The organism is Psychrobacter sp. TB55-MNA-CIBAN-0194 (assembly GCF_040309505.1).
Classification (GTDB): Bacteria; Pseudomonadota; Gammaproteobacteria; order Pseudomonadales; family Moraxellaceae; genus Psychrobacter; species Psychrobacter fozii.
In genome coordinates this window covers 115,344-173,014 of record NZ_JBEOOW010000002.1, presented here as the reverse complement: position 1 = coordinate 173,014, position 57,671 = coordinate 115,344, and the positions used below count along the sequence as shown (strand labels likewise).

The following is a 57,671-nucleotide window of genomic DNA, read 5'->3' as shown; positions in this document are numbered from 1 at the left end:
GTATGCTTAATATCATCCGCGAGCAAAAAAACTAGATACGCTACCCAAAACCTTAAATACAAAAAAAGACAGCGATTGCTGTCTTTTTTTATGGGGCTAATTTTTATAAACCTATAAATCGTTACAGCAGATAAATAACATACTTATTAAAAATGATACCTTTGAGCTGCGGCTACTATTTTGACTCGTAGGCGATCATTACCTCATTGCGGCGCAAGAATGGTAACGTCCAAGGTGGGTTATAACGTGCCAATTCAGGCTCGCCTGTAGGCATCAGATTCTGGTCTTGCATCCATGTTTGCAATGCTTCGGTTTTTTCCGCTACTTTGTCTTCTCCTGCGAGCCAAGAGAACTTAATCACACCATAAGTCTGTGCAGGCACTTCAATAATCTCAACATTTGGATTATTAGGCTTTGGTAACGTTTGCATAGTGTATTGACTAGGCATAGTGAACTGCACGCGCCACTTCCCATCCTCCTGCTGCATGCTCACTGGTGCTGTCATCGCGATTTTCTGTGAGTCGGTCTCACTTTTTTTATTATTGGGCTGCATGGTCACAGGCGCTGTCATGCTAATTTTACTACTGCCGCCCGTTGGTGCTGTATTATTACCAAAGATATAATCCGCTAACACTTTGAACCCTTCTCGACTAGCGGCGTCTTGATCACCACTCACCCACGTTTGTGCCACAATCTGCTCATCATAACGACGCAGCTCAAAATCGCCTGTTTGTGTCAATAACGTGTACTCTGGCTCTTCTGTCTCAGCGGCCATCGCTCCTTTTGATATCAATAACAATCCGCCCATTAATAATAAATAACCTGTCTTTTTCATATTATTTTCCTAGTTTCTTAAAACAAATCTGTTTCTTAAAATAAGCCTGATGACTCTGACCGCCTCACCTGTATGATTGGTACTTTATCAATGACGCCACTTCCTGTCTGTGTCTTTTGGAGTGCTATCTGTGTTTTTTGGTTATGACAAAGCGAGATTGACCAAAGTGTGTATCGAGCGTATATCGATGACATCAAACATCTATAGTCAAAGAACGCTAAAATGGGTAAAAGGCCGTCGACTGAAGATGGTACAAGTAGCACATTTAGGTAGAGTAACACCGTAGCAGTTCAGTGATTCTCTGACTATATGTCCAAAAAAACCGCTAACAATGCTATAATTATCGCCATTTTCATAGCGTAAATAGTGATAATCATATGCAATTTGTCTTACATAAAACGGCCAGCGGTAACACGCGTGCACGCCGTGGTACAGTTCATCTCAATCATGGCGACGTGCAAACGCCTGCCTTTATGCCTGTTGGTACTTATGGTACGGTCAAGGGTATGCTGCCACGTGATATCGAGGCCATCGGTGCGGATATTGTTTTGGGCAATACCTTTCATCTATGGTTGCGTCCAGGTACCGAGGTGATTGATAAGTTTGGCGGCTTGCATAAGTTCATGCATTGGGACAGACCTATCCTGACTGATTCAGGTGGTTTCCAAGTATTCAGTCTGGGTGCCATGCGTAAAATCACCGAGGAAGGCGTAGATTTTAAATCTCCTATCGATGGTGCTAAGGTATTTCTGTCTCCAGAAAAATCGATGCAGATTCAGTACAGTTTGAATTCAGACATCGTCATGCAGTTCGATGAGTGTACGCCCTATCCAGCCACTCATGACGAAGCCAAAAAATCGTTAGAGTTATCGCTACGTTGGGGACAACGCTGTGTGGATGAGCACAACAGACTGGGCAGTACCAATGCTTTATTTGGTATCGTACAAGGCAGTATGTATCCTGATTTGCGTCAGCAATCACTAGAAGGTCTGCTAAATATTGGCTTTGATGGTTATGCTATTGGTGGTCTGTCTGTTGGTGAGCCAAAAGATGAGATGATGGATGTCTTAGACTACCTTCCTGATGATATGCCAGCAGATAAGCCACGCTATCTAATGGGCGTTGGTAAGCCTGAGGATTTGGTTGAAGGTGTACGTCGCGGTGTCGATATGTTTGATTGTGTGATGCCAACTCGTAACGCGCGTAATGGTCATTACTTTGTCACAGGCGACACAGACAACGCTGGTGTGGTACGTATCCGTAATAGCCAGTATCGCAACGATGAAGGTTCATTAGACCCTGAATGCGATTGCTATACTTGCCAGAACTTCAGCCGAGCTTATCTCTATCACCTGAATAAATGTAAAGAAATGCTGGGTGCACAGCTCGCTACTATTCATAACTTGCGTTACTACCAGCGTTTGATGCAGGGCATGAGAGACGCTATTGAACAAGACACGTTTGATGAGTTTGTCATCGAGTTCTATAGTAAGCGTGGTCAAACAGTTCCTGAGTTAAACTTGCGCTAATCATCGCAACTATTTATCGATAAACATGCAAAAGGGCTTAAGAATCATCTTAAGCCCTTTTTTTATCTATTACTTTTAAAGTAGAGCAATCAAATGCCCTGCTTTAAATTTATTAGATTAACGCATTAACAAATACGACCACGACTGCAATCGGGGCAACGAATTTAGCAACGATTTGCCAAACCTGGAATGCACCATTAGACAATCCAAGCTCTTGTTGAATACTACGCTGATCCATTCTCCAAGCAAGGAATATAATCGCTGCAAGGCCCGTTAAAGGTAGAATGAATTTACTGGTCAGTTTATCTAGAGCGTCGAAAATATTGTTGTCCAAGATAGTAACGTCAGACCATAGATTGAACGATAGTAATGCCGCAATACCTAACAACCAAATGATAGTACTCGAAACGATCGTTGCTACGGTACGGCTCATAGAAGTACGCTCTTCTAAAAACTCAACCGTTGGCTCAAGCAATGAGATTGCTGATGTAACAGCAGCAAAAGTAATAAGTAAGAAGAACAATGTACCAATAATCGTACCAGCGCCCATGCTACCAAAAGCAATTGGCAAACTAACAAAGATAAGACCAGGACCTGAAGCAGGATCTAGACCATTACTAAAGATAATTGGGAAAATAGCTAGACCAGCAGCCAAAGCAATCACAGTATCTAGAATAACAACCGTACGTGCCGTCTTAAGTAAGTTCACTTCACGACCCAAATATGAGCCATAAGCAACCATGATACCCATACCAATTGATAGTGTGAAGAAAGCATGGCCCAATGCGGCAATCATAACATCTTCGGTCAGCTTGCTTAGATCAGGAGTAAACAGATAAGCCACTGCCTCACCAAAGCCACCATTCATGACGTTATAACCAACGATAACGAATAGAATCAAACCTAATAATGGCATTAAAATCTTAGCCGTTCTTTCGATACCGCTCGTCACACCAATACCAACGATAACAGCGGTAAAGAACATGAATACTGTATGCCAGATCGTTAATGTACCAGCAGAGGCTAACATAGCATCAAATGTGGCACCAACAGCATCGCTATCTTGTCCAACGAACTGACCTGTCGCTATTTTAGTCACATAGTTGAGTGCCCAACCACCGATGACACTATAGAACGATAGAATTAAGAAGCCACCCAAAATACCTGAAGCACCAATAATCCCCCAACTGCGTGACTTGCCTTCACTTGTGGCAACATCAACAAAGGTATTAACTGGGTTCTTTTGTCCGCGGCGACCAATCAGCCATTCAGCAACCAAAATTGGAAAACCGACTAACGCAATACAAAATAAATAAGCGATAACGAAAGCTGAGCCACCACTTTCACCTACCATGTATGGAAATTTCCATATATTTCCCAAACCAACTGCCGAACCTACTGCTGCCAACACGAAGCCAAAACTTGAGCTCCACTGTGCATGTTCTTGTTTATTGATAGCCATTTTTCCATCCTCGTGCTTCAATTAATGTCACTGATAATCTTCCTTGATTATCATAAACGCCATTTATAGTAGTAGGCTATTTAGTAAGCGCATCAATGCGAAACGCCCAGTAACATTAAGAAAGAATTGATTACAATACCGTAAACGCTCAGTTTCTGCTAAGCGACCAAAAAAGTCAAGTACTCATAAACATAAAAAACCATAACTATTAGTTATGGTTTTTTATGTTTTATTTAAAGTTAACAAGCGTTTGGTCGATTAGAAGATTTATACTATTACTAACTCTTAGCGTATTTTTATCCTACTTTTAACGTACCACGCCGCGACGGCTTTTCTGTAATGAGTCAATGAGTAGTTGAATTTTTGGCTCTTGTGGCAACAGCTCATTATTCAAAACTTCTAGCGCTTTTACGGTCGTCAAACCCGATCTGAAAATTGTACGATAGGCTTCGCGTAAAAAATTAATGGTCTCTTTTGACCAACCTTTACGGCGCATACCTTCGATGTTCAGACCATGTGCTTTTGCCGGATTACCAGATACCATCGTAAATGCGGCCACGTCTTTTAGAATTAAGCTCGCCCCACCGATTAAACTATAGTCGTCCACCGTACAAAATTGATGAATACCTGAGTTACCACCGATAATCGTATGGTCACCAATTGTGACATGGCCTGCCACACCGACATTATTCGCCAACACATTATGATCGCCAATCACACAATCATGAGCCACATGCGTATTGACCATCAGCAGATTGTGGCTACCAATTTTGGTCAGCTCACCATCTTGTGCTGTACCACGGTGTAAGCTACAGGCCTCACGAATGGTATTATGATCACCAATCTCAAGCCACGTGCGTTCACCTGCGTACTTCAAATCTTGTGGATCTTCACCAATGCTCGCAAACTGATAAATTTGATTGTGCTGACCGATACGAGTTAATTTGGTGACGACTACATGTCGATGCAAAACAGTATGTGCACCAATGGATACCTCATCACCAACGATACAATATGGACCAATGGTGGCAGTCTCATCAATCTGAGCGGACGGTGAGATGAGTGCTGTTGAATGGATCTGACTCATAATGTGGGCCTTTGTATCATCTGATGCGAGTAAATGGTAAAAAATACAGCCAACTTAGCAGTGTTTAAAAAGCTAAAACTGGCTCTGCTATTATATAAAATATTCAATGGTTATTCTGATTGTCCATTTTGAGATAGCTATTTAGATGCTATCGCTCACTATGGACGCTATCATTGTCAATCAGTGCTATTGCTCTTGACGAGCAATCATTATTTGAGCGCTAGCAGCCAGCTCATCGTCGACATGTACGGTACAGTCGAACTTATAAATGCCACGCTTTTGCATGACTGTTTTGGCACGAATAATTAGCTGATCACCAGGAATAACACGACGCTTAAAGCGAACCTTGTCTACGCCTGCAAACAGATATAGATAACCATCTTCTGCCGTGAGCCCCGCACTAATAAATCCAAGAACGCCTGAAACTTGAGCCATGCACTCTACCATTAATACCCCTGGCATAATCGGCTCATCAGGAAAATGACCATTGAAGAACTCTTCATTAATCGTCACGTTCTTCACGCCAGTAATGTATTCTCCAGGGGTACAATCAATAATCTTGTCTACCAAGAGAAAAGGATAACGATGTGGCAAATAATGCTTAAGCGTGTGATAAGTTAATGGTAACTTAAGACCTTGCTCATCTAAACTTTTGATATTGTCATCATTTAAAATATTTATGTCTTGGCTGCTCATAATGGCGCTTCCTTGCTATGTGTTGAATCTTTATGATTTGTTTGTAGTGGCGCTAATCATGGCCAAGCTGACGAAAACGTACCGCAGCACGTCGCCAGTTAGCCGTCGGCATTGCAGCCGTTCCAGAGGAATATGAACCAGCAGTTTTAATGGATTTGGTTACCATCGTCATTCCAGACAAAGTCACATCATCTGTGATCTCAATATGACCGGTAATGCCAACAGCACCACCAATGATGCAGCGCTTACCTATTCGAGTACTACCAGCGATAGCCGTTTGGGCAGCAATCGCACTACCGTCACCGATATGCACGTTATGAGCAACTTGCACTAGATTATCAATAATCACATGATTACCGATAACCGTATCATCAATGGCACCGCGATCAATACAGGTCTGGCTACCAATTCGTACATAGTCACCGATCATTACACGCCCTAATTGAGCGATACGCTCCCAGCCTGTGCTGCTAGGATCAGTGGTTGGTGCAAAACCAAACCCTTCTGAGCCCACGCTTACACCTGCATGCAATCTGACATGATTACCAATAATGCAATCATGTCCAATAACCACATGTGATTTTATAATACAATCAGTGCCTACCGTAGTATTTGCCTCGACGACCACATGCGCAGCCAGTGAACTACGCTCACCAATATGCACATGGTCACCGATCACACAAAAAGGACCGATGCTGACATTATTACCAATAATCGCACTATCAGCAATCACTGCACTAGGATGAATCTCGTTAGACCGTAATTCGCGACCGAATAGCTGACTGGCACTCGCGTAGGCCAAATAAGGACTTGCAACCACTAATGCTATGGCTGTCGATGGCACTTGATCACGAAGCTCAGCCGTAACCAGCACTACTCCGGCCTGAGTGCTCGCAAGACTAAAGACATAGCGAGCATTAGCTAAAAAGCTCAACTGCTGCTGGTCGGCAGTAGTCAGACTACCAACGCTATTAAACTCTCGGCGTAGTTGTTGAGCGTTTATCTCAGACTTGTTGGTAACAGGCTGACGCTGCTCAATACGAGTGACAATTTGCTCTATCGTTATCATAGTGATTATTAATATTGTTATGAATAAGGCAATTGCCAAGCTGAAAAATCATCTTGGCAATCCACTACTGTCTAACGGATATGGCGTTAGAACGTACTACCAATCTGGAACTGAACCTTTTCAGTCTCATCGCCTTCTTTATCACCGAAAGGCACTGCATAGCTGAGTGATATCGGTCCAATTGGCGTATACCAAGTAATACCCGCACCCGCACTATAGCGTAAGCTATTATCTTGAGAGATTAAAGGAACGCCTGTATCAACTTTAGTTCCATCACTTTTAGAATAAGTAAAAGTTTCATCGTCTTTACCAGTGGTATCAAAGACTTGACCGCCCTCAGCAAACAATACTGGACGTACTTGATCTGCCCAATCGCCTTTAAATGGCATTGGTAAAATCAGCTCAGCACCGAAAGTTGCCAATGCATTACCGCCGACCTCTTCATCAGTACTGTCTGTACCGGTAACAGCCTCGTTGTATGTTTGTGATTTTGGTCCAAGCGTTGAAGACTCATAGCCACGCACCGAACCATAACCACCAGCGTAGAAGTTCTCATAGAAAGGTAGATCATTACCATAACCAAGCTTGGTATAGCCACGTGCGATAATATCTTTATAAACAGGATAATATATATTGCCCGTATAAGTTAGTTTCTGATAGTTAGAATCACCAACACCAATCGTTGCATCAATGGCATGACTCATACCTTTTGTCGGAAATACTGGACGATCTAAAGTGCTAGAATCCCAACCAAATAGTAAATTATAAGTCGTATAGTCATTTTTAAAACTTGCAGTGCCATCAGTGTCGTCAACAGGTGTTTGTGTACCACCATCATCTAACAACTCCTGAGCGTTGGACACACCGAGGTATCTACCACCACGTACGGTCGTGTTGTCAACATTCAAACCAGCACTGACTCGCTTGGTTTCATCAATTGGATAGCTATAGTTAAGCGTAGCACCAAGAGAATCAGTTACATAGTTACTGACGTTATCATCATCATATTTGGTCTTACGATAATAAGCACTCAAACCTTGCGACACACCATTTTCTGTAAAGTATGGATCGGTATACCCTAAGCTATAAGAGTCAACGGTTTCTGAGCGTGACAACGCAGCTTTTACACGGTTACCAGTACCCATAAAGTTGTTTTGCGTCAAATCTAACTGGAATGTCACACCACCACTTTGTGAATAACCTGCAGCGATAGTTGAGCTACCAGAAGGCTGCTCTTCAACCACATAGTTCACATCAACTTGGTCTGGCTGATTAGGTACTGGCTTAACATCGACAGTCACACTTTTAAAGAACCCAGTACGCATCAAACGTGTGCGTGACAGCTGAATCTTGTCATTAGAAGACAGTGTGCCTTCTAACTGACGCATTTCACGGCGAAGCACTTCATCTTGGGTTTTAATGTTGCCCGTAAAGTTAATGCGACGAACGTAGATAGGACGTGCAGGATCGATGAAGTAATCAATCTCAACCATTTTGGTATCATCATTGATACGTGGCACAGGTCTGACCTGTGCTAGATAGTAACCTTCATTACCATAACGACTCTTAAGTGCTGCGGTAGTCGCATCTAACTTGGCTTGCGAGTATTTTTCGTTAGGGGCAAAAGTAACCAGCTCTTTTAGCTCATCGTTATCAAACGTTGGCTTACCTAAGAAATTAACGTCGCCAAACTGATACTGTTCACCTTCATTAAGACTCACTTCAATAAAGATGCTGTTTTTATCTTCACTGATATTAAGCACGGCATTGTCTACGGCAAAACGCACATAACCATCATTTTGATAGAGCGCTTTTAGGTTTTCTAAACTAGCAGCCAGCTTCTCTTGAGCATAGCGGTCAGATTTAGAGATCAGATTTTTCCAAGACGATTCTTTTACCGCAAATACGTCTTTGATTTCTTCATCGCTGAAGTGTTTATTACCAATAACATTGATATCAACAACTTTAGCAGGATCACCTTCAACGAAGCGCACCTCTAACTTGACACGATTGCCGTCAAGTACCGTTTGATCCACTTCAATATTACTATTGTAGTAACCTTGGCTGATGTATTGCTGCTGTAACTCGTTAGCGACGCCCTGTAGTGTGGCTTGTTTAAGCACATCACCTGCAGTTAGGCCAGCATTCTTCAGTCCCTGCTCAAGCCCTTCTTTTGGAATAAGCTTATTGCCTTCAAAAGTCACCTCAGCAATGGTTGGACGCTCAACGACATCAAATCGTAGCTGACCACCTTCGACACGGCTTTGAATGTCAGCAAAATTTTCAGTCGCATATAGCGCCTTAATACTCGCTGCCAAGCTACTGTCACTCACCGTGTCTCCTACCGAAATAGGCAGAACCGGATAGAGGCTATCGGGGGTTAGGCGTTGTAGACCATTAAAACCGATGTCAGTGACTACAAACTCTGCAGCATGTACTGGCATACTCATCATCGCTACAACTAACGGCAACCCTGCCGCGCTCATAAATAAAGGCGTACGCATAAACACTATCCGTCAATAAAAAACTTGCTTAAGTTAAGTTAAAAAGCACATATTGTCTAGCCCATTGCATATGAAATTTTCAACTCACATGAGGGAGACTCAGAACACTTTATATAAAATGCATCACAAAATAAACTAAAAATTACGATTAGTACAGAGACCATGAGATGAAGCACTATCATCTATCATAGCAACAATCGGTCTATGATAGGCGTAAAGCCATTAGTACATAATGCCTTATCATTTATATTAGCTGTCATTTAATCAAAATAGCCGACTGATATCATTACCAATTGCTAACACCATGAAACCTGCCAGCAAGAGTAAACCGATATTTAAACCAACCATTTGTACGCCTTCTGACAGTGGCTTACCGCGAATCAGCTCAATGAAGTGATAGACGATATGACCACCATCCAATACAGGAATGGGTAAAAGATTCAATACCGCCAGACTCAAACTAATCAAAGCCGCAGTGGACAATACCATCTGCCAACTGATATCAAAACTCTGTTTGGCAACTTTGGCAATCGTGATAGGACCTGACAAATTATCCAACCCAATCATGCCCGACAGCATTTTCCCCATTGAGCTAACCGTCATTACTGCTAGCTGTTCCGTCTTCTCAAATGACTTTACTAACGACTCGCCAGGACCATAGACAACTGTGGTTTTATACGCATCAGGGACCACAATCTCAGACTGTACCACCATAGCACCAATTTGGCCATAATCGTTACCTAAGTTATCTTTTTTACCTTGTGGCATAATCTGTAATTGCACAGATTTTCCATCACGTAGGACCGTAAAATTAAGCAGCGTTTCAGGGCTATCGCGAATGATACGGGTAGCACTGATCCAGTCTTTTATTTCTGTATCATTGATAGCCGTAATGCGATCACCGACTTTTAGCCCCTGCCGACTGGCAGCACCATCAGCACTCAGATCACCCACTATCGGGGCAATATCTGGTTGCCACGGCAGCATGCCAAAGCTAGTCAATGCATCTTTGCCTTGTGCGGCGCCTTGCATAAATTGCTGCACGGGCGCTTGATACGTTTTGGCCGAGTTATCAGTTTGGACAGCTGATTGCACCGTGATACTCACATCATCTGTCTCGCCCATACGCCCAGCCAGACGATAATTAATACCTTCCCACGTTTGCACGTCATGACCATCAATCGCAACAATTTTACCACCAACAGGTAGCTGTGCCATAGCAGCAGGCGTATCAGGCAAGATGCTGCCAATTTTAGTCGCTAGCTGCTCTGATGGGGTCATAAACAGTACCCAAAACAGCGCGATAGCAATAATAAAATTCATGATAGGGCCAGCAGCGGCAATCGCAATCTTCTTTAGCGGATGCTGATGATTAAACGCCAAATGTTGCTCATCTTTGGCCACTTCACCTTCACGCTCGTCGAGCATTTTGACATAACCACCCAGTGGCAATGCCGAGATGCGATAGTCAATACCACTTTTCTTACTGGTCCAACCAAACAGCTTAGGGCCGAAACCAATAGAGTAAGTCAGCACTTTAACGCCGCACATACGTGCCACGATATAGTGACCCCATTCATGCAAAGCAATGAGCGGACCTAAGACAAATATTGCTGCAAGGAGCGTTAATAAAAACGTCATGATCTTTTCTCAGTATGATTTCTTAGCATCTTTTGTCAACATCTTTGCTAGGGCATGCTGGACATCATCTTTTGACTAAAAGCTTTTTTCTGCGATTATACTAATTACGATTATGCCAACTTTGCTACAAGCTTGTCAGTAAGATGCCGCGCTATCTTATCAATGGTTAATATATCTTCTATGTCAGCTGTTTCGGTCAATGGCGGTACTTGTATGTCATTTAATGCTTGCTCATTGATATCCGCAATATTAGTCAGACGAATTTGTCCATCTAAGAAGGCAGCAACCGCAATTTCGTTCGCAGCATTGAGTACAATAGTCGCTTGCGTACCCGCTTGCATAGCTTGACGTGCCAAACGTAAACAAGCGAATTTTTGCAAGTCGGGTTTGATAAACTCTAATCCGCTGAGCGCATATAAGTCCAATGGCTGAGAGCCACTCTCAATTCGGTTGGGATAGCTGAGTGCATGCGCAATAGGCGTTTTCATATCTGGGCTACCCAACTGTGCTAGATAGCTGCCATCATTATATTCTACCATTGAGTGAATGATACTTTGTGGATGAATGACCACATTTATCCTATCTTCAGTCAAATTAAATAAATGACAAGCTTCTATCAATTCCAAGCCTTTATTCATCATCGTTGCAGAGTCGACGGATATCTTTTGACCCATTGACCAGTTTGGATGTTTGACTGCCTGAGCGACGCTTGCCTGTTGCATCTGTTCAAATGACTGCTGCAAAAATGGCCCACCAGAGGCGGTCAACCATAACTTACGCACGCCATGTTCTGACTGATGGATTTGGGTATTATCTTGCTGAATAGCGAGCGGTAAGCACTGAAAGATAGCATTGTGTTCTGAATCAAGCGGTAGCAAAGTGGCATTGTGCATTTTGACAGCGTTAATCATTACCTGCCCTGCCATCACTAGCGCCTCTTTATTAGCAAGTAAAATACGCTTGCCTGCACGAGCGGCGGCTAAAGTAGAAGGCAAGCCCGCAGCACCTACAATAGCCGCAACCACGGTATCAGTTTGCGAGTCAGTAGCAATATCTATTAGCCCTTGCTCGCCGCCCACGACATCGATGTCCAGACCTGCAGCACTGAGGCGCTGGGCAAAACTATCAACGGCTGCTGTCGGTACGCTGACACGTTTCGGTAAAAACTGTTTGCAAAGTTCGAATAACTTGTCTAAACGGTGATAGCCGGACAAAGCATAGACCGTGTACTGTGGTTGTGCTGCTAAGATTGCTAACGTACTATCGCCAATCGAACCTGTTGCGCCTAGTACGGCGATGCGTTGCGTCATAACCATTGATGCCTATGAAGGATACTGTGAGAAATAAAAATAAATAAACGCTCTGATTTTTAAGAACTCTAATTTTTAAGCACTTTGATTTTTGAACGCTTTGACATTGATGCTTTATACGACGATCAAGCCAAACTGTTGTATCGCCCAAAAACCAAGTGCAAATATTGGTGTGGCAGACAATAGCGAATCGATACGATCCAATATGCCGCCATGACCCGGAAGAATCGTACCTGAGTCTTTGACATCAGCACGGCGTTTGAGCATTGACTCAAATAAGTCACCAAGCACCGACGCTAAAATCGTTATCGCTGATAATGCCACAAATGCGACTAATGGCACACCAGTCAATTGTAGCTTAAAGACACTAATCCCAATGACGACTAGCAAGCCTGTGACCAATCCGCCAGCCAGTCCTTCCATGCTCTTGTTGGGTGAGACATTCGGTGCCATCTTGCGACGACCAAGCTTGCGACCGACAAAATAAGCGCCACTGTCTGCGCACCAAACCAATAAGAATACATAGAGCAACCACCATGCCGACAGTTGCCACAAATAAAACATAGACGTAATCGATGCCGTCAATATAACAGCACCCATTAACGCCAGCTTCTTTCCATACCAATTGGTATGCGTCGGAAATACTCTAACCCAAGACAGCGCCATCAACCATATAGCGAGTGACGCCACCCACCAAAACAGCCAAGTCACTTTAAATATAAGAGAGACTAAAGTCAGCACCAAGACTAGCAACACAAATACAGCAGGCTGACGCCACTTAGGCATCAGCTTCGTCCACTCATGAGCCGCAATAATCACGCCAACGGCTAAAAGGGGTGCAAATAAAACAGGGGTTTGGCTCGCAAACATTGCAATACCAACGATAATAACGAGAACAACTGCCGTCTTAATTCGTTGCCACATACTTATCGAGCCTTATAATAATGAATAATGTATGGTCAAAAAGTGCATTATAGCAGCTAATCTACAATAGCCCACTAATAGCAATTAACTCCCATTGAAGCGGTTTATTATTTCATAAACAATCAATATTAACTACTCATACGATAACGGCTTTGCAAAATGCTAAGTCAATGATTAAAATGACAACGGTTTTAAGGCTTATCTTGCTCTATCACTATCTGCTCACTGGTTTTGCCAAAGCGGCGTTGACGCTGAGCGAACTCTGTTACCATCGTCGCCAACTCATCTGCTGCAAAATTCGGCCATAACGTTTGGGTGAAGAACAACTCAGCGTAGGCTGATTGCCACAATAAGAAGTTGGAGATTCGGTACTCACCGCCCGTACGTACTAACATGTCTACGGCTGGTTCGTCTGCTAACTGAACATACTCACCGAGCATTTCTTTATTGATATCATCAGCACGTAACTGACCTGACTCTACTTGCTGTGCCAACTGTTTTGCAGCATTCGCAATATCCCATTGTCCACCATAACTGATAGCGATAACTAGGGTCATGGCGTCAAAGTCTGCCGTTTTTGCTTCAGCATCTGCCATCAATGCTTGTAAGTCAGCACTTAGTTGACTGCGATCACCGATGAAACGTAAGCGAATACGATATTCATTCATGCGTGGTATCTGCTCATGAATAGTCGAGGCCAACAGTTGCATCAGCAGTGCCACTTCACTAGGCGGACGTTGCCAGTTCTCACTAGAAAACGCAAATACCGTCAATACCTCGATACCAGTATCCACACAATACTCAACGATGGGATCTAGTGCGTCTTTGCCAGCGACATGTCCTTGGCCTTTTCCCAAATCATTGGCTTTACCATACCGATTGTTGCCATCCATAATGATAGCGATATGACGAGGAAGAATAGTGGGAGCCAAAATGGCTGAAGTGGACATAGGCGAACTTGCTTATTGTTGAGGTAAGATAATAATAACGTGTGCGAGGGTGATTAAAAAGCGTCAGACAGACAATTCATAAACTTATCATAATTCAGTCATCAGTCGCTTAGCACTCACGCAATAATAAGCAGCCAATAGCGTTGGCACATTGACTGCTTAATATTTGAGCAATGACTTAACTAACTATTGTCATAAACAACAATAAAATTAGTTCTTAGACGTCCATCAAATCGCTTTCTTTTTTGGTCAAACTTTTATCGATGATTTCGATATATTTGTCAGTGATTTTTTGGATATCATCACTGGCGCGGCGCTCGTCATCTTCTGATATTTCTTTTTCTTTTGCTAAATCTTTAATATCATTCATCATATCACGGCGAATATTACGGATAGAAACTCGGCTGTTCTCAGCTTCTCCACGCGCAAGTTTTTGCATATCGCGGCGTGTTTCTTCTGTCAATGCTGGCATCGGTACACGAATCACATCAGCAGTCATTGGGTTAAGACCCAAATCAGCTTCACGGATAGCTTTATCAATTGCCTGTACCATAGTACGGTCGAACGGTTGAACAAGCAGCGTACGTGAGTCTTCAACGTTGACACTTGCTACTTGGTTGAGGGCGGTGTCAGAACCGTAGTAGCTGACCATCACACCTGACAACATACCTGGGTGGGCACGGCCTGTACGAACTTTACTGAAAGTACTCTGAAGCGCTTCCAACGTTTTTTGCATGCGTGCTTCGCCGTCTTGCTTAATCTCTTTAATCATTATGTGTCCTTATTTATCGCTATCGATAAATCATTCATTGTTGTAAGTTATGTCAGTCACTATTAATCATTAGTATTGATTATCAGCGACGGACGTAACTTTAATTATTTACGTTGTGATATTAGTGCTGGGCATATCAAAGCAGATTAGTGGTAAACACGTGTGCCTTCATTTTCACCCATAATGACATTTAACAATGCATTAGGCTTGGTCATATCGAAAACTTGTAGCGGTACGTTGTGCTCACGGCACAAGGCAATAGCGGTTAAATCCATGACGCCAAGCTTTTGCTCTAGCACTTCGTCAAACGTTAAACCATCGTACTTGACTGCATCAGCATGTAAGCTTGGGTCTTTGTCATACACACCGTCAACTTTGGTCGCTTTTAAAATCAAGCCCGCTTCGATTTCGATACCACGCAAGCAAGCAGCGGTATCAGTAGTGAAGAATGGATTGCCTGTACCCGCTACAAAAATGCAAACATCACCGTTTTTCAGATAACGAATGGCGTTACGGCTGCTATAGCTTTCGGTTACTTCACCAATAGGAAGTGCTGACATCAAGCGCGTTTTAATATTGCGGCGCTCAAGGGCATCACGCATCGCCAAACCATTCATAACCGTCGCTAGCATGCCCATCTGATCGCCTGTAACGCGGCCAACCAACCCTTCTTTTTGTAATTGGGCACCGCGATATAAGTTACCACCACCGACCACGATACCAACTTGGACGCCAAGGCCACGCAAATGGGCAATAGATAAGCTCATTTTATCAAGCACTTCGGTATCAATACCCATGTCTTTGCCACCAGCTAAAGCTTCGCCAGAGAGTTTTAGCAAAATACGAGAGTAACGCGGGTTTTTGTCAGACATGAGATCACCTTGTTATCATTAAATTATAATTAAAGTTATCGGTAAAATACAAATGGAGTTTGCCTTTGGTCTTGACGACACCGACATACTTGATGATAAGCATGCCAAAAGGCTAAATTGCGCTAATTGTAGCAAAAACTGCCCTTTGTGGGGCAATTTTCACTTGTCTATAGTGTAAGGTTTTTAGCCTTTGTAGCTACCAAACAAATCATACTCACTGGCGTCGTCAATAGTGACGGTTAAGAACTGCCCTACTTTGACTTGTGCAGTGATGTCGTCAACGTAGACGTGACCATCAATTTCAGGCGCATCCGCATAGCTACGGCAAATCGCAATACCTTCTTCACTGTCAATCTCATCGACCAATACCATCAAGGTTTTGCCGATTTTTTCTTGTAGTTTTTGTGCTGAGATATCTTGTTGTAGCGTCATCAAACGCTCGTAACGAGATTTTTTAACGTCTTCAGGTATGTGATCTGGCAAATCATTGGCCACAGCACCTTCAACTTCTGAATAGGTAAAGGCACCAACGCGATCAAGACGAGCTTCAACCAGCCAATCAAGCAAGCATTGGAAATCTTCTTCCGTCTCACCAGGGAAGCCAACAACGAAGGTTGAGCGAATAACTATATCAGGGCAAATCTCACGCCATGCTTTGATACGAGCTAAGGTGTTTTCACTATGTGCTGGACGTTTCATTGCTTTTAGGATGCGATGACTGGCATGCTGAAAAGGAATGTCTAAATAAGGCAAGAGTTTCTTTTCGCCCATTAATTCAACGACTTTATCTACATGCGGATATGGGTAGACATAATGCAAGCGTACCCAAATACCCAAGTCATTCAACGCTTTGCATAAGTCATAGAACTTCGACTTCAGCGGCATACCGTTCCAAAAACTGGTCTTATATTTAAGATCCAGCCCATAAGCGGAAGTGTCTTGCGAGATAATTAACAACTCTTTCACGCCAGCATTTTTCAGCGCCAGTGCTTCATTCATGACGTTGTCAATCGGACGTGAGTCCAAATCGCCACGTAAGCTTGGAATAATACAGAAAGTACAACGGTGGTTACAGCCTTCAGATATTTTTAGATAAGCATAATGGCTTGGGGTCAATTTGATACCCGCCTCATTAATCAAATCTATTTTAGGATCGTAGTTTGCATCCTTACTACGGTTTGGCTTGGGCACGTGCTGGGCAACTGCCGTAATGACTTCATCATAGGCATGCGCGCCCGTCACGGCAAGTACAGCTGGGTGCATTGCACGGATTTTATCCGCTTCTTTACCCAAGCAGCCCGTCACGATGACCTTGCCGTTTTTGCTAATAGCTTCACCGATTGCATCAAGCGACTCTTGTACCGCTGATTCAATAAAACCGCAAGTATTGACCACGACCAGATCCGCACCTTCATAGTCGCTGGCTACTTGATAACCATCACGGCTCAATTCGGTGATGATACGCTCGCTATCCACCAAGGCTTTTGGACAACCTAATGACACAAAACCAATTTTTGGCGCTGCACTAACTGGCATCGTAGCAGTCGCATTGGCAGTCGTTACATCACTGCTTTGGGCGACACTACGGTTTTGGTTATGATTGGCTTTATGATGGTAAGGTTGTTTAGTATCTGTTTGACTGACATCTGCCTGACTATCTTGCACTATATTGGGCTTGGCAGGATTAAAAATAGTGGCAGTGTCTTTTGGAGCGATAGAAGCTGACGGTGAGGTGGTAATAGTCGGATTGACCGACTCGGTAGAAGTTTTGGGCATGGCTAACCTTGCTAGAGATAAAGTGGCTGTGCGCATTGTACGTTTTTTTTGCAAAAATCGCCAGTTTTGCCGCTCTATAGTGTTGATTTATGGTTAAATATTATATTGAGTATTTTTTTGTAGGCGCCGACCCATGACAACCCATTTGACAACCGCAAAATCGACACCTGATTTGGCATTCATATCACAGCATTTGTTCACAGCTATCTTGTGGGTCAATGAAGAGCTCTCTATTACTTGGCTAAATGCTCAAGCTGAACAACTACTGGCTATCAGCAGTGGCAGACTGCTCAATCAACCTATATTGGCATTACTCTCGCCCGAAGAGTTAAAACCAAAAGACAGCCCTAGCATCAATAACGATGAAGTCTATGAACAAAACTGCTCTTTAGCCGAAAGGTTTGAGCTAGCGAAACAGTATCAGCAACCATTCATTGATCATGATCACATCATAAATACGCAATTGAATGGCAATTTATCGTTTTCCGTCGACTATAGCGTGACGCCACTCATCTACGAGCAGAAGACGTATTTTATCATCGAGATGTGGGGCAAAGATCGCCAAAGCCGTATCTCAGAAGAGCAACGTCAACAGCAACAATATGGTGTGGCCCGTCATATGCTACGGTCAGTCGCCCATGAGATAAAAAACCCGCTGGCTGGCATTCGCGGTGCTGCACAACTATTACAACGAAAATTTATCAAATTCAGCGATGATGCCAATCTTAATGGCAGTGCTTCAACCGCTATGAGTAGCAAAAACTCTGGTTCGAACCACAATGACGACCTACAGAAGACCACTGAGAAACTACGTGGCTATACCGATATCATTATCTCAGAGACGGATCGCTTAACACATCTGGTAGGACAGTTCCTCGGATCTAATCAACTGCCAAACTGGCAAATACTGAATATCCATGAGCCCCTAGAGCATGTCTTGTCTTTAGTAATCAATCAATACCCACAATTAACGCTACAGCGAGATTATGATTTATCGTTGCCTGAGCTATGCGCTGATAAAGACCAATTAATTCAAGTATTTTTAAACCTGATTAATAATGCCTGTGAGTCCATGACTGAGTTTGAACAAACGCTACAACAGCAAGAGCTCTCGGAAGCCAAAAAATTGCAATCGATAGATTCAGAGACTGACATTGACTGCCATATAGATTACCAGCCAACCCTACATATCCAAACGCGAGTCGCCTTTCAACACACCATTATTGGACATCAACACAAGCAAGTCTTACAAGTAAACATTACCGATAACGGCTCAGGGATTGATCCAGCATTGATCGGACAAATATTTTTCCCAATGGTGACTAGCCGTGCTGCAGGGACTGGTCTAGGATTATCTATTGTGCAAGATATCATCAGCCATCATCGTGGTATGATTGATGTCAGCTCCACACAAGTACAAGGTCAGCAGCAGACACGCTTTACACTATATCTGCCGTTTCATTGATCAACAATCACAGTGCAAAAAACGGATATTATTTAGAACAGTTACATCACAAATACGACATTACCATCCTGAACCAACCCATTGCTCATTAGGCCTCATACATGACTGAATATAGCGACAAACATAAACCTAAAAGCGATACTCAAACGGCAAACGATCAAACCCCCACTGACCAAGCCATCAAAGTGACGGTCAATAATGCCCCTGATGATAGCCCTGCGACTTTATGGCTCATCGACGATGATGCCGCATTGAGAATGGTGTTAGCAGATACTTTTGAGGATGCAGGGCTTACGGTTATTAGCTTTACCCAAGCGCAAGCAGCATGGGGACGCCTTAATGATATCTTGCAAGAAACTGAGTCGGTCACGCAGTTACCCGATGTGATATTGACTGATATTCGTATGCCAATGATGGATGGCTTGTCTTTTAGTGATTGGGTACATCAGCACTTTCCTAAGCTGCCTATTGTGATTATGACTGCTCACTCTGATCTCACCTCTGCTATTAATAGCTATCAAACAGGGGCGTTTGAATATCTACCCAAACCATTCGACTTAGATGATGCCGTTGCCACGATTTATAAAGCGATTAACTATCAACCTAATCTGGTGGTAGAGCGTCAGGCAACGAAATCTAATACTTCTGACACGAAAGTAACAGCTGACATCATAGCGGATACTAATACAAAGTCTGATAACAAATCCAAGTCTATCAATAAAACCAATACGGTCAGCAAAGTCAATAAAGTTGTCAAACATAAAACTGACGTTAAAGTAGATACTAGTGCGAATCACAACCCCAGTGGCATTATTGGTCAATCACAAGCCATGCAGACAGTATTTCGTGCCATTGGCAGATTGGCGCACTCCCCGATAACAGTCTTAATCACGGGGGAATCAGGGACAGGGAAAGAGTTGGTCGCCAGTGCGCTACATCAGCACTCACCGCGTCACCAGCAGCCTTTTATTGCACTCAATATGGCAGCCATTCCGCATGATTTGATTGAGTCTGAGCTATTCGGTCATGCAAAAGGCGCATTTACTGGTGCGACGACGACTCGACCAGGGCGTTTCGAACAGGCAGATGGCGGGACATTATTCTTAGACGAAATCGGTGACATGCCATTTAGCACTCAAACACGGCTGCTACGCGTACTTGCCAATGGCGAGTTTTATCGTGTGGGTGGTCAGCAACCCGTCAAAGTCAATGTGCGCATCATTGCTGCCACGCACCAGAATTTAGAAGAGCTGGTCAAACAAGGTAAATTCCGCGAGGATTTATTTTATCGCCTTAACGTGATTCGCTTACCACTCCCGCCACTACGGACACGACGCGAAGACATCCCTGCGCTAGCGACCTACTTTATGAAGCGCGCTGCCGATCAAATGGATACTGCACCGAAACAGCTACATCCGATGGCTGTACAGATTATGCAGTCTTTTGAGTGGCGTGGTAACGTGCGTCAGCTTGAAAATGTCTGCCTATGGTTGACCGTGATGGCGACTGGCGACACCGTCATGGCGGAGGACTTGCCACCAGAGCTGCTCGAAAACATACCTTCTAATCTAGAGCCCCATCTAGAACAAGATTTATATAGTGCTGGCACAGACAATCAAAATCCTATTCAACAAAGTCAGCTTGTCTCTAATATTACAAGTTGGCAGCAAGCGCTGGCTGTTTGGGCAACACAGTCTCTGCAAACCGGAGAAACGGATATTTTGCAGACAGCGACACCTGAGTTCGAACGTGTTCTACTGACAGCCGCACTCAACCATAGCGGTGGTAAAAAGATAGCCGCTGCCAACTTACTCGGTTGGGGACGCAATACCTTGACGCGTAAATTGCAGCAATTAGATATCACTGCATCAGAAGTGCAAAGAAATAGTGATTAAAGACGTAAAAAACTCGATAAAAAACCCTATTAATATCAAATATTTATGAAATATTGACAAAAAAATCGTTAAATAATTAAAAATAATTGCAAATAGGGGTTGCCAAACTATTCAAACTCTATATAATAGCCAACCACTGAGACGCACTACCGAATCAGTTAACTATCTACGTTGTGTTTGAGTTTAAACGTTAATAATGATAGAGTAACGAAAATGGGGCTGTGGCGGAATTGGTAGACGCACCAGATTTAGGTTCTGGCGCCGCAAGGTGTGAGAGTTCGAGTCTCTCCAGCCCCACCATTTTCGGATAGTACATCTTAGACCAAATATCAAAGCCTGCTTTTAGCAGGTTTTTTTACGTCTGGAGTTTGTATAAAAAATCCCCGCTAATTAGCGGGGATCATATCAAAGATATAGTACTGACTCACTGGCGATATACAACGATTATAGATTTGGATTGACGATGATTTTTACTGCTGATTCATTGTTATGAATCAGTGTCTCAAAGCCTTTGGATATCAGATCATCTAAAGCGATGCGCTGAGTAATAAATGGCTCAAGATTAACCAAGCCATCCTCAACCAGTTGGATCGTATCTTTATGATTGTTCACGTAGCCAATCGTGCCACGTACATCAAGCTCTTTCATCACCACACTATGTACGTTTATAGTAGCTGGGTGGCTCCAAATAGAAACAATCACGACCACACCAGTCGGTTTACTCAGCTCAACCAACGAATCCAACACCTTATTCACACTAGTACATTCAAAGGCCACATCTACACCGCGATTATCAGTGATGCTCATGACTTCTTTTTTCAAATCAATTTCTGTAGGGTCTAATATATAATCAGCAACCCCGCTTTCTTTGGCTTTCTCTTTACGCTTAGCACTTAGCTCCGTCAGAATTACAGTGATACCTTTGGCTTTTAGCACCGCAGATAATAATAGACCAATAGGGCCACCGCCACCAACCAATGCCACATCACCTGCTTTAGCACCACTACGCATATACGCGTGATAGCCAACAGCCAACGGCTCAATCAAAGCAGCTTGATCTAATGGAATATTATTGGCGATAGGATGTACCCAGCGGCGTTTCACAGCAATTTTTTCAGACAAACCACCACCACGACCACCCAAACCAATAAAGTTCATATCTTTTGATAAGTGATAATCGTCACCAGGGCCTGTTGGTACATCATTAGAGATGATATATGGTTCGACCACTACATGCTGACCGACTTCAATATCATCAATACCCTCACCAACGGCATACACAACCCCTGAGAACTCATGCCCCATCGTAATGGGTGCCGACTCGCCTGAAATAGGATGAGGATGACCACACGGTGGAATAAAGATAGGACCTTCCATAAACTCATGCAAATCAGTACCACAAATACCACACCATGCGACATCAATACCAACTGTGCCTGGTTCTACTGTAGGCTCTGGAATATCTTCAATACGAATATCACCTTTATCATAAAAACGTGCTGCTTTCATATAAAACTCCTTTGTTTATAATCAACATACTCTTGATTGGTATAGTCAATTCTAAATAAAATAGATGCATTTTATATGACACGCGACCGAGTTAAGTTTTCATTTCAGGCTGTGTCTATGCAGACAAAATTGACAAAAATTTCGTCCTCGTCTTGATAACTACTTTTTGTATTGAACTGACTATATAATTAAAAAAAACAGGCTAACAATGAGAGTTAATAAAGAATCGATACTTCATTATCCGACTCTGAAAAACCTTCAAAGTATCAATACTGTTAAGTATTGTTAAAGACTGTTAAAAAATAAATTATACTATTCGAGGCAGTTAATACATCCATCGTACTCTGACATTTCCTCTCTACACGCTTCGCCAATGCCCTATCAATAATACTTTTGTAGTGGAATGACTATATGATTATGCACTTGCTATAGGCATAACTAGGGTGTGTCCTCATTTTAGAAATGAAGATGGAAATAAGATGAATTGTCGTCAAACGAGAAAAACAGTGTTGATGATATCGAGATATTGGCCAGCTATTTAGCAAAATTTGGCTATTTTTAGACCAGTTAGATGACTATCGTTTGAATTGAGGATATACCCTAATGAACAGAAGGATTTTTCTCACTATCATTGAATAAGGCACTACGTTGATTTTTGCGGAGGGTTTCACGTTGAATGATATTTTTTGCATCGACTTTTTCTAAAGGTAATCTTGTTTCGCGAGAAAGGTCGCCATCGGCTATTAAGGATAAATAACGAGAACAACAGACTCTCAAAAAAGAGGTGAAATTACCAATATCATGATCAGCATCGAGAGATTCTAGGTATAGCTTAGTGATCAGCTGATTAACCGTCATTTGATCACGAAATGACAACTCTTCTAATATATCCCAAAAAAACACTTCTAAACGAATTGAGGTAACAACTCCCTGAATTCGAAGTGATTTGGTTTTAGAGCTCCACAAGCTGTCGTCAGCACTAATAAAAAGTTGGCACATATATCCTCTCTCGATACTAATTTAAGCTTATAGCAAGGCAACAAATTGCTTCAGCATAGCTGGGTGGGCGGGCCATGCAGGAGCTGTTACCAGTTGGCCATCGGTAATAGCGCCATCCATAGGTAACTTGACATATTCGGCTCCAGCCATTTCTATTTCTGGCTGACACGCAGGATAAGCAGATACTTTTTTACCCTTCAATACGCCAGCAGCCGTCAGCATTTGTGGTCCATGGCAAACCGACGCAATCGGTTTATCAGTATTTGCGAAATGCTGAATCATTGCAATGACCTTAACATTCAAACGCAAGTATTCTGGCGCACGTCCACCTGGTAAATACAGAGCATCGTAATCTGCGACATTGATATCGGCAAAAGATGCATTAAGGACAAAATTATGACCGCGTTTTTCGGTATAAGTTTGGTCACCTTCAAAATCGTGTATTGAGGTAGCAATACTATCACCTGCCACTTTATCTGGGCAGACCGCATCAACCTCATGCCCCATCGCTAGTAGCGCTTGGAACGGCACCATGTTTTCATAGTCTTCAACAAAATCACCGGTAATGATAAGTACTTTAGCCATGATATTCTCACTGTATTGTAATGAAATATTGTAATGAAATACGGGAACTCAAATTAGCTTATAGTGACTGAGCTTAAAATGAGCCTGAATATCCATTCAAACATAAAAAACAACGACTGGGTAACATGTGAATACTACAAACAATCACTTTTTGAAAATAAAATCATAAACTTAGCTGTTGCCTAATAACCTTAAATCTATCAACACCTTATCCAAATCTTGATACCGTCTCTCTACCCGCTTCGCCAATGCCTTATCGACAATACATTGATAGTGACTATATTCTAATAGCAATTTTGGAATAGGTTGTTGGCAATGCTGAATCGCCCACGCTTTTAATTTATCATTGCTGTTAGCACTTACCTGAAACGGACGCGTGCCTGTTAGTATCTCAACCATCATAATGCCAAACGCATAGATGTCACTTTGCACCGTTGCACTCTGTCCTTGCCAACGCTCAGGTGCGAGATACGCGGGTGTACCAGCAGGACTTCCTTCTTTTAGATCGTTAAACCTCTCTGCCAAGGCAAAATCAGTCAATAATAAATTAGGCATTAAGCTGCTAGTATCCGCACTATCTAGCAAAGCATCATCGAAAAAATAATCTAACAAAATATTGCTAGGTTTAATATCATTGTGTAGCCAGCTAGCCTCATGCAAATTAACTATCAAGTGTGCTGATTGCACTAAAAAATAATGCTTTTGTTGCATCGTCAATGAGTGCTGATTTCGATCACTCAACTGTCCTGCCAAGCTACCATTAGAGTAATGAGGCATAACGACGACTATCAGCTTGTGAGGCTGCTCTAGTATTTGAACGCTTACACAATGATGAGCCAATAGTGGCGGTGCGATAGCTTTATTTTTTATTTTTAATGAAGCATTTACAGCAGCTAAAATGTCTGCTTCATGAGTTAAATCGGGAGAGATGGGATAAGCATCAGCACTCAACTGCCATTTAATCATGACTTGACCAAACTGTGGATGTTGTGCACGCGTTAAGCCTTGATAGTAAGTATTTTCGATATTTTGCGTTTTGATATCTTGTGTTTTGACAACTTGCGCGTGCTCATCTTGCGTTTGTTCTGTGCTTTGCTGAGCAATACGCTGATGTACTATCTCACTAAAATGTTGTGCGACTAATTCCTGCGTAATAATGGGCAATATCTGCTGAGCTTGCACCTGCAACGCTTGCTTAATAGACAGATTACTGGCATTATTTTTCATGGTATTTTTTCTCATAATAGAGTGAGATGACTGCCTCCCGTTCGTATCATTTCCAAAAATAATAATAGCGCGAATAATTTTGACTAGGGCGTGTTATCAATTAGATTGTGAGACTTAAAATGAGAAAAATTGTAGATAAACAAGGAAGAAATTGCCGTTAATATGAACATATTGACAAAATTACTGACGATGTTTAGCAAAATTTAGCCATTTTAAGGCCACTAAATGTATTAATGTGCTAATTGATGACACACCCTAATACTACGCTCAGTAGGCGCCAAAAGTTTAGCCACGTTAATGATATTTTTGGGTATGGTATTAAAGACAACCTTAATTACTAGAGCCACTATGTCACAACCAATAATCCCAACCTCGCCCTCTAATCAGCCTACTTATGCCCTACCTCAACCGTTATTAGACTTACTCAGTCAGTACTTAAAAGAGCAGGTCACACCGACTATTGAAATCGATCCGAACCAACTTGCTTATCGCTGGGTTGGTGGACGCACTGGTAATTTAGAGCCTTTATCGGTCAACTTGTTTTTGAGCTTAGATGACTTGCATGGTATCGATACGCAAAAGTCTAAACTGGTACAGAACACCCGTCAGTTTATTAAAGGTTATCCTGCCAATCACGTCTTAATGTCGGGGACACGCGGTGCCGGTAAATCATCATTGATTCGTGCCTTGCTTCAAGCCCATCATAGTGAAGGCTTGCGTATTATCGAAGTTGCTCGCGATGATCTGCAAATATTAGATAAGATTCGCGCTGCCATTAATGCCCTACCAGCAGATTCTAATTGCCGCTACATCGTATACTGTGATGATCTCGCATTTGATGGTCAAGATGAAAGCTATCGTACGCTAAAGAGCGTGCTTGATGGCTCGCTAGACTCTGAGCAAGACAAACTACTGGTCTATGCCACCAGTAATCGCCGTCGCCTGCTACCACAAATGATGAAAGACAATGTTAATATCTACAATGGTCAGACGGATGAAGTCAATCCTTATGAGGCCATTGATGAGACCGTGTCATTGTCAGATAGATTCGGTTTATCACTCACTTTCCACCCCATGGATCAGCAGACTTATCTGCATATCGTTCAGCATTATCTGAATTTAGAGCAGCAGAAAATCTCAGCTGATATGGATAGTGATGCTAAGAATGCTTTGGAAAGTCAGACCATGCCTGACAAGATCAAAAAGGATGCGCTACGTTGGGCCTCTGAACGTGGTGGTCGCTCAGGACGAGTTGCTTACCAGTTCAGTCGATACTGGAGCGGTATAACGCAATTGGAAATTGCAGACGGTAAGCGCTAAGCCATATCTAACGCTAAGCCATGTCTAATCACTGCGTGCAGAGCCTATATACTGCACGCGGTTCTTCTCTTGACTGTTCTTTTGATTACTTGCCAAGTCAACTGCGCCATCGGCCATATATTGGTCGAAATCTGCAGCTAACCAAAGATTACCTTTGTAAACGCTCTCAGCATCCAAACGAATGTATGCCATATTTGGCGTCTTGCTATTAGGATTATCAAAACCTTGATAACGGGCGCTAAAGTGCGTCAATATTAGATTATTTACACCACTTTTCTCTGCAAAATCACCTACCAATTGCGCACTGCTATGCATCGGATCAAACTCTGGATTTTTGGCTTGAATCTTAGTCAGTACTTCATGTGTATACGTCGCTTCGTGCACCAATAAATCCGTGTCAAACAACGCCGCAGTAAGACACACTGGCGTATCGTTATCACCAGCCACCACCACTCGCGTTCGTGATACCTCATCATTGATATAATCATCTGCACATAACTGCTGACCGTCTTCAGTGATGACGTCTTCACCTTGTTGCAATTTACCCCACAGTGCGCTTGCAGGAATACCTTGCGCTAGCAGTTTATCCGTATCAAGCGTACGATGATGGATAGTCTGCGTGATACCAAATGCATGAGAAGCAACCCGATGTGATAGCAGCGTGATATCGATATCAAGCTGATGCTGGTCGCTCAAGCGAATATTAACCTTATTGGTGTTACCTTGCTCAGATAACACCTCTTCAATTGCTACAAAATTGAGAGCAAACGGTAGATATAGCTCAGTGGTTATCGTATAAGCCTCAAGCAGAGTAGCAATTGCTTGTGGCGCGATAATCGTCAGTGTCTCACGGCGTCCTGACATCGCAGCACTCGCTAATAGACCTGGCAGGCCATAGCAATGATCGCCATGCACATGAGTGATGCAAATAGCAGCTAGTTGATGCAAAGAAAGTTTGGTATGTAATAGTTGCTGCTGCGTACCTTCACCGCAATCTATCAACACCCATGGACGCGACTTTTTGTTCTGATTATTGTGATTGGCAGCCCGTGATTGACCATTCGGCTGAACACCATGCGTATTCAGACATTCAATCGCTAGTGCGGTCACATTACGCTGTTTGGTCGGCACACCGGCAGAGGTTCCCAAAAAAGTCAGCCTCAACATAGATTACCTCTCTTACATATGATACTTATTCACTATGATAATTGGCACATCATGGTTTTTTGTGCTTCAACCATCTGCCCACCATTGGCCGTACATTCATTGACCATGTTGGACTCATAAGACTTCCAACCACCATAAAAGCTCGCTGCGCATAGTATTACAACCAAAATTTTCTGCGACCAAGATTTGATAGAGACTTGCTGGCTATTAACAGTGGCTCTGTCAATTTGAGAGTCAGCAGCGATGTCTGCATCAATCTTTTGGGTATTTAATTTATTCGAATCTGTCATTTGTAATCCTAAAAAAGGTTTTGTCTATAAATAAACAAAACCTTTCATTTTACTATCAAATTAGTTATTTATCATTGATTAAATATAGCTCGTCTAAAACTGCAAACGACCGCCTTTGGCTTCTGCACGTTTAAAGGCATCACGCTCTTCACATCGTTTTAGCCAGTTCAGAATATTGGCATATTTGCGGCTGTCCAATCCTGCACCCGCATTGGCCCCAGCAATCGCAAGGTGCATCTGGATATCGGCCGCACTGAACTCACTGCCTGCAAACCAATGATTATCTTGCAAGCGCTGCTCGATCATATACAGCATTTTTTCTAGACCGCTGCTGATCATGTTTTTTTCGACTTGACCCTGTATTTTTTTACTAATGGGCCTGATCAGCATTGGGGACTGTTGAACCACTTTGGTGAATACCAAACGCATGACTAGCAGTGGCATCAGCGATGATTCAGCAAAGTGTAACCAAAAAGTATAAGCTTCCCATGCTGCTTCATTGTCATCAGTAGGTTTAAACTGCTGCTCTTTATCATAATGTTTGAGTAGATACTCAATGATAAATCCTGACTCAATCAGCGCGCGATCGTTCACCTCTAGTATTGGCACGTTGCCAAGTGGGTGTACTTTTTTTAGGCTTTCTGGCGCGCGATATGCTTTAGTGCGCTCGTAGCTCGTCAAGTTATAATCGATGTTTAACTCTTCTAACAGCCATAAAATACGAAACGAGCGTGAGTTTGCTAAATGATGAAGATGCAACATAAACCATCCTAGTTATAGTGTGAATGAGCAGTAATATTTTATATAGGGTGTGCTGCATTTATCTAAGTCTGGCAGCACTGCTCTTGATAATAGCGTAATTACCTCATCTTTGACACAGAAACTGTATCGCGTTATGCCAAAAGATATAGCCCGCCAAGTCAGACTCAACCTACGCCCACTAGCAATATTTACTTTAAATGCAATGCTTCGATTTTGCGTGTCATCTTATCTATTTTTTGCTGATACTTTTTAATTTTACGAAATCTATGCGCGGCTAATACGCCTTTAATACGGCGATTTTTTAGACGACGGCGCGGTGGAAAGCTGCCCACTTGCGGCTCATTGTAGCCATGTAAGCGGTCGTCACGTTTGCGTGCCATATAACCAAGTGCACTATCCGCAATCATAATAAGCAATGCGACAAAAATCATGCTGTACATCAGCATCGAGCCTTCTTCGACATTATGATCCAAAATAGCAATGGAAAATATAAACAAGAATATCGGCTCAAGGTAGCATAAAGTGCCAAACAGTGAGACGGGGAGCTTTCGACTCGCTATCATTGTCAATGACATGGCAGCGGTACTAATAATGCCAAGTAAAGGCAACAGATACCACAGTTTATGGTTGGTTATCGCGACTTCAAAGCCACCATTCATATACAGCGCAACCAATACGACTGGTAACAACAACACAAGATCCGATATGAGACCAGTGATGGGCGGTACGGCTAGATAGCGACGCAGTAGATAATACGGCGGGTAACCCAAGCAGACAAACAACGTCGCCCAAGAAATAGCACCGTATTGGAATATATCATAAGCAATACCAAAGCCTGCGCATCCGATGGCAACCCACTGGAGTAGGCTCATGTCTTCATTATAAAAAAACCGACCAACCACAATCATAATCATCGGATATAAGAAGTAGCCTAACGTTACTTCCAGCCCCAAGCCATTAACGGGTGCCCACATGAATATCCAAATTTGCGCGCCCAAAATCGGTGTGGGTAGTATGAATAAAAACCACTCTTTCGCGTTTTTTAGGGTTTTTAGATAATCAAAAATATGCTGCCACTGCTTTAGCAAAGTGACTAGCAATACCAAACTAAAAAACATCGTCAGCACGCGCCACGACGCAACCTGTGTACCTGATAATGGTTGCAGTAGTAAGCCAAATAAGAACAGTAGTGAATACAAAAAATTTGCAGCCACGGCAGTGATTGTACCCTGCGAGGTTTGGTTAGTAGTCATCATGGCAGCGGCCTTTAACGATTGGTGCACATCCTTGGCAATTTTTAAAAAAAACAAAAGCCTCAGACGAGAACGTCTGAGGCTTTTGCAAATAAGGTCGTCGCGCAATCTAAGTTGAACGCTTTGAATGTATCGTGCTTACATCATGGCGGGCATTATGTCAAAGTCAAAACAGATAAGCAATGCCAGTGTTCACCTATTGACTCAACTTCTTCATTGAGTAAATTAAATGCACCTAACTAATTATTTTAAATCAAGTTTCTCTATTTTTTGCTGTATCTTATTCATCTTTTTTTGGTAGCGGCGTTTCTTACGAAAACGATGGGCTGTTAGCACGCCATCGATACGCTGATTGATAAAATGACGCCGTGGAGGAAAGCCCCCTATCTGCGGTTCTCTATAACCATGCAAATGATCATCACGGCGACGAACCATATAGCCTGTCGCACTATCCGCCATCATAACCAGTAGCGCAAGCGTAATCATGCCGTACATAAAGAGAGAACCGCCCTCCTCAAGACTCTGACTGAGAACGGTAATAGATAACACAAATAGCAGCATAGGCTCTACATAGCTTAATGCCCCAAATAATGACACGGGCAGCTTACTACTAGCAATCATTGTCAACGACATCGCAAGCGCACTAAAAGCACCAAGCAATGGCAATAGATACCAAAATTTCATGTCTTGTGTTGCCACACTAAAGCCACCACTAAAATATAGCATGGTGAGTACCACTGGCGTGAGCAGTGTCAAATCAAACAGCAGACCCGTCACTGGTGGCACAGACAGTGTACGCCGCAGCAGATAGTATGGCGGATAACCCAAGCACACAAACAGCGTCACCCAAGATATTGACCCATATTGGAATATATCATAGCCGATACCCATCGCTGCAAATAGTGCTGCCGCCCACTGTAATACGCTCATATACTCATGGTAAAAAAACCGACCCAGTACTATCATCACTAGCGGCAACAGAAAGTAGCCCAAAGTGACATCCAAACCAAAGCCGTTCACCGGTGCCCACATAAACAGCCAAATCTGTCCACCCAAAATCGGTGCAGGTAATATAAATATTAACCATTCTTTGATCGTCTTGAGCGTCTTTATATAGTCAAACACATGCTGCCACTGCTTGGTAAAACTGACTAGTAACATCAGACTCAACAGCATCATCAACACACGCCATGACGCTACTTGTGTGCCAGTTAAGGGCAGCATAAAAAGCCCGAATAGAAACATCATCGCGAATAAAAAGCTCGATGATATCGATGCAAGGGTACCTTGAAAGGTTTGATTGGTCGTAAACATAACAACAGCCTTAAAAATATAACTTTATGGGCGTAATTTATAAAAAATTATAGAAGCTGGGGTTTATATAACTTAAGAGCTAACAGCAGACCTCAAAATTAATAATCCTCAGAAAAACAAAAAAGCCTCCGACGATAACGTCAGAGGCTTTTCTAGAACAATCATATAAGACTAGATCAAAAAGCTAACTACTGAGGCACTTACTCGCCGTCTAATTCATCACTGTTTGCAATATCAATAACATCACTAACGTCGGTTGACACTGCGTCACCAGTCGCCGCATCAATATCTATCTGCTCTTGACCTTCTACATCGAACGTACCATCTTCTTTCATGGCATCGATAAGCTCATCATCGCCTTCTTGGTGCTCGACACGTGCCATAGCGACCAGCTTTTCATCTTTTGACAGACGAATCAGCGTGACACCTTGAGTATTACGACCAGAACTGGCCACATGCTCAACTGGCGTACGAACTAACGTGCCTTTGTCAGAGATTAAGATGATGTCATCTTCAGGATCAACCTTAGTGGCACGAACCAGCGCACCATTACGCTCACTGGTCTTGATAGCGATCACACCGCCACCACCACGATTTTGCGTATTGAACTCATCAATGAATGTACGTTTACCAAAGCCATTTTCACAAGCAATCAGAATTTCACGTACATCATCTTCGATAACGACTAATGATTTGATAAATTCGTCAGTAGCCAGACGCATACCGCGGACACCTTTCGCAGTACGGCCCATCGCACGAGCGTCATTCTCATCAAAACGAATGGCTTTACCACTTGAGGCAAACAACATCACTTCTTGGCTACCATCAGTGATACGAGCGCTGACCAATTTATCGCCGTCTTCTAGACCAACTGCAATGAGACCGTTCGAGCGAATATTTGCAAACTGCTTGAGCTCTACGCGTTTCACGGTACCATTAGCCGTTGCAAAGAAGACAAAAGGCGCCTCTGCTTGGTTGCTGCCCTCTAATGAGTCATCATCGCTATCTATTAAGATATCTGCGTCTGATATCTCACCTGTAACCGATGTGTCCTCTACGATTTTTGGAATCGGTAATATCGTCGTAACGGTTTCATCACCATTTAAGCCAATTAGATTGACCAATGGACGACCACGTGCACCGCGGCTGGCGATAGGCACTTCAAAACCACGTAAGCTAAACACACGCCCACTATCCGTGAAGCACAATACGGTAGAATGCGTGGATGTCACGACTAAATGATCAATCACATCATCTTCTTTCATCGCCGTTGCAGACTTACCTTTACCGCCACGTTTTTGCGCGACATAATCATCAATTGGCTGAGTCTTAGCATAGCCAGTACGCGACACTGTCATCACAACGGTTTGCTCTGGAATAAGGTCTTCACGGCTAAAGTCAGTACGTGAGTCAATAATGTCCGTACGGCGCTCGTCACCAAAGTTATCACGAATCTCAATCATCTCATTCGAGATAATGGTCATTAACTTATCAAAGTCGCCAAGAACAGACTCTAAATGTGCGATTTCACGTAATAAGTCTTGGTATTCTTCAGTTAATTTGTCTTGCTCAAGACCAGTCAGACGATGCAACTGCATATCTAAAATGGCATTGACCTGTTCAAGAGACAAGCGATAACTCGCGTCATTCTCTATTAAACCAAACGGTGCTTTAGGATCTTCGCCTTCGATAAACTCAGGACGTACAGATTGGCTGCCAGCAGCGGTAAGCATCGCAACGACGCTACCTGAGCCCCACGTATTATTTAGCAGGCTTTCACGTGCTAAACCACGGTTTGCAGATGCTTTAATTGTCGCAATAATCTCATCAATATTGGCCAGTGCAACGGTTAAGCCTTCAAGCAAATGACCACGGACGCGCGCTTTGTTCAATTCGTAAATAGTACGACGTGTCACCACTTCTTGACGATGACGGACAAATGCAGCAATCAACTGACGCAAGGTCAATATCTTTGGCTGACCGTTATCTAGCGCGACCATATTGATACTAAAGCTAGACTCGAGTGGCGTTTGTAGAAACAGGTTATTAACAATAACTTCAGCAGTCTCACCGCGGCGCAAGTCAATAGCGATACGCATACCGTCTTTGTCAGACTCATCACGAATTTCGCTAATGCCTTCGATTTTTTTATCACGTACGAGTTCTGCGATACGCTCAATCAGTTTGGCTTTATTGGCTTGATAAGGTACTTCTGTGAATACGATACGCTCGCGATCACGATTGACACCAGCATTGCTCATCGGCTCGATATGATAACGACCACGAATATGCAAGCGGCCTTTACCCGTACGATAAGCATCTAAGATACCGGCACGGCCATAGATAATACCGCCTGTAGGAAAGTCAGGACCTGAGATATGTGACATCAGCTCTTCAGCTGAAACTTGTGGGTTTTCGGCATATGCCAAACAAGCATTGATCACTTCAGTCAAGTTATGCGGCGCCATGTTGGTCGCCATACCGACAGCAATACCGGTTGCACCATTGACCAACAGGTTAGGAATGCGCGCTGGCATGACGCTTGGCATGCGCTCAGAGCCATCGTAGTTGTCTTCCCAATCGACCGTGTCTTTGTCCAAATCAGCAAGCATCTGGTGGGTCAGTTTGGTCATACGTACTTCGGTATAACGCATGGCTGCCGGAGGATCATCATCGATCGAGCCAAAGTTACCTTGACCATCAACCATCGGATAACGCAAGCTGAAATCCTGCGCCATACGGACAATCGCATCATATACAGCGCTATCACCATGCGGATGATATTTACCGATGACATCACCGACCACACGTGCTGACTTCTTGTATGGCTTATTGTAGTCATTAGATAGCACATGCATGGCATACATCACGCGGCGATGGACAGGTTTGAACCCATCACGTACATCAGGTAGCGCACGCGAGACAATCACGCTCATCGCATAATCCAGATAGGACTGCTTCAGTTCATCTACGATGCCAATAGGACTGACCGACTCGCTCATATACACTCCTTCACTCATATCCACGCTATTAATTTTGCAGGCTTTATAGATAGATTATTAGCGCCCATAGATTTTGATAAAAACCAATAAATACAACGGGAACAGCAACACTATAAAGCGTGAAAAATACTGGGAAAATGATGATATTTTTGATAGTAAAATAAAGAAGCTATTTTAGCACAAATTTGCCGATTTAGGGGGTTCCGAGCACTATTAAAATCAAGCAAAACAGCCTATTAACTGCAATATTTGAAGCAATCAACACCCTCTGAAAATATATTACTAACAGGCACGTTTTGATTGGCTGATTTTGCCATTTCTAGCCCATGTAAAGGCTATCCAGTAAATTGAAAACATGCCCTAGACAAAAAAAATTTAAACGCTACACTAACTTATCTTTTACAACACTTAAATAACGACTTAACAGGCTACTCTTATTATGGATATCATTCTTGCGATTGTTTGGATTTTAGCAATGGTGCTGTATAGCTTTTCGAGCGATTATGTTTCTAAATTTCCTAACCATAACAATCGTGCTGTACCTTATGTCCGTTGGGGCACACTTTTAGTCGCTATGGCCTTATCAGCATACTTGGCAAAAGCCTATCAAGAAAACCTACAAGGCAATGGTATGTGGGTGTTTGTTATCGTCGTATTTGTCATTATTATTTTATCGAAAATCATCTTCAAATGGGTCATTAATAGACGTTTGAAACGCTAGGGCGTGTGCTCATTTTAAAAATGGTGATAAAAATGAGATAAATAGCAGTCAAACAAGGAAAATAGCGCAGATAATATCGAGATATTAGTCAGCTATTTGACGCTGTTTGGCAAGATTTAGCCATTTTTAACCCATTTAGATAACTATCGATTGAATTGAGGACACGCCCTAAGTTGTACTGAACACTTTTCTTATAGTCAAAGAAATCTAAAACAGCTACAAGGCAGCCGACCGCAGATTGTACATATAGTACTTCTAGGGAGGGTAACACCGTAGCGGTTTGGTAGTTCGCTGACTATACTCTAAACCTCTTACTTATTGATCTAAATACCTTATGCCAACTAAACCTCAAGACAGCCAACCTGAATCAAACCGTTCCATATCAATAGAGGTCGATCGAACAGAAGTTGAACAAGCAGAAGTTGATCGAGCAGATCGTAGCTTTGATGCTATTGCAGATCATTTTGAAAAGAAAGTGTACGGCGGTTTAAAAGGTGACATCAGACTGGCAGTACTGCGCCGTGACATCTTTGAGTATTGTACACAAATGAGCAAAGATCTGAATCGACCGCTACGTATCTTAGATGTGGGTGCAGGATTGGCTCAGATTTCGATAGAACTTGCTGCACAAGGTCATACACTGATTATCAATGATATCTCTGAGAATATGCTAGAAAAAGCAAAAGCAAGCGCGGGAAAGAGTAATCAAGTGTTAGATATCACATGGCATGTTTGCCCGTATCAAGATCTTGCAGGAAAGCTAACAGATAATGTAAATGGCGATGAGAAAGATAAATTTGATTTGATACTCTGTCATGCCCTACTTGAATGGTTGGCAGAGCCCGCTGCCGTCATGAGCTTTTTTGATCAGCATCTAACAGATAATGGTGCGCTGTCACTGTGCTTTTATAACCCAGCGAGCTTCGATTATCGCAACCTGATAATGGGGAATTTTAATTTACTTGATAATCCCGAATACAAAGCTGACAACAAAAAAAGCCTAACGCCCAATTACCCTGTCGCTAAAGAAGAAGTAGAGTCTTGGCTGGCAACGCATCATTATAAAACGGTGCGCACCAGTGGTCTGCGTGTATTTCATGACTATGCACCGCTCAAACGTGGCGGACATAATGATCCAGAAGCAGTCATTCGGATGGAACTGCGTTACTCACAACTAGAACCCTACAAGTGGCTGGGACGCTATTTACACATACTAGCCACTCGTTAAATTAATACGTAATCATTAATCTATCCGAGCTTTCATACTTGTTTCTTTGAGAGATAAGTATTTAAAAGCAGGTCTTTTGAGCAATGTCTATTAACTGCTACTGCGCCTCTTCTGACCTATCGTACTCTGACCACGTGGTCGCATTGATGTTCTTTTCATCAAATACGACCACATGCTCAAGCATGGGTAAAATACCGATGCGTGTGCCTATGCCATGGTTGTGATGGCTGGCAACTAGAGACAGTACGGTCTGCCCATCGTCGAGCTGTAAGCGATACAAGTAGTTCGCACCGCGAAACACACGCCCGATAACCAATGCTGTCTGCTTACTATCATCGTCATGAATAATATCGTCAGGGCGTACCAATACTTTAATCAATGTACCATTTGGATAATCATACTCGCAGTACTGCGATTGACCCGACTCATCATGAACTTCCATACGGCGATAAATATTACCCAGTGCTGTCTCAACATGACCTTCTTTGATAATGCCATCTATCATCGCACCCTCGCCGACGAACTCGGCAACGAAAGGACTAATTGGCTCATGATAAAGCTCGCTCGGCGTCGCCCACTGCACCAACTTACCTGCTTGCATGACCCCAACTTTATCCGCTAATGCAAATGCTTCGTTTTGATCATGCGTTACCAAAATAGCCGTAGTATTGGTACGTTTTAGGATATCACGGACATTCATTGCCAATGACTCGCGTAGCACCACATCCAAATTCGAAAACGGTTCATCAAGTAGCAATAGTTTAGGCTTCGGCGCTAATGCACGAGCTAAGGCTACTCGCTGCTGCTGCCCACCTGAAAGCTCATTCGGACGTTTGTCCGCGTGCTCGGTCAACTCAACAAGGCTCAGCATTTCAGCGACTCGTGCTTTTTTGTCAGCGGCAGACCATTTGTTAAGACCAAAAGCGATGTTCTTTGCCACGCTGAGATGACCGAATAATGCATAGTCCTGAAACACCATCCCCATGCCACGCTTGGCTGGGGCTACTGTATATGACTTGCGATCGGTGATATTTGTTAAGCATTGATTACTCAAATGAATATTGCCGCCACGACTTTGCTCTAGCCCTGCAATGGCGCGTAATGCGGTGGTCTTGCCGCAACCGCTGTAACCCAGAAAGCAGCCAATCTCGCCTTGCTGTAGCACTAGCGACAGTCCATTAACGATGATCGTATCGTCATAACCCACGATTAAATCTTGCACACTAAAATAAGAATTGATACTAGTATCTGCTTCAGTATCCATTGATTGAGAGCCTGATGAGCCTTTGATTGAATCAGTGTGCATAGACGGTACCAGTTAGCGATTAGTAAATAAAATCCATAGATAAAGCAGTAGAACGATAGAGAAATTACGACGAAAGACTATAATATTTGAGAGGAATTTTAACACCACGTTTAGCTTTGCTTGTCGCTTTGACGCAATAATATCCAAACAGGCAACAGACCAACCAGCACAATCAATAAGCTTGGTAACGCGGCTCGTCCCCACATGCCTTCACTGGTCATCTCAAACACCCGTACTGCCAACGTGTCCCAGCCTTGACGTCTGGTCATTAGCGTAATCGGCATCTCTTTCATCACTTCGACAAAGCCCATCAATAACGCAGTCAGTACACCAGGACTGAGCACTGGTAACATCACATGTCGCCATCGTTGATACGGGCTATCACTCAGTAATTTAGCAGCCGCCTCTTGATTGACGGTTAGCCGTTGCAATTGACGGTCGACGGGTTGGAAACTCACCGTCATAAAGCGCGTTGATAATGCCAATAGCATAACAATAACACTACCTGATAGCACTTGCTGTGACGTAATACCAAAGGCAATCATTTGATTGTCTAACCATGCGATTGGAATGAAGATTCCGACAGCCAATACTGTACCGGGTACTACATAACCCAAATTGGCCAAAGTGGTCATTAGCTTGGTTGACTTGTCAGGATACTGTCGTTTTATCCACGCAATAATAATGGCCAAAAAGCCAATAAAAATCGTGGTCATACTTGCAATCATAAGGCTATTGGTCACAAAACCAATATAACGCGCATCGAAATCTTGTCTAAAGTTTAATGCGGTCCAATAGATAAGCTGAAGAAACGGTATGAAAAAAGCCACTGAAAACACGAACGTACACAGTAATGTCATGGCCCATTTAGCTGATTTACTGACTTCAAAACGCTGGCTACTGCCTTGAGTGATAGACTGACCACGCTTTGCCTGCCAATACTGCTCAAACAATACGACGATAAATATCATGCCGATTAATAGCGCTGCCAGTTGTGCCGCAGTCGTTAGACTGAAGAAGCCAAACCATGCTTTGTAAATAGCCGTGGTAAACGTATCGACATTGAAGACTGACACTGCGCCAAAGTCTGCAAGTGTCTCCATGCTGGCCAATAATAGACCACCAATAATCCACGGAAGTGCTTGCGGTAATGCCAAACGAAAAAATACGCGGCCACGGCTCAGACCCAGCATCTGCCCTGCCTCTATCGCCCGCCTGCCTTGCGATAAGAACGCTTGGCGTGCCAATAGATAAACGTAGGGGTAAAACGCTAGGGATAATACCAAACCTGCACCCCAGACATTACGTACCGAAGGGATTGCAGTGCCGATACCCATATCGCGTAGACCTGTCTGTAATGGCCCACTAAAATCTACAATGCCGAGAGTAACAAACGCCAATACATAAGCAGGTATCGCGAGTGGCAACATCAATGCCCACGAAAAAAAACGCTGCCCGGGGAAGCGGTACATGCTCGTCACCCAAGCGAGGGCGGTGCCAACCGTTCCAGAAATCACCACTACCATTAACAACAAAATCGCGGTATTTTTCAGGACTTGCGGCAGTACATACTCTGCCATGTGCGTCCAGATATCAGCGACAGGCTGGGTCCACGATAGCAGTACGATTACAATTGGCACGAGCATAAACAACGAAATCAGTCCTAAGACTGATTTTGAGATAATGCGTTTACGGAGGGTATGGTCTTGACTAACAATCTGATGCTTATCAATAATAGCATTATTAATTACCGTGTCATTGACTGTATCATTCTGACGTACAGACGCGTCTGGCATTGTGCTCATAAATTATTACCGTGTCATACGCATAAAGACCTTACATCATACCAACCTCAAAAATGCTATGAGCCGTATCAAACTTAGCCAGCTAGCTTATTCTCGTTTTTAAAATTGGTATTATTGGTAGTGACGCCTATTTATAACCTGCTTTGTCCATCAACTGAATAGCTTGGGTTTGCAATTCGCCAAACTTCTGCACATTAATATCATCTTTGTTGAATGGGCCCCATGATCTGAGTAGATCTGATTCATCAATACCTTCTTTGACTGGGAACTCTTTATCTGAGCTGGCATACAGGCCTTGCGCTTCATCTGATGACAACCACTCTATTAGTTTAAGCGTACCGTCTGGATTATCTGATCCAGCTACCACACCGGCGCCCGAGATGTTCACATGCGTACCAGTCGTGTCTTGGTTTGCCCAAAATATACTTACTGGGAAATCTGGTTTTTCATCTAGCAGACGACCGTAATAGTAACTATTGGCAACACCCACTTCACACTGACCAGCGGCGATGGCTTCTAGCATAGCAACGTCATCACTGAATACGTCAGTAGCTAAGTTATCAACCCAACCACGAACGATTTCTTCTGTTTTTTCTTCGCCCAAATGCTCCATCATACTAGCCACAAGCGATTGGTTGTATACCTTCTTAGATGTACGTAGGCATAATTTGCCTTTCCATTTTGGATCGGCTAAATCTGCATAAGTAGATAGCTGGTCGGCGCTGACTTTGCTTGGGTCATAAAAGATAGTACGAGCGCGTAATGACAGACCCGTCCATTGACCTTTTGGATCGCGATATTTTGCAGGAACGTTGGCTTCTAATACAGTAGACGATACTGGCTGTAACAGGCCCTGCTCTGCCGCTTGCCATAAGTTACCAGCATCCACTGTCAACAGCATATCGGCTGGCGTGTTCTGACCTTCCGCTTTCAAACGTGCCATCAGCGGGCCTGTACTGTCCGTCACCAACTCAACCTTCACACCTGTTTGTTCGGTATAACGATCTAGCAATGGCTTAATTAACTGCTCATTACGTGAAGAATAAATAGTAATCGTTTGCTCATCTGCACCTGTAGCACCATCGTTAGCAGCTTGTTCTTCAGTACCCGCCTCTCCAGTTTCTTCTGTCGTAGATGAATTACTACAGCCTGCCAATCCCAACATCATGCCAAATACGGCAACAGGCAAGATAAGCTTGGTAGAAGTTAGGTTAGCGCTAATGGCACTTAATGACATGGTTTTCCCCATAATAATGCTAAAAAAGATAAGACAGCAATGGTACAGAATGGCAATAAAACCCTGACTATCAAAAGGGGCAATACTGCGACAGATGAACACGATATACTAATCGAAATGAGAGTAATTATCAATCCATTTATTTGATTCAGAATCATGCTAACTTTATGAATCAGCAATTATTATTGAGATACCTGTTTATCAACTTTGACGGCCAAATGACTCACAGAGATTTTGCGTATTTTCAGGTATTTTTGATATAGTTAAGGAAGTCTAAATGGGTACAAGGCAGCTGATTGAATATTGTACAAGTGCTACATCTAAGCAAGGTGACTTGTACATCTAAGTAAGGTAACGCCGTAGCCGTTTAGTCGTTTTCTAACTATTAGCAACTCTCTGACCATACTTTACTGTAGCAGCCACTGTCCTAAGATAGCATTCACGGCGGCTTCGGTACGTAAGATGCGAGATCCTATATTTACGGCTGTGCAATTTTGTGCGGCAAGTAGCTCTATCTCATAATCTATCCAGCCACCTTCAGCACCGATACAGACCAAGCTTGGAAGCCTTAGTGTTTGCTGTGGTGATTGCTGTAGTAAGTACTGTGCAAATGACAGATCACTATACGGATGCGCGACGATAGCACGATTGGTTATTAGACTTGCCAGCTCATCCTCGACAAATGGCTTAAAGCGCTTTTCTAACCTGATACGAGGTGCAATCGTATCAACACCTTGTTGCAGTCCTTCTAATACAAACTCATCGAGCCGCTCAAGCATTGGACTTTGCCAATAGCTTTTTTGGGTGCGATAGCTATTGATAAGGACAATATCACGTGCGCCCAATGCGGTCATATCCATTATCAAGCGTCGTAATACTTTAGGGCGTGGCAATGCTAATACGACCGTAAGATTTAACTTAGGCGGCGGTACAATACTAAGCTGAATATCACACAACTGAATACTGTCGGCGTTGATACTTTTTATGACAGCAGTACCTAAATGACCTTCTAACTGGCCAATTTTTAGCGTGTCACCAACTTTCGCGCCTAGCACGTTATTGGCATGGCTGATTTGCGATGGCTCATTGATTACTGCTGAGTCGTTCGAGAAGTTCGTAGCGGGCAATAATATACAGTTCATAGCAGCTCTTGATTTGAGTATTGCTCAATCACGTCTTCAATCATGGTGAATTGACGCACCAATACGGCTTGCTTCTGCACAGTCAATTGCGCGCCTGCTTGTCCCGCCTGCTTTGCAACATCCAGATGACTCAACCAAGATAATAACTGCTGATAAATAAGCGCCGCATCGTCATTTTTACCTGCCTTAGATAAAGTCTCTGTACTCGCCGTATCTAAAGCAACAGAACTATAAAACGTATTGTTTGGTTGATATAATGCGCCAACTTCTGACAATCGATCAACCACCGTTTGGCAAGACTGAGTATAGCCTCCCATCAGTACAGGCGTTGCGATACTGGCTGGCTCCACAGGGTTGTGCCCGCCCACATCAACCAAAGAACCACCAACTAATGCCACATCTGCCAACTGATACCACGTCATTAGCTCACCCATACTATCAGCCAGATAAACATGCGTATCTGCGCTAATAGATTCCTCTGCACTACGCCGTGCCATCGTTAATTCTGTACTTTGAATGAGTGCTGCAACTTCGTCAAAACGCTCAGGATGTCTAGGTACGATAATGAGTAGCGCATCAGCAAGTGCGGGATTGGATAGTAGCTGTTTGTGCAGTGATAATGCGATTTCTTCTTCGCCGCTATGCGTGCTTGCTGCCACCCAAATCGGTCGACCTACGACACCAAACTCTGTTGCCAGCTCAATTTTTTGGTGTTGTATATGCTGATATTCATCCTCTATACCGACTGTTCTCGCATCAGTAACAGCCATATTGCTATGAGCGGTGCTATGAGCAGTATTGTTTTTTGGCGTATTAATCACCCACTTCAACGAGCCTGCCACACGAATTTGCGCACTATCAGCGCCTAACTGCCGAAAGCGTTTGGCTGATTCATTGTCTTGCGCAATAATTAACGCAAGGTTTTTCATCATGCTACGGCTGACAGCACCAATCTTTTGATAACGCGTAAAAGATGACGCAGACAGCCGACCATTGACTAAGATGCTAGGAATACGATGTTCAGACAGCTTGGTTAAGATATTAGCCCACAGTTCTGTTTCTACAAACAATGCGATATCAGGCTTTACATGAGCTAAAAATCGTTCGATCACAGCAGGACTATCGACAGGTACGTAACTGTGGCTCACTCGACCTTGAGCAATCTCATCGGCGAAACGACTCGCACCACGAGCAAAGCCAGTTTGAGTGGTGTTGGTTAACCATATCTGATACCCACTAGCCAATAGCATATCGAGTAACGGTGCGACCGTATTGGTCTCACCCAATGAGACTGCATGGCACCAAATGACACCTTTATCAGTGCTAGGTATATCTACTGGTGCGAAGCTAGCATCCTCTGCATTTACTATTGGAACTGATGGATAGTTTTTACCAAAACGCTGCTCAACTTCTTGCTGATAGTTGTCACGCTTATGTGAGCGTCGCCATACTTGCAGTCGATATGCGGGCTTAAGTAAACTGATGGCAAACTGGTAATAAGATGGCGGCTGATAGACAGTTTGGCTAGTCAACGATTCAGAATCAATCGCGGATGAAGGACAATCGGATGAGGTATGAGACGATGGCATGAAGTAGCCCAGATTAGTAATGGATCGAATAGTAGAAAGTAGCGGTAAAAATTGCGCCAATTCTACCTGAATTTGGCGCGTAACAATAAACTTTTATCGCATACATAAGTCAGGAATTAAATACCTAACTCAGTAAAAAGCCTTTAAACAATGATTAATATCAGTAACGCAACCACTATAACGGCTGCAAATAATAACTGATAACGCTTGATACTATGCTGTTCTTGCTTCTGTGTCGTTATCAGTGTTTGTGCTTGCTGCCATTGTTCCACGATTTTTGCGGCTTCCATATGGCCATTTTCTGCTGCTTGCTCTAGCCAATATTTTCCATTATCAATATCTTGCGCCACACCTAGCCCTTGGTAAAACATCTTACTTAATAGGCGCTGAGCACGACTGTCATTTTTGCTAGCTGCTTGCTTGACCCAAGCATTACCCGATTCTGTAGCAGCACTTTTATCAGCCGCTATACCTTCATCGAGCAACTCATACATCGCCAATCGTAACATCGCGGCAGTATTTCCAGCTCTTGCCACCTCTTGTAGCTTTAACAACGCTTGTTTTTTGGCAGCCAAATGATTCTCTGAAAATACGATCTGCGCGCGAGGTTTGTTTTGTTTGGCAAGGTGTTGCTCAAACTGCTCTAACACATTACTGGCTTGCTGATATTCAGTCTGACCAGATGTCTGAACCACCTCAATGCTCTCTAACTCTATGCGCAGTTGCGTAAACATTTCTGGCATCGACAAATCTTTTGAAGATGTCAGTGGCTGTTTTGACAATTGGCTAGAGATAGCGTGTTCTGAGACAGTATTTTCTACTGGTTTAACCTGTTCTATTAGCGGCTCTTCTTTAGATAAGACAAGCTGACTTTGACTATTTGGCTGAGCGAGTACTTTAGGTTGTGCTATAGCATTTGGCGTATCATTTACCCATTGTTTTTCTAATGGTATATGCATATCAACTGCTTTGACGTTCTCTATGTTAGAGCCTGCATTTATATCTGTATCTGCATGCTTTGATCTGCTTTCAGTAATTTGAGTAACTGGTGCCGGTGTGCCGGATTTAACCACTTGATCATCATTTAGTTTTGGCAATCTTGCATTAACTGCTTGATATAGACCGCTAGCGACTTGACCTCCTTGTACGGCCTCAAACTGTCTATCAATATGACCAAATAAACGTAATCCAATCGGCTCTAAGGCAAAAAACAATGATGTATCAGCATTAACACCAGCGTTATCACGATAAATGACCGCCATGTGCTGATAAAAATCATCTGTTATAAGTGACAATTCCGGATAACGTTTATGTAGCTCAAATTGTCCGTACCAATGCGATGTGCTTTGCCATTGCTGCGCCAAGACTCGCCCAGCATAAAACGCCACAAACATCATGAAGTTACGATAGCGCTCATCGACCAACAATAATGCTTCATCCCATTGACCGACTTTAATCATTTCACGGCGTATCTTCGACAATAACGTATCTATGCGTTGTAGGCTTGCCAGCGACTCATCTAGCACGCAATCACGAAGCTCCGTTTCGTAAGCAATGCCGCCAGCAATAGCGCGTCCAGCTAGAAAGTCTTGCCAATAGCCTGCTGCAATATAGTCAAAAGGCGTTAAGGGTGATGCAGACGATGCATACATAGACAAGCGCGTCCTTTATATGGATAAATTAATAATAGAAAACATAAAACCATCATGGCACCAAAACCAGATCAGCGGTTTACCTTACCCTAAAATTGAAAACGCTACAATAAAGGACTAAATAAACGGACGACGTTGTCAAACAACCGCTCTGATCCACGACGCTGCTGCCAATCTTCTAAACTTAAAAACCGGCAGCTTTCTAAGTAAGCCGCTTGGCAATCTGCCACTTGGGCGACCATTTCTGGCGTATAAATAGCCAAACTGACTTCCATGTTTAAATAAAAGCTGCGCATATCGATATTCACAGTGCCAAACAGACAGTAATCATCATCGATCACCACCGTTTTGGTATGCAACAGCCCGCCTTTAAACAAAGCAATGGTCACACCTGCTTCCAGCAACTCTTGATAATAGGCTTGAGATGCGTGCTGCACAAGAAATGAGTCGACTTTCTCAGGCACAATAAGTGTGACATCCACCCCACGCTTAGCGGCTGTCGTCAATGCACCCGACAGTGCTTCATCAGGTACAAAGTACGGGGTGGTAATACGAATACGTTTATTGGCACGATGAATCACCGTGACCAACGTGTTATAAATCACGTGTTCCGTCACTTGCGGTGCCGAAGGTATTAGCTGAGCAATCACATCCTCTACGATAGGCATCTTCGGTATCACAATCGATGTCGAGCCCATATCTGGCTGTTTATGATAGTCGATACTACTCCCTAGCACTTTTACCCGACTGTTTAGATCATTAATAGTTGGGTTCATCACATATAGCTTACGTGTATAGCCATTTACTCGCTTATTAAGTGCGTGTAGATTGTCATTATTTTCAGCACCAATATCCGTAGCCACCACGATTGCCATGGCTGTCGTAATACTAATAGAGTGTTGACTAGTCGTGCGTATTGCCACATCAATCCACTGGCCAACATTTTTATTTTGTTTAAAAAACCTCGGATCGACCAAGTTAAAGCTACCGATATAGCCAATATATTCATCAATAGCAACGAGCTTACGATGATTACGCAAGTCAGAACGCTTAAACAATGTCTTAAACAGACCCACTGGCAGCGACTGATGGACAAAAACGCCTGCTTTTTCTAATGTCTGGTGCGCATCACTATTAAAGAAGCTGAAACTGCCCACGCTATCCGCCAATATATGACACTCTACCCCGCGCTGCGCTGCCACTGACAACGCTTCTATTACCTCTATCACCTGCCCCTTAGGATAAACAATGTAAAACTCCATCAGGATAATGCTCTGTGCAGCATTGATATCTTCGATCAGGCTCTGAAAAATAGTATTGGGATCAGTCAATAACTGCATTTTATGATTAGGAAATACCCCAAGCCCTGTCCAACGCGTGCCTATTTGACTGACACCGCGATAGTTGGCTGGCAATAAGTCTTTACCTTGATCAAAAACCAAATGCTCACGCTGTGCCATATCATTCATCAATACGCCCGCTTGGTCTACCCGCTCGCGATAGCGTCGCCCAATCATTGGCTCACCTAGCAGTATATAAGCGATAAATCCAAAAACAGGCACTGTATAAAGCACAGCGACCCAAGCAATCGACACGCCTATATTGCGCTGTACCGTTACAACACGTAGCGTCATGACTATCATGAGAACAATGTGCAATACCAAACCCAATCCTGCAAAATCACCCCAAGACCAGGTCGTAGCAGTTTGTTCAACAATGGAATTATCTATGCCAGCCTCCAACGATTAAAATAAATAAAGCATGAGTCGTAAAATATTATCAATAGTATAGTAGTTTTTAGCCATCAAACAATAGCTAGCCATAATAAGTGATTTTATGGCCACCTCAGTAAACACGTGGCTTGCGCGCCTATCGATGACGCTATACAGAAATTATTTTAAATTATTTACGTAAATTTTAAAAAACTATTTGACAGGCAACTATAAATCTATATAATACACATCCACAGCAGCAGAGCTTAGTGACAAACTTAAGAGCTCAGTTGATGTTGAATAAATTGCATAGCAATTATTCGCGGGTGATTAGCTCAGTTGGTAGAGCGTCTGCCTTACACGCAGAATGTCGGCGGTTCGAATCCGTCATCACCCACCACTACTTTAGCGAAGTGGACCTTTCATAAAGGTAAAATACTAAAGAGACCTAAGCAGCGGTAGTTCAGTTGGTTAGAATACCGGCCTGTCACGCCGGGGGTCGCGGGTTCGAGTCCCGTCCGCTGCGCCATATTTAAAACGAATTTAGACTTTCGAGTTTAAGCAAGTTTCGCCTCAAACATTAGATTGTTTGAGGTTTTTTTGTGTCTAAAATTTTCTTGAAAATTTTTATTTATAGAGCTTAGATATTTCTTTTGTATCAACTCTGAAGAAATACTCCACTCTTTTCCGCTTTCATAATTTGAATCAAATCATACTATCCTAATGGCCCCTTTGTTACTCAAGCCAACTACCTTAAACTTTATGGTAATCAATTCTAAACAGGCATACAACGTATTTGAATCTTTCTCTTATTGATTGCCCGTATTACTAATATCCTATGTAAAACAAACATACTAAGGATTAATATGAAATACATATGCATGAATTGTGAGAAAGAGTACGCGCCAGAACCTCTTCTTGTTTGCTGCGATTGTGGCTCCGCGTTATGGGTTAAACCCGAGAAAAATTTTTCAAAGTCAGATCTTATCACTGATGACTTTACCATGTGGCGGTACGCCAACGCCTATGCCTTAGACAAAGAATCTATCGAGATCACATTTAATGAAACCATTACGCCACTAGCCTCTGCAAAAATTGGTCATGTCAATATTTTAGCAAAAATGGATTCATTAATGCCAACCGGCTCTTTTAAAGATCGCGGTGCCGCTATGGTCGTGAACTATCTAAATTCACAAGGCATACGAAGCATTTCTGAAGATTCAAGCGGTAATGGCGGGTCAGCTTATGCAGGATATGCTGCCAAAGGGAATTTTGACTGCAACATCTTTGTACCAGTAGGGACTTCGCTTGGCAAAACCGTTCAGACTAGAGTATATGGCGCACGCTGCTTTGAGATTGAAGGTTCCCGAGAAGATGTCGCAAATGTAGCCATGAACAGCAAGGCAACACACGATAGCTATTATGTTGGACATAACTGGCATCCATTGTTTATTGAAGGCATCAAATCCATTGCCTACGAGATATGGGAGCAATGTGGTTACAAAGCTCCCGATAATTTTGTCACACCAGCAGGCAATGGCAGTTTATTAGCAGGCGCCTATTTGGGCTTTATGGAACTCTTAAGGGGTGGCGCTATAGACAAACTACCACGCTTATTTGGTATTCAAACTGATGGTATCCAGCCCTTTGTACAAGCGTTCAATAATGAAGACATTAGAGTTAGCTCAACTGATACACTTGCTGAAGGTATTAAGATTCAGCGTTCCTCTCGGCTCAAAGAAATCATTGAATTTGTCCGTCAGTCGGATGGTCGTTTTATAAGTGTGAACGAATCAGAGATCAAAGAAGCTTTGCACATGATGGGAAAGCAAGGATTTTTTATTGAACCCACATCAGCGACCGCTTTTGCCGGCATCAAAACATTGATTGATACAGACCAAATTATGGAAGGACAAGTCACTGTGGGTGTGATCACGGGTAATGGTCTTAAATCGACAAACAAACTACAAGATTTACTGATTAATGCTTAATAAAGACAAGGTGACTCAAATGGAATATATCCAAACTGACAACGCGCTAAAGCCTGCAGGTCATTACAGCCAAGCGATTAAACATGCTGGATTGCTTTATGTGTCCGGTCAATTACCTATTGACCCTGACTCCAGCAAAAAGGTTACTGGCGATATAAACACTCAAGCGAGATGCATATTCGATAACATAAAACTAATCTTGAATCAAGCTGGTACTGATCTCAATCAGGTTATTAAACTGGTTATCTATATCTCAAGTGTGGAATTATGGAATCAAGTCAATGACATCTGTGGTGAGTATTTTGTTACCCATAAGCCCGTTAGAACCATTGTACCAACACGAGATCTACACTTTGATTTCAGTATAGAGATCGATTGTATCGCTATTTGCAATTAATCTTTACTGCCTTAAAGTAAGTAAGGTTTAGTAACAGACAATGCCTTCACTTCGCATTAAGCAGACGCTCTAGAAAATTCAGCATTCGTATTGCAACAGCGTTACTTTTAATATTTATTTAGTTGGGAAGTTTGAGTCGTAGGAGTACTCGCAAAGCTTCTGAACCAAGTTCTTGACACGACTCATACCATAGCTCTTTTGTCTAACACAAATATTCACAGGTCGAACAAGATCGTCTAGTTCTGAAAAGTAATATATGTTAGATTTTTCTATACACAGTCCATTAATAATTGATAATGGAATGAGTGCAGCAGCTGCCCCACTCAACGCGAGGTGTGTAGCTGCGTGATAAGAGTCAAGCTGCATTACAGGCTTAATATTGAGTCTATCCAATATGCCTAATTGATAGGAGTTAGCAGAATTACTTAAATCCGTGGTAATTAACTGTGTAGGCAAAGTTTGTAGCGGCTTATTACTTACTATATAAAAATGTTCATCAAATAAATGGAACATAAGTAGTCCAATGCTTGCCGGTAAATAGCCTGCACTCAACCCCATGGTCACTTTTCCTGATTTGACATTCTCTATAATTCTGGGGGTATGGTTAGTGGACAGTACAATATTTCTATCAAGCTGAATAGCTGAGGCAAGTAGATTGCTGAAGTACCCTGAGATTAGCGTTTCCGAACAATCAACTTTGAGAGGTAAATCATTACTATCCATGGTACTTTGGTCATAGACTTGACCACGTAGCTCATTGAAAGTCGGTCCAACACTATTTATTAAAGCGATAGCATCGTCAGTCAAACGCACGTAACGACCTTGAGGCTCAATGAGTTTTTTGCCTATCTTTTTTTCTAGATTATGGATGCGTTTACTGACAGCAGACTGGCTTATAAATAGTAAGCTACCCGTTTTACTCATCGTCTTTGCTTCAGCTAGAACTAATAACGTTTCAATTCCTTCTAATAACATATCCTGTCTTCTTCATATACTAAAGGTACTGGTTTTAATCATTATATGCCAGACTTTAGATAGTCACGGTTTTTAAATGATTATGATTAATAGTCCTTATTATAATTAATGCGCTTAACAAGTGAGAGAGCTTGTAAGGTCACGCTAGGGGTCACGGGTTCGAGTCCCGTTTGCTGCGCCATATTTAAAACGAATTTAAACTGTTAAGTTTAAGCAAGTTTCACCTCAAGCATTAGATTGTTTGGTTTTTTTGTGTTCGCATATTTATTCCGAGCTTTTATCTAGGATTGGTAGATAAGCGTTATAACGCTAGAGACGCCTATCTATTCGACTCAGACTAGCAATCAAGACCACCATGAATACGCCGATAATAATAAGCAAGCCTGACATCATGTGTGCTGCTTCATAATTAAGGGCTTCGACTTGCTCATATATCGCAATCGATATCACCTTAGTCTCACCAGAGATGCTACCACCTATCATCAGCACGACACCGAACTCACCAATAGTATGGGCAAAGCTGATCAAGCTACCTAGCACGATACCAATGCGCGCTTGTGGTAACGCGACGGTTATAAAACGCCTGAGACGGCTCGGCTCTAATAAGCTTGCGACTTCCGTTACGCTTTTCGGAATACGTAAAAACTGTGCATAAACAGGTTGGATATAAAAAGGTAATGAGTAAATAATAGAACCAATTACCAATCCTTCGAAGGTAAATATCAATGGGCTGATATTATGCTCACTAAGCCACCGCCCAATACTCATACTAGGACTAAACAATAATAAAAGGTAAAACCCTATAACAGTAGGCGGCAAAACGAGTGGCATAGCAATAATGCCTATAAGCAAGACTTTAAGTCGTGCTATATATTTGTTATTACTAGGTTTTGCAAGCCAATAGGCTACAGGCGTAGCAAATAATAATAAGCATAAGGTAGTGACACTAGCAAGCTTAATACTGACCCAAAGTGGGCTGAGCATATCTGACATGAGCGATGGGTCTATCATATAATGTCACGGCTCGTTCTATGGGTATAAGAGGCAATCTAGCGAATTACTCAATGGACAGATAGCCTGCTTGTAAGAAATGCTGTTGCCCTGCTGGTGAGCGTAAATAGTCAGTGAAATCTACTGCCATATCTGAGTCACTGATTACGATGCCATCTTGCAATATAGCAGGATAGGTGTCTGGGTTTAGCGTCATAAACTGCTCAGGCTTGGCTTTAATCGCGATGAGCTGAGACTGCGCCACAAAGCCATAATCAACACTAGCGGTATGTGCATACTGAAAGGCTTGGCTGATATTCTCTGCTTGTATGATTCGTTTTTGCTTACTTAAAGGCTCATAGAGGTTTTCTGATTCTAAGAACGCTTTAGCTGACGCGCCATAAGGGGCAAGCTCAGGATTGGCGATGGTTATTTTAGCGGTTGCATCATTCATAAAGACATCAGCCAGTGAGTCTATATTGAGTTCATTCAATGATTTGGTCACGCTATATAGCGCCAATTGACCTTGTGCATAAGTAAACGGAGGATGTGTTATCTCGTTTGAATGACTACCCTCTTTCTCATCCGCAAGCTTAGCAGGAAATTCTTGATTGGCTGATAAAAATATATCATAAGGCGCGCCAGCAATTATTTGCGCATATAGCTTACCTGATGAGCTATACGTGACTTCAATGTCAGATTCAGCTAAATTTTTATCTGCTTGATATGCATCAATAATACTCGGTAGTACATCAGATAAATTGGCAGCAGCAGCGATACGTAGCGTCTGGGCAGCCTCAGATGAGTTGGCATTAGACTCTATATCATTACTACTCTCTTGCGTACAAGCGTTCAATAATACTAGCAACCCAGTAGATGCTGATAACGCTAACTTACCCATTATTGCTTAGCCATTTAGATGAGTCATCCTCGTAATACTCTTGTTTCCATACAGGAATATCTGCCTTTACCGTGTCTAGTATCCAGCGACAGGCATCAAAAGCGGGGTAACGATGGGCAGAAACGACGCCTACCCATATGGCCACATCACCCACTTCTAGTGCGCCAATACGATGTATCGCAATAGCATGTGTAATCTCAAAACGCTTCTTGGCTTCTTCTATGATCGCGCGTCCCTGATTGATCGCCAAATCCTCATAGCCATAATAGGTCAAACGATCAACGCTAGTGGCATTATTATGATTGCGCACTCTTCCTTCGAAGCATACAAACGCGCCGCAGCTATCGTTATCGAGCGTTTTTTTGAGTCTGTCCTCATCAATCGCTACATCTAATAAAGCAAAACCATCACGCTCAGCGACTGCATATACTTCATCCACACTACGCTTGATCGTCATCGAATGGCTATGAACATTATCTGTCATGTATTTTCTCTGTTTATTCTACGGTCTGTTGAATAGTTATGAACGTCTATACACCTATTTATTTAACCACCAGCGACTGGCGTGATAAACACCACACTATCACCATCATAAATAGGGTCTGTCCACTTAGCGAAATAATCATTCACCGCCACTCGCAGCTCTGATTGTGGACGACTGAAGCGATGTGTTTGACTCAACTGTGTATATAAATCAATAAGCGACATTGATGAGTCAATGCTCACTTTTTCCTCATGACAGCCCGCTTCATCAGCTAGACTGGCGAAGTACAGAATGTTAATAGTCATCAAGGATTCAGTGTTTTTTTCTACGTCAACATTATCCATAACATCAGTAGTACTCATAAAACCTTCCATTTATTGCAAGCTATCGAGCTTCATATTTATTATGTGGCTAAGTGTTCAAACAAAATCTGATGATGCTATTTGTGCTGATAATCGGATTTACCACCTGTCTTTTTGACCAAATGAACACCATCAATAACAATATCATGTGACAGGGCTTTGGTCATGTCATAAATGGTCAAACAAGCTACACTGACTGCTGTTAGCGCTTCCATCTCAACCCCTGTTTTGTGGGTAACTTTGACAGTCGCGCTCACACTAATACTGTGGCTGGCATCATCATACTCAAAGCTCAAGCCGATCTTATCTAACGGTAATGGATGACACAGTGGAATGAGGTCATGCGTACGCTTGGCCGCCATGATACCTGCGATATGTGCCGTCTGCGTGATACTACCCTTTTTGGTCATGCCATCAGCGGCTTTAATTTGGGTATAAATCTCGCTTGGGAAACGCACTTGTCCAACAGCATGAGCCTCACGTGTCGTGGCGGTCTTGCCACTGACATCAACCATAGTGATATCACCGTCACTGTCTAAATGAGACAAGGTAGATTGGCTGTTTTCTTGGCTACTGATATTCATTTATGATTTCTCTCGATAGACTTTTTTATAAATTATTTAAAGCCGTATATGCCTGTTCAAAATCTTTAGGCGTATTAAAATTGGTCAAGTGCTGCCAGTTCTTTGCAAAGGGTACGGACTGCACCATAGGCTTGATAAACGTCATCACTCGGCGCTGTCCACTATCAATATAGGCTTTTAAGTCAGGCTCAATACTCAACTGATAAAGCCCTAATAGTGGGTATAAGTGACTGTCATCTGTTAAGCAAATGACATTTTTATCAGCGGCTTGAACACTTGCCAGTTGCAATTCATTCCACAAGTCAGTCGCCGGTATCAAACTATCGCAGCTAATGACCATTAGCCATGATGACTGGCTCTTATCTATGGTCACTGAACCAGCCGTTGAACCATTTACCTTAATCAATGTTTGCATGGCAGATTCAATAGCGGCCAATGCACCAGCCGTATCAATCTGTTCATCACTCTCATTAGTAGTATAATCAGAGATATGAAAAATTGCTGAGCACGGTCGGCTTCGCACTAAATCTGCATCAATATCAAAGCCACGCCCATTGTCTGCAATCATAATAGGCAGATGGGTATCAGCCACATTTAGCTCAAGCGCGTGACGGACATGATAGTCGAGCAAGCGTTCCCCTATCGGCAAAGTAAGCGCCGCTTTGGGCGTACCCATGCGTTTAGATGCCCCGCCCGCCAAAATAACAATGCCTGCCAAGCCAGTTGCCAGATTTGAATTATTCATCGTTGATAATATCAGTCGTGACTTGGGTTTTGTGCCAAAAAATGCGGCACAAAGTTACAGGGACGCGTACGGCTATCAAACTGGTCTTTTAAGATATTTTCCCAACCTGTACGACACGCACCTGATGAGCCAGGTAAGCAAAAGATACCCGTGCCATTGGCCATGCCAGCCACAGCTCGCGACTGTACCGTTGACATACCAATCTCATCTTTTGAGATGAGACGGAACATTTCACCAAAGCCATCTATAGACTTATCGAACAGTACATTTACCGCTTCTGGCATACTGTCTCTAATGAAAAAACCTGTGCCGCCAGTCGTAATCACTGCATGAACTTTTGGATCCGCAATCCAACCACTAATAACAGCTCTTATTTGATAGATATCGTCAGTGATAAGTTGACGGTCTGCCAGATGGTGGCCTGCTTCCTTTAGACTATCGACTAAGTACTGCCCTGACGTGTCTTGTGCTAGCGTACGACTGTCCGAGACGGTCAATACAGCTATATTGAGTGGGGTAAATTGTGCAGCAGGCTTGCTCATAAAGGGTCCTTTATACATATGATTTTATAGTATGTTTAAAAATATCGTTGGCACTCTATCTATTTAATATCGTGTGTCATGCTTAATGGTTGTACACCTTAACCACCAATGATTGATAGATTGTGCATAATGCCACTGTTAGAGTCGTGCAGATGATGGTGCTCAGGCTTGATCGGCATAAACTCATGTAAGGTATTCACCAGTCCTTGCACATCGTTTTGTTGCAGATGCGGACGAATATCATAATTGCCTTGATCGAACAGACATAAATGCACTTTACCCTGACTGCTGACTCGCAGACGGTTACAAGTATCACAAAAATGCGCGGCATAAGGCGCGATCATACCGATACGGCCTACATAGTCAGGATGACTGTACTCTACCGCTGGGCCATCGCTACTCCCACGCTCATGTGGCTGCCAGCCGTGATCCAATAGATAGTCAGTGATGATATCAGACTGCGCATGCTGGGCAAAAAACAAGTCGCTATTATCACTGGTCTGCATAAACTCGATAAAACGATAGGTGACTTTTCTGTCTTTTACATAGTCGATGGCGTCCATGAGGTTTTCAAAGGCCGTCTCTGCCATCAAAACACCATTTATTTTGAGCTTGATATCGGTTGTTTCTAATAGAATATCCATATCAGTGAGCAGCTGCGGCAAACTATTAAAGCCGGTCATCTTATGAAAGGTCACGGCATCAAAGCTATCCATACTGATATTAAGCTGATCCAGTCCTGCAGCTTGCCAACTGGCTAAATGCTTGCCGAGCTTATAACCATTACTGGTCATCGCCACTGTCTCGATGCCATCAGTTTGCTTAATCGTTTTTATAATCTCAACAACATCGCGGCGAATAGAAGGCTCACCACCAGTAATTCTGACTTTTTTAGTCCCTACTTGGGCAAAGCCGTGTATTAAGGTGGCAATCTCAGGCACACTCAATTCGTCATCAGGGCGCTTGCCTTGATAGCCATTTGGTAAACAGTATTCACAGCTAAAATTACAAAAATCAGTGATAGATAGACGCAAATAAGTCAGACGACGTGAAAACCCATCCGTCAGAGGTTCATAGTTTTCTAGTGGTGAGTACTGTTGAGCACTACCTATGTTACCGTAATTATCACTCATATTTTACTACCGTCAGTATTGCTTACTATCTATAAGCATTACCTTATTATTTGCGTTTAGCATACTATTATAGAAATTATTATCAGTGGTTTAATACTCACCTTATAGTAAGTTAACACATGGAGAATTAATTATATAACCAAGGAAAAGGTTGTACCGTGACCGTACTATTTGCAGAGACATTGCCGCTGTCTTTGTCCAATACAATAAAACAATTGGCACGGCTAAGCTGCTTTATTCTGTGAGATTGCTGACTGGTGAAGCTCTCGACTTCATAACTGCCTACTGCATTCTGTGACAGCACACCGCGCTGAAAGTCTTTACGACCTGCTGATTTTCTGATGTCATTGGTGAGCGTGGCTTGAATGCTCAGCTGCATAGGCTGCTCTAACACGTCCGCGCCTGACATCTGCCACAGCGCTGGTATCACAAACTGTAGCGCGCCAACGACTGTGGATAATGGATTACCCGGTAGACCAAAGTACAGCACTGGCTTATCAATGTCTTTGTTTAATTCACCAAATACAAAAGGCTTGCCTGGCTTCATAGCGACTTTATAGTGATTAATTTGACCTAACTGCTCAATCACAGTGGTCAAAAAGTCATAATCACCAACAGATACGCCCGCTGTCGAGACAATGACATCACAGTCTTGCATAGCATCATGGACAGCAGCGGTCGTCTGCTCTAAGTTATCAGGAACAATGCCATAATCACGAATGACAATAGGTAAATCTGATAGGAGGCTTTTAAGCGTTGGGGTATTGGAGTTATATATTTGTGCTAGACTGGTAAGCTCATTGCCAATCGCCACAAGCTCATCGCCAGTGGCTAAAACACCTACCGTCAGTGGCTCAAATATACGGGCTTGGCTAATACCTAAGTTTGCTAGCAGGCTAATATCGACAGGGTTAATACGCTTGCCTATCTTTAAGACAACTTCACCAGACTCAATTTCTTCGCCTTGCGAGCGGATATTGCTATCAACCTGAGCTGCTTGTGATAGCGTTATAGCATAAGGTTGTGATTTATCGAGCGTATCTTTTATGTCTAAAAAATTGGTGTTCTCTTGCATGATAACCGTATCACAGCTGTCTGGCACTACTGCACCCGTAAAAATACGGACACCTTGCCCTGCTATCAACTCACCTATATAAGCGCAGCCAGCTTGAGACTCTCCGATAATGTCGATAGTGCTGTCCATTGCTAGCTCGCTACCTTGTGCAATCGCATAGCCATCCATCGCAGATAGATTCTGTCTGGGCACATCAAATGTCGAGGTGATGTCTTGCGCCAAAATATGGTTGCGACTGTCTAATAAATCACGCGTCTGCAGAGCTCTATTTTGTAGTGGAAAGTCGGTATCGTTGTAGTTATTTATACGCTGCTTTATCGCTGCTTGTAGTTCTTCCATGGTAATCATATCGCACACTCTTTGGGTCGTTCTATTTATTTATTATTTGAAAACTGTTATTCGAAAACTGTTATTTAAAAATTATCCTTTGAAAACTGCTACTAAAAACGTGGTTTAAAAAATCCATTTTCTAGAGCGTGTCCTCATTTTAAAAATGGTGATAAAAATAAGATAAATTGCAGTCAAACAAGGAAAATAGCGCAGATAATATCGAGATATTAGTCAGCTATTTGACGCCATTTGGCAAGATTTAGCCATTTTTAACCCATTTAGATAGCTATCGATTGAATTGAAGACACGCCCTAGAGTCTAGCACTCACAATCGTAATTTTCTTGTATTAACCTTGTCCTGATAAGTTTTGACAAAAGCGCAGTAGATTCAACTTGAGTACTCCATACTTATTGTCTCGATAGCTATCAGCAAAATCACCCATAGACTGAGGCAAAAAAAGCACCTTGGCAAGGTGCTTTTTGTAGAACAAAGTAACGTAATCATTGAAACATTAGCGGTCAAAAACAGCGGCGCTTATATCACGTATCAACAGC

At 42.8% G+C, this 57,671-nt stretch carries 49 protein-coding genes and 3 tRNA genes (1 of these 52 only partly in view); 12 read left to right on the top strand and 40 right to left on the bottom strand.

From position 1 onward, the window contains the following. A protein-coding gene (gene asd, locus AAEY75_RS03370) for an aspartate-semialdehyde dehydrogenase (protein ID WP_352258401.1) crosses the window boundary here: on the top strand, positions 1-35 show its 3' end. 1,099 nt of this gene lie to the left of the window's left edge; only the last 35 of its 1,134 coding nucleotides appear in the window; its start codon lies beyond the left edge, outside the window; its stop codon occupies positions 33-35. A gap of 140 nt (positions 36-175) precedes the next feature. Here the strand turns inward: asd and AAEY75_RS03365 are convergent, their stop codons facing one another. Then, positions 176-835: an SOUL family heme-binding protein gene (locus tag AAEY75_RS03365; RefSeq protein ID WP_352258399.1), complete on the bottom strand. Its 660-nt coding sequence runs from the start codon at positions 833-835 to the stop codon at positions 176-178. 377 nt (positions 836-1,212) lie between these two features. Here AAEY75_RS03365 and tgt point away from each other — a divergent pair, with 377 nt between their 5' ends. Beyond that, positions 1,213-2,364 (top strand): tRNA guanosine(34) transglycosylase Tgt, encoded by a 1,152-nt coding sequence (tgt, locus tag AAEY75_RS03360; RefSeq protein ID WP_352258397.1) that lies wholly within the window; start codon positions 1,213-1,215, stop codon positions 2,362-2,364. A 112-nt stretch (positions 2,365-2,476) separates the two neighbouring features. Here tgt and AAEY75_RS03355 read toward each other — a convergent pair whose 3' ends face one another. The 12 genes from AAEY75_RS03355 to rimO all read right to left on the bottom strand — a co-directional run bounded on the left by AAEY75_RS03355 (position 2,477) and on the right by rimO (position 17,427). Then, complete coding sequence (locus tag AAEY75_RS03355) at positions 2,477-3,826, bottom strand: sodium-dependent transporter (protein WP_197218410.1); 1,350 nt, start codon at positions 3,824-3,826, stop codon at positions 2,477-2,479. A gap of 307 nt (positions 3,827-4,133) precedes the next feature. Continuing rightward, positions 4,134-4,913 carry an acyl-ACP--UDP-N-acetylglucosamine O-acyltransferase gene (gene lpxA / locus AAEY75_RS03350; protein ID WP_197100760.1) on the bottom strand — a complete coding sequence of 260 codons (780 nt, stop codon included), beginning with the start codon at positions 4,911-4,913 and terminating at the stop codon, positions 4,134-4,136. Between the two features lie 186 nt (positions 4,914-5,099). Continuing rightward, on the bottom strand, positions 5,100-5,609 hold the full coding sequence (gene fabZ, locus AAEY75_RS03345; protein WP_352258394.1) for a 3-hydroxyacyl-ACP dehydratase FabZ: 510 nt from the start codon (positions 5,607-5,609) through the stop codon (positions 5,100-5,102). 52 nt (positions 5,610-5,661) lie between these two features. Beyond that, positions 5,662-6,678, bottom strand: a complete 1,017-nt coding sequence (gene lpxD, locus AAEY75_RS03340; protein WP_352258392.1) for a UDP-3-O-(3-hydroxymyristoyl)glucosamine N-acyltransferase — start codon at positions 6,676-6,678, stop codon at positions 5,662-5,664. A gap of 86 nt (positions 6,679-6,764) precedes the next feature. After that, the gene (gene bamA, locus AAEY75_RS03335) at positions 6,765-9,182 is read right to left on the bottom strand and encodes an outer membrane protein assembly factor BamA (RefSeq protein ID WP_352258390.1); all 2,418 of its coding nucleotides are present in this window, start codon (positions 9,180-9,182) and stop codon (positions 6,765-6,767) included. Between the two features lie 264 nt (positions 9,183-9,446). Beyond that, on the bottom strand, positions 9,447-10,823 hold the full coding sequence (rseP, locus tag AAEY75_RS03330; protein WP_197218408.1) for an RIP metalloprotease RseP: 1,377 nt from the start codon (positions 10,821-10,823) through the stop codon (positions 9,447-9,449). A gap of 110 nt (positions 10,824-10,933) precedes the next feature. Then, complete coding sequence (gene ispC, locus AAEY75_RS03325) at positions 10,934-12,139, bottom strand: 1-deoxy-D-xylulose-5-phosphate reductoisomerase (protein WP_352258388.1); 1,206 nt, start codon at positions 12,137-12,139, stop codon at positions 10,934-10,936. 108 nt (positions 12,140-12,247) lie between these two features. Further along, the gene (locus AAEY75_RS03320; RefSeq protein WP_352258386.1) at positions 12,248-13,057 is read right to left on the bottom strand and encodes a phosphatidate cytidylyltransferase; all 810 of its coding nucleotides are present in this window, start codon (positions 13,055-13,057) and stop codon (positions 12,248-12,250) included. A gap of 191 nt (positions 13,058-13,248) precedes the next feature. Further along, complete coding sequence (uppS, locus tag AAEY75_RS03315; RefSeq protein WP_352258384.1) at positions 13,249-14,007, bottom strand: polyprenyl diphosphate synthase; 759 nt, start codon at positions 14,005-14,007, stop codon at positions 13,249-13,251. 217 nt (positions 14,008-14,224) lie between these two features. After that, a complete protein-coding gene (gene frr / locus AAEY75_RS03310; RefSeq protein WP_110922360.1) occupies positions 14,225-14,779 on the bottom strand; it encodes a ribosome recycling factor in 555 nt (184 codons plus the stop codon). A 146-nt stretch (positions 14,780-14,925) separates the two neighbouring features. Beyond that, positions 14,926-15,651 carry a UMP kinase gene (pyrH, locus tag AAEY75_RS03305; protein WP_110922359.1) on the bottom strand — a complete coding sequence of 242 codons (726 nt, stop codon included), beginning with the start codon at positions 15,649-15,651 and terminating at the stop codon, positions 14,926-14,928. Positions 15,652-15,834: 183 nt separating this feature from the next. Beyond that, the gene (rimO, locus tag AAEY75_RS03300; RefSeq protein ID WP_197218405.1) at positions 15,835-17,427 is read right to left on the bottom strand and encodes a 30S ribosomal protein S12 methylthiotransferase RimO; all 1,593 of its coding nucleotides are present in this window, start codon (positions 17,425-17,427) and stop codon (positions 15,835-15,837) included. Positions 17,428-17,560: 133 nt separating this feature from the next. Here rimO and AAEY75_RS03295 point away from each other — a divergent pair, with 133 nt between their 5' ends. The 3 genes from AAEY75_RS03295 to AAEY75_RS03285 all read left to right on the top strand — a co-directional run bounded on the left by AAEY75_RS03295 (position 17,561) and on the right by AAEY75_RS03285 (position 21,087). Next, on the top strand, positions 17,561-18,892 hold the full coding sequence (locus AAEY75_RS03295) for a two-component system sensor histidine kinase NtrB (RefSeq protein WP_197218404.1): 1,332 nt from the start codon (positions 17,561-17,563) through the stop codon (positions 18,890-18,892). 101 nt (positions 18,893-18,993) lie between these two features. Further along, positions 18,994-20,787 (top strand): sigma 54-interacting transcriptional regulator, encoded by a 1,794-nt coding sequence (locus AAEY75_RS03290; protein ID WP_197218403.1) that lies wholly within the window; start codon positions 18,994-18,996, stop codon positions 20,785-20,787. 215 nt (positions 20,788-21,002) lie between these two features. Beyond that, positions 21,003-21,087: transfer RNA gene (locus AAEY75_RS03285), tRNA-Leu, on the top strand. Between the two features lie 144 nt (positions 21,088-21,231). Here the strand turns inward: AAEY75_RS03285 and AAEY75_RS03280 are convergent. The 4 genes from AAEY75_RS03280 to AAEY75_RS03265 all read right to left on the bottom strand — a co-directional run bounded on the left by AAEY75_RS03280 (position 21,232) and on the right by AAEY75_RS03265 (position 25,107). Then, the gene (locus AAEY75_RS03280; RefSeq protein ID WP_197218402.1) at positions 21,232-22,296 is read right to left on the bottom strand and encodes a 2,3-butanediol dehydrogenase; all 1,065 of its coding nucleotides are present in this window, start codon (positions 22,294-22,296) and stop codon (positions 21,232-21,234) included. Positions 22,297-22,896: 600 nt separating this feature from the next. Beyond that, positions 22,897-23,295, bottom strand: coding sequence for a ribbon-helix-helix domain-containing protein (locus tag AAEY75_RS03275; protein WP_194196956.1), 399 nt, complete (start codon positions 23,293-23,295; stop codon positions 22,897-22,899). Between the two features lie 27 nt (positions 23,296-23,322). Further along, positions 23,323-23,883, bottom strand: a complete 561-nt coding sequence (locus tag AAEY75_RS03270; protein ID WP_352258621.1) for a DJ-1/PfpI family protein — start codon at positions 23,881-23,883, stop codon at positions 23,323-23,325. 168 nt (positions 23,884-24,051) lie between these two features. Continuing rightward, on the bottom strand, positions 24,052-25,107 hold the full coding sequence (locus AAEY75_RS03265) for a serine/threonine protein kinase (protein ID WP_352258380.1): 1,056 nt from the start codon (positions 25,105-25,107) through the stop codon (positions 24,052-24,054). 348 nt (positions 25,108-25,455) lie between these two features. On the opposite strand from AAEY75_RS03265, the gene AAEY75_RS03260 reads away from it, so the two are divergent. After that, complete coding sequence (locus AAEY75_RS03260; RefSeq protein ID WP_197100741.1) at positions 25,456-26,427, top strand: ATP-binding protein; 972 nt, start codon at positions 25,456-25,458, stop codon at positions 26,425-26,427. A gap of 24 nt (positions 26,428-26,451) precedes the next feature. Here AAEY75_RS03260 and AAEY75_RS03255 read toward each other — a convergent pair whose 3' ends face one another. The 6 genes from AAEY75_RS03255 to gyrA all read right to left on the bottom strand — a co-directional run bounded on the left by AAEY75_RS03255 (position 26,452) and on the right by gyrA (position 34,215). Beyond that, positions 26,452-27,576 (bottom strand): ribonuclease Z, encoded by a 1,125-nt coding sequence (locus AAEY75_RS03255; protein WP_502944362.1) that lies wholly within the window; start codon positions 27,574-27,576, stop codon positions 26,452-26,454. A gap of 50 nt (positions 27,577-27,626) precedes the next feature. Continuing rightward, positions 27,627-27,884 (bottom strand): hypothetical protein, encoded by a 258-nt coding sequence (locus AAEY75_RS03250; protein WP_352258376.1) that lies wholly within the window; start codon positions 27,882-27,884, stop codon positions 27,627-27,629. 93 nt (positions 27,885-27,977) lie between these two features. Next, positions 27,978-28,646, bottom strand: coding sequence for a glutathione S-transferase (locus AAEY75_RS03245; protein ID WP_197218392.1), 669 nt, complete (start codon positions 28,644-28,646; stop codon positions 27,978-27,980). Positions 28,647-28,834: 188 nt separating this feature from the next. Continuing rightward, positions 28,835-29,902, bottom strand: a complete 1,068-nt coding sequence (rarD, locus tag AAEY75_RS03240) for an EamA family transporter RarD (protein ID WP_197218390.1) — start codon at positions 29,900-29,902, stop codon at positions 28,835-28,837. A gap of 240 nt (positions 29,903-30,142) precedes the next feature. Beyond that, entirely contained in the window at positions 30,143-31,213 is a 1,071-nt protein-coding gene (rarD, locus tag AAEY75_RS03235; protein ID WP_197218389.1) for an EamA family transporter RarD, read from the bottom strand. A gap of 200 nt (positions 31,214-31,413) precedes the next feature. After that, positions 31,414-34,215: a DNA gyrase subunit A gene (gyrA, locus tag AAEY75_RS03230; RefSeq protein ID WP_197218388.1), complete on the bottom strand. Its 2,802-nt coding sequence runs from the start codon at positions 34,213-34,215 to the stop codon at positions 31,414-31,416. A 439-nt stretch (positions 34,216-34,654) separates the two neighbouring features. Between gyrA and AAEY75_RS03225 the strand changes: the two genes are divergently transcribed. Next, positions 34,655-34,936 (top strand): hypothetical protein, encoded by a 282-nt coding sequence (locus AAEY75_RS03225; RefSeq protein ID WP_197132758.1) that lies wholly within the window; start codon positions 34,655-34,657, stop codon positions 34,934-34,936. Between the two features lie 334 nt (positions 34,937-35,270). Beyond that, positions 35,271-36,164 carry a methyltransferase gene (locus AAEY75_RS03220; protein ID WP_352258372.1) on the top strand — a complete coding sequence of 298 codons (894 nt, stop codon included), beginning with the start codon at positions 35,271-35,273 and terminating at the stop codon, positions 36,162-36,164. 97 nt (positions 36,165-36,261) lie between these two features. On the opposite strand, the gene AAEY75_RS03215 is transcribed toward AAEY75_RS03220, so the two are convergent. The 7 genes from AAEY75_RS03215 to AAEY75_RS03185 all read right to left on the bottom strand — a co-directional run bounded on the left by AAEY75_RS03215 (position 36,262) and on the right by AAEY75_RS03185 (position 46,637). Further along, positions 36,262-37,470 (bottom strand): ABC transporter ATP-binding protein, encoded by a 1,209-nt coding sequence (locus AAEY75_RS03215; protein ID WP_502944361.1) that lies wholly within the window; start codon positions 37,468-37,470, stop codon positions 36,262-36,264. Between the two features lie 110 nt (positions 37,471-37,580). After that, complete coding sequence (locus AAEY75_RS03210; RefSeq protein WP_352258370.1) at positions 37,581-39,275, bottom strand: ABC transporter permease; 1,695 nt, start codon at positions 39,273-39,275, stop codon at positions 37,581-37,583. 127 nt (positions 39,276-39,402) lie between these two features. Then, entirely contained in the window at positions 39,403-40,512 is a 1,110-nt protein-coding gene (locus AAEY75_RS03205) for an extracellular solute-binding protein (RefSeq protein ID WP_197100725.1), read from the bottom strand. 407 nt (positions 40,513-40,919) lie between these two features. Next, the gene (locus tag AAEY75_RS03200; RefSeq protein ID WP_352258368.1) at positions 40,920-41,654 is read right to left on the bottom strand and encodes a 16S rRNA (uracil(1498)-N(3))-methyltransferase; all 735 of its coding nucleotides are present in this window, start codon (positions 41,652-41,654) and stop codon (positions 40,920-40,922) included. Beyond that, entirely contained in the window at positions 41,651-43,243 is a 1,593-nt protein-coding gene (locus AAEY75_RS03195; RefSeq protein ID WP_352258366.1) for a 3-deoxy-D-manno-octulosonic acid transferase, read from the bottom strand. The genes AAEY75_RS03200 and AAEY75_RS03195 overlap by 4 nt, the downstream gene beginning before the upstream one ends. Positions 43,244-43,386: 143 nt before the next feature. Next, complete coding sequence (locus tag AAEY75_RS03190) at positions 43,387-44,895, bottom strand: tetratricopeptide repeat protein (protein ID WP_352258364.1); 1,509 nt, start codon at positions 44,893-44,895, stop codon at positions 43,387-43,389. Positions 44,896-44,999: 104 nt separating this feature from the next. After that, complete coding sequence (locus AAEY75_RS03185; RefSeq protein WP_352258362.1) at positions 45,000-46,637, bottom strand: cardiolipin synthase; 1,638 nt, start codon at positions 46,635-46,637, stop codon at positions 45,000-45,002. Between the two features lie 294 nt (positions 46,638-46,931). Between AAEY75_RS03185 and AAEY75_RS03180 the strand changes: the two genes are divergently transcribed. The 4 genes from AAEY75_RS03180 (at position 46,932) to AAEY75_RS03165 (ending at position 48,995) form a co-directional block, all read left to right on the top strand. After that, positions 46,932-47,007 (top strand) — tRNA-Val (locus AAEY75_RS03180). Between the two features lie 52 nt (positions 47,008-47,059). Next, positions 47,060-47,136: transfer RNA gene (locus AAEY75_RS03175), tRNA-Asp, on the top strand. 337 nt (positions 47,137-47,473) lie between these two features. Continuing rightward, positions 47,474-48,598 (top strand): threonine synthase, encoded by a 1,125-nt coding sequence (locus AAEY75_RS03170; RefSeq protein WP_352258360.1) that lies wholly within the window; start codon positions 47,474-47,476, stop codon positions 48,596-48,598. 19 nt (positions 48,599-48,617) lie between these two features. Then, complete coding sequence (locus AAEY75_RS03165) at positions 48,618-48,995, top strand: RidA family protein (protein WP_352258358.1); 378 nt, start codon at positions 48,618-48,620, stop codon at positions 48,993-48,995. Positions 48,996-49,109: 114 nt separating this feature from the next. On the opposite strand, the gene AAEY75_RS03160 is transcribed toward AAEY75_RS03165, so the two are convergent. From AAEY75_RS03160 to AAEY75_RS03115, 10 genes are all read right to left on the bottom strand, one after another. After that, the gene (locus tag AAEY75_RS03160) at positions 49,110-49,970 is read right to left on the bottom strand and encodes a LysR family transcriptional regulator (RefSeq protein WP_352258356.1); all 861 of its coding nucleotides are present in this window, start codon (positions 49,968-49,970) and stop codon (positions 49,110-49,112) included. A gap of 309 nt (positions 49,971-50,279) precedes the next feature. Then, complete coding sequence (gene modB, locus AAEY75_RS03155) at positions 50,280-50,954, bottom strand: molybdate ABC transporter permease subunit (RefSeq protein WP_352258617.1); 675 nt, start codon at positions 50,952-50,954, stop codon at positions 50,280-50,282. Positions 50,955-51,027: 73 nt separating this feature from the next. After that, on the bottom strand, positions 51,028-51,861 hold the full coding sequence (modA, locus tag AAEY75_RS03150) for a molybdate ABC transporter substrate-binding protein (protein WP_352258354.1): 834 nt from the start codon (positions 51,859-51,861) through the stop codon (positions 51,028-51,030). Then, positions 51,854-52,345: a molybdenum cofactor biosynthesis protein MoaE gene (locus AAEY75_RS03145; protein WP_352258352.1), complete on the bottom strand. Its 492-nt coding sequence runs from the start codon at positions 52,343-52,345 to the stop codon at positions 51,854-51,856. Before AAEY75_RS03145 ends, modA begins: the two co-directional genes overlap by 8 nt. Before the next feature lie 62 nt (positions 52,346-52,407). Beyond that, complete coding sequence (locus AAEY75_RS03140) at positions 52,408-52,707, bottom strand: MoaD/ThiS family protein (protein ID WP_245905628.1); 300 nt, start codon at positions 52,705-52,707, stop codon at positions 52,408-52,410. Positions 52,708-52,784: 77 nt separating this feature from the next. Then, on the bottom strand, positions 52,785-53,291 hold the full coding sequence (gene moaC, locus AAEY75_RS03135; protein WP_352258350.1) for a cyclic pyranopterin monophosphate synthase MoaC: 507 nt from the start codon (positions 53,289-53,291) through the stop codon (positions 52,785-52,787). Positions 53,292-53,316: 25 nt separating this feature from the next. Then, positions 53,317-54,036 (bottom strand): molybdenum cofactor guanylyltransferase, encoded by a 720-nt coding sequence (mobA, locus tag AAEY75_RS03130; RefSeq protein WP_352258348.1) that lies wholly within the window; start codon positions 54,034-54,036, stop codon positions 53,317-53,319. Between the two features lie 11 nt (positions 54,037-54,047). Next, positions 54,048-54,578: a molybdenum cofactor biosynthesis protein B gene (moaB, locus tag AAEY75_RS03125; protein ID WP_352258346.1), complete on the bottom strand. Its 531-nt coding sequence runs from the start codon at positions 54,576-54,578 to the stop codon at positions 54,048-54,050. A 98-nt stretch (positions 54,579-54,676) separates the two neighbouring features. Further along, positions 54,677-55,711 carry a GTP 3',8-cyclase MoaA gene (gene moaA, locus AAEY75_RS03120; protein WP_352258344.1) on the bottom strand — a complete coding sequence of 345 codons (1,035 nt, stop codon included), beginning with the start codon at positions 55,709-55,711 and terminating at the stop codon, positions 54,677-54,679. 127 nt (positions 55,712-55,838) lie between these two features. After that, the gene (locus AAEY75_RS03115) at positions 55,839-57,134 is read right to left on the bottom strand and encodes a molybdopterin molybdotransferase MoeA (protein WP_352258342.1); all 1,296 of its coding nucleotides are present in this window, start codon (positions 57,132-57,134) and stop codon (positions 55,839-55,841) included. Between the last annotated feature and the right edge of the window lie 537 nt (positions 57,135-57,671).

Bases quoted from the DNA above. Each gene is read 5' to 3' on its own strand.
- AAEY75_RS03365 (WP_352258399.1), bottom strand. From the start codon at position 835: ATGAAAAAGACAGGTTATTTATTATTAATGGGCGGATTGTTATTGATA.
- tgt (WP_352258397.1), top strand. From the start codon at position 1,213: ATGCAATTTGTCTTACATAAAACGGCCAGCGGTAACACGCGTGCACGC.
- AAEY75_RS03355 (WP_197218410.1), bottom strand. From the start codon at position 3,826: ATGGCTATCAATAAACAAGAACATGCACAGTGGAGCTCAAGTTTTGGC.
- lpxA (WP_197100760.1), bottom strand. From the start codon at position 4,913: ATGAGTCAGATCCATTCAACAGCACTCATCTCACCGTCCGCTCAGATT.
- fabZ (WP_352258394.1), bottom strand. From the start codon at position 5,609: ATGAGCAGCCAAGACATAAATATTTTAAATGATGACAATATCAAAAGT.
- lpxD (WP_352258392.1), bottom strand. From the start codon at position 6,678: ATGATAACGATAGAGCAAATTGTCACTCGTATTGAGCAGCGTCAGCCT.
- bamA (WP_352258390.1), bottom strand. From the start codon at position 9,182: ATGCGTACGCCTTTATTTATGAGCGCGGCAGGGTTGCCGTTAGTTGTA.
- rseP (WP_197218408.1), bottom strand. From the start codon at position 10,823: ATGACGTTTTTATTAACGCTCCTTGCAGCAATATTTGTCTTAGGTCCG.
- ispC (WP_352258388.1), bottom strand. From the start codon at position 12,139: ATGGTTATGACGCAACGCATCGCCGTACTAGGCGCAACAGGTTCGATT.
- AAEY75_RS03320 (WP_352258386.1), bottom strand. From the start codon at position 13,057: ATGTGGCAACGAATTAAGACGGCAGTTGTTCTCGTTATTATCGTTGGT.
- uppS (WP_352258384.1), bottom strand. From the start codon at position 14,007: ATGTCCACTTCAGCCATTTTGGCTCCCACTATTCTTCCTCGTCATATC.
- frr (WP_110922360.1), bottom strand. From the start codon at position 14,779: ATGATTAAAGAGATTAAGCAAGACGGCGAAGCACGCATGCAAAAAACG.
- pyrH (WP_110922359.1), bottom strand. From the start codon at position 15,651: ATGTCTGACAAAAACCCGCGTTACTCTCGTATTTTGCTAAAACTCTCT.
- rimO (WP_197218405.1), bottom strand. From the start codon at position 17,427: ATGCCCAAAACTTCTACCGAGTCGGTCAATCCGACTATTACCACCTCA.
- AAEY75_RS03295 (WP_197218404.1), top strand. From the start codon at position 17,561: ATGACAACCCATTTGACAACCGCAAAATCGACACCTGATTTGGCATTC.
- AAEY75_RS03290 (WP_197218403.1), top strand. From the start codon at position 18,994: ATGACTGAATATAGCGACAAACATAAACCTAAAAGCGATACTCAAACG.
- AAEY75_RS03280 (WP_197218402.1), bottom strand. From the start codon at position 22,296: ATGAAAGCAGCACGTTTTTATGATAAAGGTGATATTCGTATTGAAGAT.
- AAEY75_RS03275 (WP_194196956.1), bottom strand. From the start codon at position 23,295: ATGTGCCAACTTTTTATTAGTGCTGACGACAGCTTGTGGAGCTCTAAA.
- AAEY75_RS03265 (WP_352258380.1), bottom strand. From the start codon at position 25,107: ATGAAAAATAATGCCAGTAATCTGTCTATTAAGCAAGCGTTGCAGGTG.
- AAEY75_RS03260 (WP_197100741.1), top strand. From the start codon at position 25,456: ATGTCACAACCAATAATCCCAACCTCGCCCTCTAATCAGCCTACTTAT.
- AAEY75_RS03250 (WP_352258376.1), bottom strand. From the start codon at position 27,884: ATGACAGATTCGAATAAATTAAATACCCAAAAGATTGATGCAGACATC.
- AAEY75_RS03245 (WP_197218392.1), bottom strand. From the start codon at position 28,646: ATGTTGCATCTTCATCATTTAGCAAACTCACGCTCGTTTCGTATTTTA.
- rarD (WP_197218390.1), bottom strand. From the start codon at position 29,902: ATGATGACTACTAACCAAACCTCGCAGGGTACAATCACTGCCGTGGCT.
- rarD (WP_197218389.1), bottom strand. From the start codon at position 31,213: ATGTTTACGACCAATCAAACCTTTCAAGGTACCCTTGCATCGATATCA.
- gyrA (WP_197218388.1), bottom strand. From the start codon at position 34,215: ATGAGCGAGTCGGTCAGTCCTATTGGCATCGTAGATGAACTGAAGCAG.
- AAEY75_RS03225 (WP_197132758.1), top strand. From the start codon at position 34,655: ATGGATATCATTCTTGCGATTGTTTGGATTTTAGCAATGGTGCTGTAT.
- AAEY75_RS03220 (WP_352258372.1), top strand. From the start codon at position 35,271: ATGCCAACTAAACCTCAAGACAGCCAACCTGAATCAAACCGTTCCATA.
- AAEY75_RS03215 (WP_502944361.1), bottom strand. From the start codon at position 37,470: ATGCACACTGATTCAATCAAAGGCTCATCAGGCTCTCAATCAATGGAT.
- AAEY75_RS03210 (WP_352258370.1), bottom strand. From the start codon at position 39,275: ATGAGCACAATGCCAGACGCGTCTGTACGTCAGAATGATACAGTCAAT.
- AAEY75_RS03205 (WP_197100725.1), bottom strand. From the start codon at position 40,512: ATGTCATTAAGTGCCATTAGCGCTAACCTAACTTCTACCAAGCTTATC.
- AAEY75_RS03200 (WP_352258368.1), bottom strand. From the start codon at position 41,654: ATGAACTGTATATTATTGCCCGCTACGAACTTCTCGAACGACTCAGCA.
- AAEY75_RS03195 (WP_352258366.1), bottom strand. From the start codon at position 43,243: ATGCCATCGTCTCATACCTCATCCGATTGTCCTTCATCCGCGATTGAT.
- AAEY75_RS03190 (WP_352258364.1), bottom strand. From the start codon at position 44,895: ATGTATGCATCGTCTGCATCACCCTTAACGCCTTTTGACTATATTGCA.
- AAEY75_RS03170 (WP_352258360.1), top strand. From the start codon at position 47,474: ATGAAATACATATGCATGAATTGTGAGAAAGAGTACGCGCCAGAACCT.
- AAEY75_RS03165 (WP_352258358.1), top strand. From the start codon at position 48,618: ATGGAATATATCCAAACTGACAACGCGCTAAAGCCTGCAGGTCATTAC.
- AAEY75_RS03160 (WP_352258356.1), bottom strand. From the start codon at position 49,970: ATGTTATTAGAAGGAATTGAAACGTTATTAGTTCTAGCTGAAGCAAAG.
- modB (WP_352258617.1), bottom strand. From the start codon at position 50,954: ATGCTCAGCCCACTTTGGGTCAGTATTAAGCTTGCTAGTGTCACTACC.
- modA (WP_352258354.1), bottom strand. From the start codon at position 51,861: ATGGGTAAGTTAGCGTTATCAGCATCTACTGGGTTGCTAGTATTATTG.
- AAEY75_RS03145 (WP_352258352.1), bottom strand. From the start codon at position 52,345: ATGACAGATAATGTTCATAGCCATTCGATGACGATCAAGCGTAGTGTG.
- AAEY75_RS03140 (WP_245905628.1), bottom strand. From the start codon at position 52,707: ATGAGTACTACTGATGTTATGGATAATGTTGACGTAGAAAAAAACACT.
- moaC (WP_352258350.1), bottom strand. From the start codon at position 53,291: ATGAATATCAGTAGCCAAGAAAACAGCCAATCTACCTTGTCTCATTTA.
- mobA (WP_352258348.1), bottom strand. From the start codon at position 54,036: ATGAATAATTCAAATCTGGCAACTGGCTTGGCAGGCATTGTTATTTTG.
- moaB (WP_352258346.1), bottom strand. From the start codon at position 54,578: ATGAGCAAGCCTGCTGCACAATTTACCCCACTCAATATAGCTGTATTG.
- moaA (WP_352258344.1), bottom strand. From the start codon at position 55,711: ATGAGTGATAATTACGGTAACATAGGTAGTGCTCAACAGTACTCACCA.
- AAEY75_RS03115 (WP_352258342.1), bottom strand. From the start codon at position 57,134: ATGATTACCATGGAAGAACTACAAGCAGCGATAAAGCAGCGTATAAAT.